The organism is Acinetobacter gyllenbergii (assembly GCF_001682515.1).
Classification (GTDB): domain Bacteria; phylum Pseudomonadota; class Gammaproteobacteria; order Pseudomonadales; family Moraxellaceae; genus Acinetobacter; species Acinetobacter gyllenbergii.
Genome location: NZ_KV575271.1, coordinates 57,672 through 115,342, shown reverse-complemented (window position 1 = coordinate 115,342; position 57,671 = coordinate 57,672). Strand labels below are relative to the sequence as shown.

The 57,671-nt window shown below is 43.5% G+C and carries 60 protein-coding genes and 2 tRNA genes (2 of these 62 cut by a window edge); 12 read left to right on the top strand and 50 right to left on the bottom strand.

Features of this window, described 5'->3' with window-relative positions; translation table 11 throughout:
• Positions 1-192: the end of a zinc ABC transporter permease subunit ZnuB gene (gene znuB, locus NG55_RS19300; RefSeq protein WP_016542582.1), read on the top strand. It extends 618 nt beyond the left edge of the window; 192 of the gene's 810 nt are visible here — the last part of the coding sequence; its start codon lies off the left edge, out of view; the stop codon is at positions 190-192.
• 6 nt (positions 193-198) lie between these two features.
• Here the strand turns inward: znuB and NG55_RS19295 are convergent, their stop codons facing one another.
• Entirely contained in the window at positions 199-825 is a 627-nt protein-coding gene (locus NG55_RS19295; protein ID WP_065344150.1) for a LysE family transporter, read from the bottom strand.
• Positions 826-983: 158 nt separating this feature from the next.
• On the opposite strand from NG55_RS19295, the gene NG55_RS19290 reads away from it, so the two are divergent.
• The 3 genes from NG55_RS19290 to NG55_RS19280 all read left to right on the top strand — a co-directional run bounded on the left by NG55_RS19290 (position 984) and on the right by NG55_RS19280 (position 4,691).
• Positions 984-1,904: a Dyp-type peroxidase gene (locus NG55_RS19290; RefSeq protein WP_065344149.1), complete on the top strand. Its 921-nt coding sequence runs from the start codon at positions 984-986 to the stop codon at positions 1,902-1,904.
• Between the two features lie 172 nt (positions 1,905-2,076).
• Complete coding sequence (gene argS / locus NG55_RS19285) at positions 2,077-3,867, top strand: arginine--tRNA ligase (RefSeq protein WP_023271004.1); 1,791 nt, start codon at positions 2,077-2,079, stop codon at positions 3,865-3,867.
• Between the two features lie 212 nt (positions 3,868-4,079).
• Positions 4,080-4,691 carry an SPOR domain-containing protein gene (locus NG55_RS19280; RefSeq protein WP_016542578.1) on the top strand — a complete coding sequence of 204 codons (612 nt, stop codon included), beginning with the start codon at positions 4,080-4,082 and terminating at the stop codon, positions 4,689-4,691.
• Between the two features lie 55 nt (positions 4,692-4,746).
• On the opposite strand, the gene NG55_RS19275 is transcribed toward NG55_RS19280, so the two are convergent.
• From NG55_RS19275 to guaA, 10 genes are all read right to left on the bottom strand, one after another.
• A complete protein-coding gene (locus NG55_RS19275) occupies positions 4,747-5,400 on the bottom strand; it encodes a glutathione S-transferase family protein (protein ID WP_065344148.1) in 654 nt (217 codons plus the stop codon).
• 97 nt (positions 5,401-5,497) lie between these two features.
• On the bottom strand, positions 5,498-5,896 hold the full coding sequence (locus NG55_RS19270) for an OsmC family protein (protein ID WP_065344147.1): 399 nt from the start codon (positions 5,894-5,896) through the stop codon (positions 5,498-5,500).
• A complete protein-coding gene (locus NG55_RS19265; RefSeq protein ID WP_065344146.1) occupies positions 5,893-6,840 on the bottom strand; it encodes a pirin family protein in 948 nt (315 codons plus the stop codon). Before NG55_RS19265 ends, NG55_RS19270 begins: the two co-directional genes overlap by 4 nt.
• 167 nt (positions 6,841-7,007) lie before the next feature.
• The gene (locus NG55_RS19260; protein WP_065344171.1) at positions 7,008-7,247 is read right to left on the bottom strand and encodes a DUF2798 domain-containing protein; all 240 of its coding nucleotides are present in this window, start codon (positions 7,245-7,247) and stop codon (positions 7,008-7,010) included.
• Between the two features lie 44 nt (positions 7,248-7,291).
• Positions 7,292-7,588: a DUF3861 domain-containing protein gene (locus tag NG55_RS19255; protein ID WP_023271009.1), complete on the bottom strand. Its 297-nt coding sequence runs from the start codon at positions 7,586-7,588 to the stop codon at positions 7,292-7,294.
• A 20-nt stretch (positions 7,589-7,608) separates the two neighbouring features.
• Positions 7,609-7,998 carry a transcriptional repressor gene (locus tag NG55_RS19250; protein WP_023271010.1) on the bottom strand — a complete coding sequence of 130 codons (390 nt, stop codon included), beginning with the start codon at positions 7,996-7,998 and terminating at the stop codon, positions 7,609-7,611.
• Positions 7,999-8,012: 14 nt separating this feature from the next.
• The gene (locus NG55_RS19245; protein WP_065344145.1) at positions 8,013-8,540 is read right to left on the bottom strand and encodes a PadR family transcriptional regulator; all 528 of its coding nucleotides are present in this window, start codon (positions 8,538-8,540) and stop codon (positions 8,013-8,015) included.
• A gap of 196 nt (positions 8,541-8,736) precedes the next feature.
• A complete protein-coding gene (locus tag NG55_RS19240; protein ID WP_081409019.1) occupies positions 8,737-9,345 on the bottom strand; it encodes a hypothetical protein in 609 nt (202 codons plus the stop codon).
• Positions 9,320-10,201, bottom strand: a complete 882-nt coding sequence (locus tag NG55_RS19235) for a DNA cytosine methyltransferase (protein ID WP_065344144.1) — start codon at positions 10,199-10,201, stop codon at positions 9,320-9,322. The genes NG55_RS19240 and NG55_RS19235 overlap by 26 nt, the downstream gene beginning before the upstream one ends.
• A gap of 4 nt (positions 10,202-10,205) precedes the next feature.
• Entirely contained in the window at positions 10,206-11,774 is a 1,569-nt protein-coding gene (gene guaA, locus NG55_RS19230; RefSeq protein WP_016542562.1) for a glutamine-hydrolyzing GMP synthase, read from the bottom strand.
• A gap of 444 nt (positions 11,775-12,218) precedes the next feature.
• Here guaA and NG55_RS19225 point away from each other — a divergent pair, with 444 nt between their 5' ends.
• Complete coding sequence (locus tag NG55_RS19225; RefSeq protein ID WP_171061146.1) at positions 12,219-13,445, top strand: DUF445 family protein; 1,227 nt, start codon at positions 12,219-12,221, stop codon at positions 13,443-13,445.
• A gap of 46 nt (positions 13,446-13,491) precedes the next feature.
• On the opposite strand, the gene NG55_RS19220 is transcribed toward NG55_RS19225, so the two are convergent.
• Both NG55_RS19220 and NG55_RS19215 read right to left on the bottom strand, forming a co-directional pair.
• On the bottom strand, positions 13,492-13,863 hold the full coding sequence (locus NG55_RS19220) for a NirD/YgiW/YdeI family stress tolerance protein (protein WP_065344143.1): 372 nt from the start codon (positions 13,861-13,863) through the stop codon (positions 13,492-13,494).
• A gap of 133 nt (positions 13,864-13,996) precedes the next feature.
• Positions 13,997-14,413: a DoxX family protein gene (locus NG55_RS19215; protein ID WP_016542560.1), complete on the bottom strand. Its 417-nt coding sequence runs from the start codon at positions 14,411-14,413 to the stop codon at positions 13,997-13,999.
• Between the two features lie 237 nt (positions 14,414-14,650).
• Here NG55_RS19215 and NG55_RS19210 point away from each other — a divergent pair, with 237 nt between their 5' ends.
• Complete coding sequence (locus tag NG55_RS19210; RefSeq protein ID WP_016542559.1) at positions 14,651-15,289, top strand: DedA family protein; 639 nt, start codon at positions 14,651-14,653, stop codon at positions 15,287-15,289.
• 13 nt (positions 15,290-15,302) lie between these two features.
• Here NG55_RS19210 and NG55_RS19205 read toward each other — a convergent pair whose 3' ends face one another.
• The 5 genes from NG55_RS19205 to NG55_RS19185 form a co-directional block, all read right to left on the bottom strand.
• Positions 15,303-15,893, bottom strand: coding sequence for a LysE family translocator (locus tag NG55_RS19205; protein ID WP_016542558.1), 591 nt, complete (start codon positions 15,891-15,893; stop codon positions 15,303-15,305).
• 210 nt (positions 15,894-16,103) lie between these two features.
• On the bottom strand, positions 16,104-16,493 hold the full coding sequence (locus NG55_RS19200) for a hypothetical protein (RefSeq protein ID WP_016542557.1): 390 nt from the start codon (positions 16,491-16,493) through the stop codon (positions 16,104-16,106).
• 9 nt (positions 16,494-16,502) lie between these two features.
• Entirely contained in the window at positions 16,503-17,345 is an 843-nt protein-coding gene (locus NG55_RS19195; protein WP_016542556.1) for a ParA family protein, read from the bottom strand.
• An 84-nt stretch (positions 17,346-17,429) separates the two neighbouring features.
• Positions 17,430-17,819 carry a SirB2 family protein gene (locus NG55_RS19190; protein WP_016542555.1) on the bottom strand — a complete coding sequence of 130 codons (390 nt, stop codon included), beginning with the start codon at positions 17,817-17,819 and terminating at the stop codon, positions 17,430-17,432.
• A gap of 9 nt (positions 17,820-17,828) precedes the next feature.
• On the bottom strand, positions 17,829-18,137 hold the full coding sequence (locus tag NG55_RS19185; RefSeq protein WP_016542554.1) for a BolA family protein: 309 nt from the start codon (positions 18,135-18,137) through the stop codon (positions 17,829-17,831).
• A 190-nt stretch (positions 18,138-18,327) separates the two neighbouring features.
• Here NG55_RS19185 and NG55_RS19180 point away from each other — a divergent pair.
• Together NG55_RS19180 and NG55_RS19175 are read left to right on the top strand one after the other, a co-directional pair.
• Positions 18,328-18,400 (top strand) — tRNA-Gly (locus tag NG55_RS19180).
• Between the two features lie 55 nt (positions 18,401-18,455).
• Positions 18,456-18,532 (top strand) — tRNA-Gly (locus tag NG55_RS19175).
• 65 nt (positions 18,533-18,597) lie between these two features.
• On the opposite strand, the gene NG55_RS19170 is transcribed toward NG55_RS19175, so the two are convergent.
• The 8 genes from NG55_RS19170 to NG55_RS19135 all read right to left on the bottom strand — a co-directional run bounded on the left by NG55_RS19170 (position 18,598) and on the right by NG55_RS19135 (position 27,781).
• Positions 18,598-18,969 (bottom strand): rhodanese-like domain-containing protein, encoded by a 372-nt coding sequence (locus NG55_RS19170; protein ID WP_065344142.1) that lies wholly within the window; start codon positions 18,967-18,969, stop codon positions 18,598-18,600.
• A gap of 214 nt (positions 18,970-19,183) precedes the next feature.
• The gene (locus NG55_RS19165; RefSeq protein WP_065344141.1) at positions 19,184-20,542 is read right to left on the bottom strand and encodes an MFS transporter; all 1,359 of its coding nucleotides are present in this window, start codon (positions 20,540-20,542) and stop codon (positions 19,184-19,186) included.
• 117 nt (positions 20,543-20,659) lie between these two features.
• Positions 20,660-21,685 (bottom strand): enoyl-CoA hydratase/isomerase family protein, encoded by a 1,026-nt coding sequence (locus tag NG55_RS19160; protein ID WP_065344140.1) that lies wholly within the window; start codon positions 21,683-21,685, stop codon positions 20,660-20,662.
• Between the two features lie 12 nt (positions 21,686-21,697).
• Complete coding sequence (locus NG55_RS19155; protein ID WP_065344139.1) at positions 21,698-22,471, bottom strand: enoyl-CoA hydratase; 774 nt, start codon at positions 22,469-22,471, stop codon at positions 21,698-21,700.
• 21 nt (positions 22,472-22,492) lie between these two features.
• Positions 22,493-23,620: an acyl-CoA dehydrogenase family protein gene (locus tag NG55_RS19150; protein ID WP_065344138.1), complete on the bottom strand. Its 1,128-nt coding sequence runs from the start codon at positions 23,618-23,620 to the stop codon at positions 22,493-22,495.
• 10 nt (positions 23,621-23,630) lie between these two features.
• Positions 23,631-25,280 (bottom strand): AMP-binding protein, encoded by a 1,650-nt coding sequence (locus NG55_RS19145; RefSeq protein ID WP_016542543.1) that lies wholly within the window; start codon positions 25,278-25,280, stop codon positions 23,631-23,633.
• An 81-nt stretch (positions 25,281-25,361) separates the two neighbouring features.
• Positions 25,362-26,252, bottom strand: coding sequence for a 3-hydroxyisobutyrate dehydrogenase (gene mmsB, locus NG55_RS19140; RefSeq protein WP_065344137.1), 891 nt, complete (start codon positions 26,250-26,252; stop codon positions 25,362-25,364).
• An 11-nt stretch (positions 26,253-26,263) separates the two neighbouring features.
• The gene (locus NG55_RS19135; protein ID WP_065344136.1) at positions 26,264-27,781 is read right to left on the bottom strand and encodes a CoA-acylating methylmalonate-semialdehyde dehydrogenase; all 1,518 of its coding nucleotides are present in this window, start codon (positions 27,779-27,781) and stop codon (positions 26,264-26,266) included.
• Positions 27,782-27,946: 165 nt separating this feature from the next.
• Here NG55_RS19135 and NG55_RS19130 point away from each other — a divergent pair, with 165 nt between their 5' ends.
• Positions 27,947-28,828, top strand: coding sequence for a LysR family transcriptional regulator (locus tag NG55_RS19130; protein WP_065344135.1), 882 nt, complete (start codon positions 27,947-27,949; stop codon positions 28,826-28,828).
• Between the two features lie 65 nt (positions 28,829-28,893).
• On the opposite strand, the gene NG55_RS19125 is transcribed toward NG55_RS19130, so the two are convergent.
• From NG55_RS19125 to NG55_RS19110, 4 genes are all read right to left on the bottom strand, one after another.
• Entirely contained in the window at positions 28,894-30,330 is a 1,437-nt protein-coding gene (locus NG55_RS19125; protein WP_065344134.1) for an amino acid permease, read from the bottom strand.
• Positions 30,331-30,520: 190 nt separating this feature from the next.
• Positions 30,521-30,880, bottom strand: a complete 360-nt coding sequence (locus tag NG55_RS19120) for a RidA family protein (protein ID WP_065344133.1) — start codon at positions 30,878-30,880, stop codon at positions 30,521-30,523.
• Between the two features lie 9 nt (positions 30,881-30,889).
• Positions 30,890-31,993: an alanine racemase gene (alr, locus tag NG55_RS19115; RefSeq protein ID WP_065344132.1), complete on the bottom strand. Its 1,104-nt coding sequence runs from the start codon at positions 31,991-31,993 to the stop codon at positions 30,890-30,892.
• Positions 31,994-32,016: 23 nt separating this feature from the next.
• A complete protein-coding gene (locus NG55_RS19110) occupies positions 32,017-33,273 on the bottom strand; it encodes a D-amino acid dehydrogenase (protein ID WP_065344131.1) in 1,257 nt (418 codons plus the stop codon).
• A 139-nt stretch (positions 33,274-33,412) separates the two neighbouring features.
• On the opposite strand from NG55_RS19110, the gene NG55_RS19105 reads away from it, so the two are divergent.
• Positions 33,413-33,880 (top strand): Lrp/AsnC ligand binding domain-containing protein, encoded by a 468-nt coding sequence (locus NG55_RS19105; protein WP_004773316.1) that lies wholly within the window; start codon positions 33,413-33,415, stop codon positions 33,878-33,880.
• Between the two features lie 62 nt (positions 33,881-33,942).
• On the opposite strand, the gene NG55_RS19100 is transcribed toward NG55_RS19105, so the two are convergent.
• From NG55_RS19100 to NG55_RS19040, 14 genes are all read right to left on the bottom strand, one after another.
• The gene (locus NG55_RS19100; protein ID WP_016542535.1) at positions 33,943-34,308 is read right to left on the bottom strand and encodes a ribonuclease E inhibitor RraB; all 366 of its coding nucleotides are present in this window, start codon (positions 34,306-34,308) and stop codon (positions 33,943-33,945) included.
• A 127-nt stretch (positions 34,309-34,435) separates the two neighbouring features.
• A complete protein-coding gene (locus NG55_RS19095; protein ID WP_065344130.1) occupies positions 34,436-34,909 on the bottom strand; it encodes a GNAT family N-acetyltransferase in 474 nt (157 codons plus the stop codon).
• Between the two features lie 23 nt (positions 34,910-34,932).
• Complete coding sequence (locus NG55_RS19090) at positions 34,933-35,598, bottom strand: pseudouridine synthase (protein WP_065344129.1); 666 nt, start codon at positions 35,596-35,598, stop codon at positions 34,933-34,935.
• Between the two features lie 96 nt (positions 35,599-35,694).
• Positions 35,695-36,147, bottom strand: a complete 453-nt coding sequence (locus tag NG55_RS19085; RefSeq protein WP_065344128.1) for a hypothetical protein — start codon at positions 36,145-36,147, stop codon at positions 35,695-35,697.
• 570 nt (positions 36,148-36,717) lie between these two features.
• Positions 36,718-37,605, bottom strand: a complete 888-nt coding sequence (locus NG55_RS19080; RefSeq protein ID WP_016660536.1) for a DMT family transporter — start codon at positions 37,603-37,605, stop codon at positions 36,718-36,720.
• Between the two features lie 72 nt (positions 37,606-37,677).
• Positions 37,678-38,379: a hypothetical protein gene (locus NG55_RS19075; protein WP_065344127.1), complete on the bottom strand. Its 702-nt coding sequence runs from the start codon at positions 38,377-38,379 to the stop codon at positions 37,678-37,680.
• A gap of 123 nt (positions 38,380-38,502) precedes the next feature.
• Complete coding sequence (locus tag NG55_RS19070; RefSeq protein ID WP_065344126.1) at positions 38,503-39,204, bottom strand: hypothetical protein; 702 nt, start codon at positions 39,202-39,204, stop codon at positions 38,503-38,505.
• Between the two features lie 42 nt (positions 39,205-39,246).
• A complete protein-coding gene (locus tag NG55_RS19065; protein WP_032865809.1) occupies positions 39,247-39,822 on the bottom strand; it encodes a DUF4126 domain-containing protein in 576 nt (191 codons plus the stop codon).
• A gap of 127 nt (positions 39,823-39,949) precedes the next feature.
• The gene (locus NG55_RS20745; RefSeq protein ID WP_004637424.1) at positions 39,950-40,093 is read right to left on the bottom strand and encodes a zinc ribbon-containing protein; all 144 of its coding nucleotides are present in this window, start codon (positions 40,091-40,093) and stop codon (positions 39,950-39,952) included.
• A 302-nt stretch (positions 40,094-40,395) separates the two neighbouring features.
• Entirely contained in the window at positions 40,396-41,802 is a 1,407-nt protein-coding gene (locus NG55_RS19060) for a hypothetical protein (RefSeq protein WP_065344125.1), read from the bottom strand.
• Between the two features lie 80 nt (positions 41,803-41,882).
• Positions 41,883-44,501, bottom strand: coding sequence for a Fe/S-dependent 2-methylisocitrate dehydratase AcnD (gene acnD, locus NG55_RS19055; RefSeq protein WP_065344124.1), 2,619 nt, complete (start codon positions 44,499-44,501; stop codon positions 41,883-41,885).
• A complete protein-coding gene (gene prpC, locus NG55_RS19050) occupies positions 44,501-45,658 on the bottom strand; it encodes a bifunctional 2-methylcitrate synthase/citrate synthase (RefSeq protein WP_004656677.1) in 1,158 nt (385 codons plus the stop codon). The genes acnD and prpC overlap by 1 nt, the downstream gene beginning before the upstream one ends.
• 270 nt (positions 45,659-45,928) lie before the next feature.
• The gene (gene prpB / locus NG55_RS19045) at positions 45,929-46,813 is read right to left on the bottom strand and encodes a methylisocitrate lyase (RefSeq protein ID WP_016542523.1); all 885 of its coding nucleotides are present in this window, start codon (positions 46,811-46,813) and stop codon (positions 45,929-45,931) included.
• Positions 46,806-47,516 carry a GntR family transcriptional regulator gene (locus tag NG55_RS19040; protein WP_065344169.1) on the bottom strand — a complete coding sequence of 237 codons (711 nt, stop codon included), beginning with the start codon at positions 47,514-47,516 and terminating at the stop codon, positions 46,806-46,808. The genes prpB and NG55_RS19040 overlap by 8 nt, the downstream gene beginning before the upstream one ends.
• A gap of 453 nt (positions 47,517-47,969) precedes the next feature.
• Here NG55_RS19040 and NG55_RS19035 point away from each other — a divergent pair, with 453 nt between their 5' ends.
• Positions 47,970-49,184 (top strand): amino acid aminotransferase, encoded by a 1,215-nt coding sequence (locus NG55_RS19035; protein WP_005200881.1) that lies wholly within the window; start codon positions 47,970-47,972, stop codon positions 49,182-49,184.
• A gap of 59 nt (positions 49,185-49,243) precedes the next feature.
• Here NG55_RS19035 and dld read toward each other — a convergent pair whose 3' ends face one another.
• The 4 genes from dld to lldP all read right to left on the bottom strand — a co-directional run bounded on the left by dld (position 49,244) and on the right by lldP (position 54,847).
• Positions 49,244-50,950: a D-lactate dehydrogenase gene (gene dld / locus NG55_RS19030; protein ID WP_065344123.1), complete on the bottom strand. Its 1,707-nt coding sequence runs from the start codon at positions 50,948-50,950 to the stop codon at positions 49,244-49,246.
• A 309-nt stretch (positions 50,951-51,259) separates the two neighbouring features.
• On the bottom strand, positions 51,260-52,411 hold the full coding sequence (gene lldD / locus NG55_RS19025; RefSeq protein WP_023271024.1) for an FMN-dependent L-lactate dehydrogenase LldD: 1,152 nt from the start codon (positions 52,409-52,411) through the stop codon (positions 51,260-51,262).
• Positions 52,408-53,160 (bottom strand): transcriptional regulator LldR, encoded by a 753-nt coding sequence (gene lldR / locus NG55_RS19020; RefSeq protein WP_004801820.1) that lies wholly within the window; start codon positions 53,158-53,160, stop codon positions 52,408-52,410. Before lldR ends, lldD begins: the two co-directional genes overlap by 4 nt.
• A 19-nt stretch (positions 53,161-53,179) precedes the next feature.
• Positions 53,180-54,847 carry an L-lactate permease gene (gene lldP / locus NG55_RS19015; protein WP_171068323.1) on the bottom strand — a complete coding sequence of 556 codons (1,668 nt, stop codon included), beginning with the start codon at positions 54,845-54,847 and terminating at the stop codon, positions 53,180-53,182.
• Positions 54,848-55,227: 380 nt separating this feature from the next.
• On the opposite strand from lldP, the gene NG55_RS19010 reads away from it, so the two are divergent.
• A complete protein-coding gene (locus NG55_RS19010) occupies positions 55,228-56,598 on the top strand; it encodes a phosphohexomutase domain-containing protein (RefSeq protein ID WP_016542518.1) in 1,371 nt (456 codons plus the stop codon).
• A 52-nt stretch (positions 56,599-56,650) separates the two neighbouring features.
• Here the strand turns inward: NG55_RS19010 and galE are convergent, their stop codons facing one another.
• Positions 56,651-57,667, bottom strand: coding sequence for a UDP-glucose 4-epimerase GalE (gene galE / locus NG55_RS19005; RefSeq protein ID WP_023271026.1), 1,017 nt, complete (start codon positions 57,665-57,667; stop codon positions 56,651-56,653).
• Positions 57,660-57,671 carry the 3' end of a glucose-6-phosphate isomerase gene (gene pgi, locus NG55_RS19000; protein WP_016542516.1) on the bottom strand. 1,662 nt of this gene lie beyond the right edge of the window, so the window shows 12 of its 1,674 coding nt (coding positions 1,663-1,674); its start codon lies beyond the right edge, outside the window; the stop codon is at positions 57,660-57,662. The genes galE and pgi overlap by 8 nt, the downstream gene beginning before the upstream one ends.

Below are 57,671 nucleotides of genomic sequence, written 5' to 3'. Positions count from 1 at the left end.
TTACTGGCGCACTCTCCCAAACAGATGGTGGTCTGGGCTTTTATTCTGGCACAGCTTGGCGTCACAGTTGGCCTATGGTCAAGTGCTGCCTTAAATATTTCAACAGGCCTGAGCATTGTGTTGTGCATGGCACTGTGTTTTGCTGCCATTTTTATCGTACAGAAACTCAAAAGCCAGTCACAATCTGCCTAACGAGGTTTAGGCCGATTGCTGAATGGCACTCAATAATAAGGCTGCGCAACTGAACATCACCGCAAAACCACGATTTAAGTATTTTTGCTGTGTCGGTGAACGAAGCAGTCTCAATACTTTCGATGCTAGTCCGGTATAACCCGCCATGACAATCAGGTCGATCGTCACCATTGTCGTCGCCATGATGCAGTATTGCAGCCATTGCGGTCGATTCAAGTCCAAAAACTGTGGCAAAACAGCCAATAAAAACACGATTGCTTTGGGGTTGCTCATATTCACCACAAAGCCTTTAAATACCAAAGCCAAGGCAGATTTATCATTCTGCTCCTGTTGAATCTCGATGTTCTGAATGGGTGCTTTCCACTGCGTATAAGCCAAGTATAGTAAATAGATCACCCCAAACCATTTCACCACCTGAAAGGCCCAAGGTGTGGTCGCGAACAAGACGCCGACACCTGCTGCAACAATCATGATTTGAATGATCAACGCGACTTGCAGACCTATGACATTCCAATAGCCATGTCGAAATCCATAGTTTAACCCACTCGACATTGAGGCAATTGCGCCAGCACCTGGTGAAACACTAATCACCCAGCACGCCAACATAAAAGCAAACCAAACCTGCACAGCCATAGCAAAAGAGTTGAACAATAAAAGATGAATTATACCGTTTTATCAACGCCTCGCGATGATATTTTAGGCAAGAAAATTTAACAAATAAGCTACTCAGTCCTCATAACATCAGGCACAATTATCCTTTTTGCCCCTTAAAAATAACTAAGGAGATTTTAATGACTGCGCAATCTGTCATTCTTCCATTACCTTCCGACCATGCCCGCTTTATTGTTTTACGTTTAAAAGATTTAAGCATTGCTGAATTAAAACAACAAATTGAAGCGCTACTTTCGACCCGTGACCGTTTAATCACACAACACCCGAATGACCAGATTAAAACAGCCATCGCGTTTGGTCCTGAACTGTGGGCACAACTTTATGCTCAAACCCCTAAGGGCTTTAAGCAACTCGACCCGCAACAGGGTGCGTTTCAAATGCCTGTGGTACCCGCTGATGTATTTATTCATATTGCCAGTGCCCGTGCTGATATCTGCTTTGCCATGAGCCAAGCCTTCTTTAATGGTATCCAAGATAAAGTAGAGGTCTTGGACGAACGTGCATGTTTCCGCTTCTTTGATGGCCGTGACATGACTGGCTTCATTGACGGCACTGAAAATCCGCAATTCCCTGATGACCGTGCTGAAGCGGCACTACTTCCTGAGGAGGCAGAGGCGTTTGCTGATGGTAGCTTTATCTTTGCGCAACGCTATATCCATGACCTAGCAAAATGGCAACAACTCAAAGTGGATGCACAAGAGCATGTCTTTGGTCGTACCAAACTCGAGTCAATTGAACTGGATGATGACATCAAACCACAAAACTCGCATGTGGCACGTACTGTCGTGGAAGATGATGAAGGTGAAGAAATGGAAATCTTGCGTCACAGCCTGCCTTATGGCGATGGTAAAGGTGAGCAAGGTTTATTTTTCGTCGCTTATACCAACCAGCTCAGTATTATTGATGAAATGCTAAAACGCATGTTTGGCACCACAGGTGATGGTATTCATGACCGCTTATTGCATTTCACCACTGCCATTGATGGTGCTTATTATTTTGCGCCAAGTGATGAACTATTGGAACAAATTTTAGAAGACTAAAATACCAAGATGCTATATCTATCAAGGGTATAGCGTCTTCAACACACAACTTAAAAACATGAGCTTAAAAAGTTTTATAGGAATATGTTAATTCCAGATCATTCCCACTCCCCCTAAGCCGATAAAGTTTGCTATATTGTTCGTTTTTCCGCGACATTTATTTTCGGTAACTATGAATACGGCAATACAAGCAGCTCTCGATCATGCGGTACAAACCCTGCAACAGCAAGGTGTACTTCCTTCCGATTGGACCAACACGAGCCATTTAACCCGTACCAAAGACCGAAGTCACGGAGACTTTGCTTCAAATATTGCCATGATCGGCTCAAAAGCAGCTGGCATGAAACCACGCGATCTTGCTGAAAAAATCTTGGCAGCCCTCCCAGAAGTGGCTGATATTACCAAAGCAGAAATTGCAGGTCCGGGTTTTATCAACTTCTTTTTAAATGCAGACCAACGCTATGCCGTGCTTGATCAAATCCAAGCACAAAAAAATGACTATGGCCGCAGCCAAGCCAATGCAGCTAAAAAAATCCAAGTCGAGTTTGTCTCTGCAAACCCGACCTCTAGTCTGCATGTCGGACATGGTCGTGGCGCAGCCTATGGCATGACGGTTGCAAATCTATTAGAAGCAACAGGTGCAACAGTTGATCGTGAATACTATGTCAATGACGCAGGCCGTCAAATGGACATTTTGGCGACTTCAACCTATCTACGTTATTTAGAATTGACGGGGCAAACTTTAGTTTTCCCTAAAAATGCCTACCAAGGCGACTACGTTAAAGAAATCGCTCAAGAAATTATTGATAAAGATGGCAATGCACATGTTCGTGCGGTTGCTGACATTTATAAAGATGTACCCGAAGATGTTCAGTACGCTGAAGAACTCGATGCAGAGGGTAACAAAGTTGTCCTTTCTGGCGACAAAGAAAAACACATTGATGGTTTGATCGCAAACTCACAACAACACTTGGGTGCAGACTACCGTGTTTTCCATCAAGCAGCGTTACATGCTATCTTAGATGACATCAAAGATGACTTGGCTGACTTTGGTGTGACCTTTGACAAATGGTTCAGTGAAGACTCTTTAACTGACAAAATTGACGAAGCACTGGAGACATTAGACCAACGTGGTTACCTCTATGAAAAGGACGGTAATATCTGGTTTAAATCAACTGAATTTGGCGATGAAAAAGACCGTGTAGTGAAACGTCGTAATGGTCAAACCACTTACTTTGCTTCTGACATCGCCTATCACTTGAATAAACTACAACGCGGCTATACTGACCTGATTGATATTTGGGGTTCTGACCACCACGGTTATATCTCACGTGTTAAAGCAGCCATTGATGCCATGGGCTACGACTCGAAGAAACTGACCGTACTTTTGGTTCAGTTCGTGAGCTTGTGGCGTGGTGGCGAGATGGTACAAATGTCATCTCGTTCAGGTCAATTCGTGACTTTACGTGATCTACGTAAAGAAGTCGGTAATGATGCCGCGCGTTTCTACTATGTGATGCGTAAGTCTGAACAACACATTGACTTTGACCTCGATCTTGCTGTTTCACAAAGCAAAGACAATGCGGTGTATTACATTCAATATGCCCATGCACGTATTTGCCGTATGTTAGAAAAAGCAGCTTCTACGGGGATCAGTTTTGATGCTGTTGCGGCACGTGAACAAGCCAATCATTTAGAACTTGATGCTGAAACTGAGATCTTATCTAAGCTTGCTGCTTATCCAGATATCTTAGTCCGTGCAGCCAATGCCTATGAACCACACCAAATTGGTAACTATCTGAAAGAGCTCGCTGCCCTATTCCATGCTTGGTACAACGAACATAAAGTATTGGGTGATGATGTGGCACTGACACAAGCACGTTTATTACTTTCAATCAATGTACAGCAAGTTTTGCGCAATGGCCTAGAATTGCTCGGTGTATCCGCTCCTGAAGCCATGTAATAAAGTGAAGCGAAGCTTCACACATGGCTGCAAGACCGAAAGCTATGCTTGAGGTGAGCGGTAATCAGCAAAGCAACGTTTTAAATACATGTAAACTTAAGCCATCATTGTTAAACAATATGGTAAACAAAGCATTATTTTTAAACATAATGCTTTGTTTTTAAGCAGATTCAAGTTACAAATAACCTAATAGGATCAAGAGGAATTTTCCGGTGTTTGGAAAAACGCAACGTGGTGTATCTGAACGACCAAACAAGCCAAAAAAACCGCTCATTCCAAAGTGGTTAGGAATGCTTGTCGCAATTCTCGCGATCCTATGTGCTGCGGTAATGTTAATGCTTTGGCAACCTTGGCAGCCAGTTCCTGCAAAAAATCAGGTAACCTCAGAACATTACCAAGAAGAAAATACCAATAAAGACTACCGTTTTTATGATTTACTGCCTCAGCAACAAGTAACTCCAATTCCGGAACAAGCTGTGCCTGAGGCCAAACCTCAGGGCAATGTTGTGATTATTGAGTCACCAAAACCTGAGACCACTACAACAGAAGATCCAAGCGGCATCACACCAAGTGAACAAGCTGCTGCACCTGCACATGCGACTTATATTTTACAAGTACGTAGCTACCCTGACCCAGACAGTGCCGACGCACGTCGTGCAGAAATCATCCTGAACGGTTTATCTGCAGATGTGGTGAAAAGTGTTGAAAATGGTCAGACATGGTATCGTGTGTTCTCTGGCCCTTATGACAGTCAAGATTCAGCATTGGCAGCGCAACAAACCCTGCAACATAGTGGTATTGATTCGATTGTGATTAAACGCTAAACCAATTCAGCATAAAAAAGGGAACAATCTGTTCCCTTTTTTATACTCAAAAAATTTATGCGCATTGCGAATGCAGGCTTCTTTGCTCAGCACGTTGAAAGGCTGGGCGTTGCTGAACCCGTTGCACAAAGGCTTGAATGTTTGGATATTTACCGTGTAAACGGTTTTGGATGGCAATCAGTGGAAAGGCCATTTGAATATCGGCAAAAGAAAAATCACCTGCAAAATAATCATGTTTTGCCAGATAATCTTCAAGATACAAAATATGTTCTTTCACTCGTGGACGTACGAAGCCAGCTTTGACGCCATCACTAATTTTTTCAGCAATCGGGCGAATGACCCATGGAACATGTTTGCTGACATTGTTCATCACCAAGGTCATGACCAATAAAGGCATCAATGAGCCTTCTGCATAGTGCATCCAATATGAATATTGACGCTGCTCAGCCGGTTGTTGCGGTTTAAATTGATGTTGAAGATCATACTGTTGTTGCAAGTAATCGAGAATCACAGCAGATTCAACAATCACATCTTCACCATCCACTAAAATCGGTGCTTTACCGAGTGGGTGGATCTGTTTGAGGCTGTCTGGTGCTGAGAAATTGGCTAACCTTTGATAATACTCAACTTGGCAATCCACACCAAGTTCTTCTAATGCCCACAAGATACGGAACGAACGTGAACATTGTAGGTAATGTAAGGTAATCATTTTTGTGCCTGCTTTTTAGCTGCGTAACTATGGTTTTAGTCCCTCGCATAGTTACGCTTAGAATTATGTTTTGCCCAAGCACAATAGCACTTTAGTCTTAAAGAATCGTGGTCTGAATGTCTAAACTACGTAACAAAGTTTTAGTAACAGGGGTTTTGCTACAGACATTGAGAAGCTTTTCTTTTAAATCTTGTGAAACAGGCTGTTCAAATATTACACGGCGTTCGATTCGTTCCTGTTGTTCGCGATTGGTATGGAAGTCCACTTCAACTGAAAACGCACCCAAATCCATTTCCTTATGTTGCGCGTACATCCGCAAGGTAATCATTGTGCAGGAGGCCAAGCTTGCAGTAAGAAAATCATAAGGTGCTGGACCTGTATCATGTCCACCGAACTGTTCTGGCTTATCGGTAAGAAATTGATGTGTACCACTCTTCACCTCCCCCTTCCAAGGTTCTGGCAAAGTCTGGACGGTTGCACTGGCAATAATACTCATTTTGATGCCCTCATTTGATCAGGTAATACAGGTGCTTCTAGACGCTTACCTTGGTAATCAGGAATTTCTCCAAAACGAGCATCATGATTAATCCAATCCTCACGGGCTTGCTTTAAACCATCCATCGTCCGTCCCACGAAATTCCACCACAGTAAAATCGGTGATTCAAACGGTTCACCGCCTATCAGCAGTAAACGATGACCTTGGGTGAGTTCCACTTCAATTTCAGTTAAACCCGTTTCTAAAACCACCATATTATCGGCAGTCAGTTCATGCCCATTAACGCGGGCTGTGCCTTCCAAGGCCATAAAGGCGTATTCAAACTTTGGATTCAGTGGAATACGGGTTTTGGTATCGGCTTGTGCAGTCAGATCCACACCCACCAAAGGGGTATGCACGTGTACAGGTGAAGTTGTGTCAAGGAAATCCCCAACCAGTACCGTAAACTCAACCTGATCTTTATTCACGATTGGCAATTCTGGATAGTGCTCAAACTTAGGCTCTATATTCAGTTTGTCATCTGGTAGGGCAATCCAGAGCTGGGCAGCGTGCATTTTAGTTTCAGTATCTGGTGCAACTTCCGTGTGTGAAATCCCACGACCTGCCGTCATCAAATTAACCTGCTTGGGACGAATTAACTGTTTTGAACCCAGACTATCGGTATGCATCATGGTGCCTTCAATCATCCATGTAAACGTCTGCAAACCAATATGCGGATGCGGCCCCACATCTAAACCATCGCCGGCTGGAAAACTCACTGGCCCAGCATGATCTAGAAAACACCATGCCCCGACCAAACGTTTTTGTCGGCTCGGCAAAGCACGTTTAATCACGGTTCCCTTGCCAATTTCAGCAGAACGAATGGTAAATTCTTGAATAAATTGATTGATATACGTTTCGCAGTCTTTTGAATCAGAAATATCGTAGTCGTTATTATTGCTCATGATATTGCTCTCTTTTACCTATGCTATTGCAATGAGTTGATAGCTTGATCTTATCAATACAATCATTCAGCAATATAGTCTTTTAGTAATACACAGAGTGTTATTCATGGGACAATCTCTACCCCCCCTTTTTTTGATACCCCGAAATAGAAAATGCTCGAATTGCATTAATGGGTTTGCATCTCGACGATCAAGCCTGTTATGCGACGTACAATAGGTAATAAAAACATGACCAATGGATAAGCAATCAGCCAAGAAAACATCCATGTTGCTGACCATTTACTTAAAAACCCAGGAATGAAGCCAATACTCATCCACATATTGGCCAATGATAAAGTTCCACTCATAAAAAATGATAAAATTAAAGGCAATATCCACGCTGCATATTTTGCTGGTAGTTTTTTCATCGACCACTTTTTAGCAACCAATTCGATATTATTGAAATTTTTCACTATTTCTTTACCTGTTGCTTTAAATTTTTCATGAATTGACCAAATTGCGGAAGAAATGCCTCAAATAAAGGATGATCTTTATTTTCCAACATCACTTCACTAAACAGCTTTAAACCCACTGCAAAGGATTTTGTGGTTTGATCATCAAAAAAATCAGCCTTTTTCAACCGTTCGACAATCTCGAAAATATCATCATGATTGCCCGTATAAAACTCCAAACGCTCGGTATAGGTTGAAACCTGCCCTTTCGCATCTTTTAAATGCTGTACTGTGACATGATATTGATGTTGTTTCATACTTCTGCTCCAAGAGGCTTTTAAGCACTCTCTTTAATTTCAACCTGCATCAGGTCGACTTGAAATTGATGAAATACCGCAGCCAAAGACTGTAAAAATGCGGTCTGTTTGGCCGTGGTTAAATCGGCGCAACGGATATGCAGCATTTGACTGTTAGGAATTGAAGGCAAATTAAACTTGGTCTCTGCCCGATGAAACTGATAACTGGCAATCAAGCCTGCCTGCACCAGATCACTGACCACCCGATACACCGTAGCCAAACTCAACTGCTGTTTCTGTTGATTCAGCTGTTGATAGATCTGTTTCACTGTGAGTTCTTCTGATTGTTGTGCCAAGACAGACAGCACCGACATCCGAGGATGTGTCACCCTTAGACCCGCCTGCTTGATTTTCTGTTGTAGCTCTAACATGTTTCGCTCCCAACTTATAAGCGTCCAATGGCGATGGCAGCCTGATCAATTTTTTCCGCAATTTGATGGATCTGTTCTTGCTGCAAATCTGTGATGTTCAGTTTTAAACGCAATGCCGTTTTTAAGTTTTCCATCGCGCGATGGATATCAATCAACTGATCATTATTGTGAATTTCACGTCTTAGTCGCAGTTTTTGCAATAAAGCGGCCAACATGTCTTGCTGCTCTTTTAAATAGCTGTCGCCATAGTCGGTAATCTGATATTGCTTACGTTCGGTATCCAGCACGCGAATCAAATTCATTTCTTCCAATGCAGTTAACGTTGGATAAATCGTTCCTGCACTTGGGGTATAGCCATCCCCGACCAGATCACTAATTTCTTTAATGATTTCATAGCCATGCTTGGGACTTTGCTGAATTAAATGCAGCACCAATAATTTCATGCGACCTGATTCAAATAAGCGACCACGGCGACCTGCTCGGTGGTGCTCTCGATGCTCGATATCACGCTCGTTTTCGTGATGATCTGATGCGTGTTTCATCTTTATTTTTCTCATGTTGCTCAATTTATGTATGTTAAGATATATCGTAATTAATCTTATAGCAAGTTAAGATATATCTTTAAATTTTAATTTTTTGATATTGAATGAGTTATTTATTTTACAGATCGATTTTTAGAAAAAGTTAAGTAATAAAAAAGAGCGTTTGAACGCTCTTACACTTCTTTTAATCCTATAATTATCTCAAGATTTTTAGCGCTGATATGATTTGTACTGGGGCAGGTTCTTCTAAATTTAGTTGTGATAAAAACTCAACCATCGCATCAAAACTACTTTCATTACCCAAAACAATTTCGTCGATACCTAATAAATCACCATTAATACGTTTTCTTTCTAAGCGTGTGGCCTCTTCTTTATCCATCGTTACTAAAAAGCACCTAGCCTTACGATGTACATATTTTAGAGAAACTGATTCCAAATCAGCCTGCTTATATCGCTCCCTTAAAGAGGTTTTTGCAGATATGGAAATCGGGCCGAACTCTTTACTATATACAATAAAATCAAAGTTTACATTTGGAACAAAGACGACTTTGGCTTGAACAAAAATAGGAGATACCCCATTTTTCAACATTATTGTAGCTAAAATTGCTTCAAATAACTTTCCATTTAAATTATTTTCACGTTGTGAATATTGTTGACAATAAACATTCCAGAGCTTAGATACTTGTTGACTAGGTAAAAGCCCTTCAAGACTTTCTGTTCTTTCCAGAACAAATTTATATGCTTCTAAAACTTTTCCACTAGCAACAACTTTATATTGCTCAATCAAATGTATAATGTTCTGCACTAATTTTTTCCTTAATTTTTTTATAAAACGCCTCTATAGCATCCACTGAAACGGAGTTTCCTAATTGCTTCATCGCTTCAACTTCAGATACAGGAAATTTAAAGTCTTGAGGAAATCCTTGCATTAGCTTACCTTCTTGTGAGGTTATACGCTTAATCTCACCATCTACCTTGTAAAATTCCCAATTTCGCCTATCACCATAAATAGATCCTCGCCCCCCAACACGCAAGGTAAAACCAATATCCTTTTCACAATTACCACCAAGCACATCACTCATCGTGAATTTTAAAGCTTTTTTCTCTGGTTCTTCAATTTGAGTTACCCCATCTTTAAAACCAATCATAAATAAACGTGGTCGATGCTGAGGTAAACCATAATCGCTTGATTTAACAATAAAACTCTGAAATGTATAGCCCAGACTTTCTAATTTTTCCTTAATAATACTAAAAGTACGTCCATTGTCATGCTTTAATAATCCACGAACATTCTCAAGAAAATACGCTTTCGGCTGTTTAACTTCTAAAATTTTTAGAATATTAAAAAAAAGTGTTCCCCGAACATCATCAAATCCTTTTTTTTGACCTGCCTGACTAAAAGGTTGGCAAGGAAAACCCGCACAAAGAATTTCATGATCAGGAATATCCTCTGGATCAACCAAAGTAATATCCCCATACATTTCTTCTGGTTTTATATGATGATTTGCTAAATATGTTTTAACAGCATTTTCATTAATTTCAGATGCAAAAACACATTTCGCACCTTGATTTGCAAGGGCTAGATGAAAACCACCTATCCCTGCAAACAAGTCGATGAAACGAATTTGTTGCAGCTGTTCTAAAAGTTGCAACTGTTTCATTTAATTATTCCCACTCAATCGTTGCTGGTGGCTTAGATGACACGTCGTAGACGACGCGTGAAACATCTTTAATCTCATTCATGATACGAGTTGAGATTTTATCAACCAATTCATATGGAAGATGTGCAAAGCGTGCTGTCATAAAGTCAACCGTTTCTACCGCACGAAGTGCAATCACCCATGCATAACGGCGACCATCACCAACAACACCCACTGATTTTACAGGTTGGAATACCGCAAATGCTTGTGCAGTTTTGTCGTACCAACCACTGTCACGCAGTTCTTGCATAAAGATGTCGTCAGCAAGACGAAGAATATCAGCATATTCTTTTTTCACTTCACCCAAAATACGCACGCCCAAACCTGGACCTGGGAACGGATGACGGTAAATCATGCTATGCGGTAAACCAATGGTTGTACCCAATTTACGTACTTCATCTTTGAACAAGTCACGTAATGGTTCAACCAATTCAAATTCTAGGTCATCAGGTAAACCACCCACGTTGTGGTGTGATTTAATTACGTGTGCTTTACCTTGTTTGCTTGCAGCAGATTCGATTACGTCTGGATAAATCGTCCCTTGTGCCAAGAATTTCACGCCATCAAGTTTACGTGCTTCTTCTGCAAATACTTCAATAAATTCACGACCAATGATTTTACGTTTTTTCTCAGGATCAACTTCACCTGCCAAAGCAGACAAGAAACGCTGTTCAGCATCGGCACGGATGACGCGAATGCCCATGTTTTCTGCAAACATTTGCATCACTTGATCACCTTCGTTTAAACGAAGTAAACCATTGTCTACAAATACGCAAGTTAACTGGTCGCCAATGGCCTTGTGCAATAACGCTGCAACCACAGATGAGTCCACACCACCAGACAAACCTAACAGAACTTTTTCATCACCAATTTGTGCGCGTAACTGTTCTACACGTAAATCGATAATGTGTTCAGGCGTCCACAGACCACGGCAACCACAAATCTGATGTACAAAGTTAGACAGTAATTCAGCACCTTTTGCAGTGTGAGTCACTTCTGGATGGAACTGAACACCATAGAAACGACGTGCTTCATCACTCACCGCAGCGAACGGGCAGCTTGGTGTACTCGCAGTCACTTGGAAGCCTTCTGGAATGGCACTGACTTTATCGCCATGGCTCATCCAAACATGAAGTTGGTTTTCACGATCTTGCAAGTTACCAATCAATTGATCACGTACTAGAATATCTACTTCTGCATAACCAAACTCATGTACTGTACCTGGCTCTACTTTACCGCCAAGTTGTTCAGACATGGTTTGCAAACCATAACAGATACCCAACACTGGTACGCCTAATTCAAATACAACTTGTGGTGCGCGTGGGCTTCCTTCTTCATGTACGCTTTCAGGGCCACCTGATAAAATAATCCCCTTCGGATTAAACGCACGAATGTCTGCTTCAGACATATCGAATGCATACATTTCAGAATAGACACCCGCTTCACGTACACGACGTGCAATGAGCTGGCTATATTGAGAGCCGAAATCCAAAATAAGGATACGATCTTCAGTAATTTGAGTATTGGTCGTCATGGTTCATCTTAAAGGCAAATGAATTAAGCGCCATATTCTAACATTTTTCACGCTTTGGCGCATCGCAATTCATCATCTATCTTATTTTTTCATTGGATTGAGCAATCGACACTGATATTTAAACTAAAATTTCACAGCAAAGCACAAAATAAGGAGTATTAAATCAACAATTCTTGCCCATTCTGCTCAACACAAAGCAAAAATTGGTGCTAAGATGACGAGTCAAGATATGCATTACCATGGAAAGGTATTCAATCGACAGCATCGTTGCCTTTTTATACGATTGTGATGTCCTGATTCAAAGGAAAAATAAAAGGGTAACTCAAAAAATTAAGGGTCCTGATGTTTCATCAATGGCCGAAAATATTTCACTATCATCTAGCGCTTGCCCGACCACGAGCAACAATTAGGACTTGAAGGACCAATAAAATAATGTTTCAAGAAATGATTGCGGATTTTCAACAGAATTTCTGGTTATATATTTCAATCCCCTTTATCAGTGGCTTTATTGGCTATGTGACCAAGGTCATTGCCATTCAAATGATGTTTTCACCACTTGAATTTAAAGGATTGCGATTATTTGGGCTTCCACTCGGATGGCAAGGGATTGTTCCCCGTAAAGCAGAGAAGATGGCCACCACAGCAGTGGAGTTAATGACCTCCAAGCTGATTAAACCCGAAGAAATTTTTGCCCGACTCGACCCCAAACGTATTGCCCAAGAAATTGAAAAACCATTGATGGCAGCAGCTGAGGACATTACCCGAGAAGTGGCACAACAATACCAACCTGGCCTATGGGAAGGCATGCCTGAGTTTGCACGACAAAAACTGATTAAGCGTGTCCAAGCCAAAGCGCCAGAAATTGTTGAACATATTATGAGTGAAGTGCAAAAAGATGTTGCCAAGTACTTCGATATCAAACATATGGTGGTCAATAACCTGCTCAAAGACAAACGTTTGCTCAATGAAATCTTTAAGAAAGTGGGCAAACAGGAATTTAAATTCTTTAGTAATGTCGGTTTCGTGTTTGGTTTTGCGATTGGTGTGGTACAAATGCTGTGCTGGATCGTGACTCAAGGTAAATATCCATGGATGCTGCCGATGTTTGGTGGCTTTGTCGGCTTCTTTAGCGACTGGATGGCCTTGCAAATGATGTTCCGTCCGTTATACCCAAAAAAGATCATGGGCTATACCTGGCAAGGTCTATTCATTAAACGTCAAAATGAAGTGGCTGCCGACTATGCCGCATTGATTTCCAAACAATTACTCACCTCACGCAACATGATGGAAGAGTTGTTCTCAGGCACGCATTCAGACAAAGTGATTGAGTTGGTCAGCCGCCAAGTCAAACAAGAAATTGATTTGCAGGCTGGTATTGTGCGTCCATTGGTGGTCTATGCAATTGGCGGTGAAAAATACCAAAATCTGAAAGCCGAAGTGGCAGAACGTATTCTCAAGCAACTGCCAGACACCATGCGTTATGTCGAATCCTATGCTGAAGATGCCATGAATGTTCGCAATACCTTGGTTGAACGTATGCAGAAACTGAGTCCAGAAGAGTTTGAAGGCATGCTACGTCCTGCATTTAAAGAAGATGAATGGTCATTGATCATTGTCGGTGCGGTACTAGGTTTCCTCGTCGGGGAAATGCAAATCCATTTCATGCTCTAAAACATCAGACATAAAAAAGGAAGCCTGAGCTTCCTTTTTTATGTCTTTATCGATGCGCATATTTTTCAATTTTAATGACTTCAATATCAGTTGGCTTATAGCGATGGGTATCCACCTCACCGACTAAACGAACATGATCACCGACTTTCAACCCTGCTTGACGCCAAAGATCATCATCAATTTCGACGCCGATGCTGCCGCTCGAATCTTTAAACTCATAATGATCACTTTGCAGGTGCTTGCTAATTTGGCCAGTCAGGGTAATACCCGTTTCATCGGCCAATTTCGCGACTTGACTTACCGACACTACATTCTTTGCCGCTTCCTGTAGTAATACATGATCATCTTTACCTGCCCATGTCAGTGTCGATAAACTAGTGAAAACTACAATCCCGCAACCCAAAAGCATTTTTTTCATTGTCATGTCCTATTTGTTTTAACCATTTATGATCTAAACAGAAATAAGCCGCAATGTCGGCTTTCGTTTGTAAGCAAGATGCTTTAGGCAAAATTTAACCCCGTTGTGAACAACGGGGATTGATCCCGAGCTATTATTTTTCAATTAAATGGTCAAGGCTAATACGACCTGCGCCATAGAGCATCAACATAAAGAAACCACCCGCCATCGCGAAGTTCTTCATAAAATTAATCGCATCTTCTGCACCAGCATGGAAGATAAAGGCTGTAATAATACTAAAAAGACCTAAACCCAAAGATGCAAAACGTGTTTGGAAACCAAATAGTAGAGCCAAGCCACCACCAAACTCAACCAAGATCACCAAAGGTAATAAGGCACCCGGAACCCCCATCGATTCCATATAACCCGCTGTACCCGCATAACCTACGATCTTGCCCCAACCTGCAACAAGAAAAATATAAGCCAATAACAAACGCGCAATCAAAGTGACAACATTGGCCACGCCAGACTGTGTTACGATATTTTTTACAACAACATTCGGATTAAACATAATCAATTTCCACACTGTTTGTTTTTTAACATGCTAGCAGTTTATGTAGCTTTAATTTTGCAATAAACACCAATTTAGTTAACATATCGTTCCTTATTTGCAACAATAAAATACCTTTTCTCGCTTTAAGACCCGCTTAATCTGTTCTAAAAAGTTACCAATTAATTTGCTTTTTATACTGACATTCTACAGAGGCACTGCTAGGATTTAGTCCACATTCATAGTGTTAACCCCTCCATGGAACTCATTGATTTTATTCTGCACGTTGACGAACATCTTTTAGAATTTATTACCAATTATGGCGTGTGGATTTATGCCATTTTATTCCTGATTATTTTTGTTGAAACTGGTTTAGTGGTGATGCCATTTTTACCTGGTGACAGCTTATTATTTGCCGCAGGTGCTTTAGCTGCATCTACAGGTGCAATGGATCCATGGGTACTCGGTGTTTTATTGTTTATCGCAGCCGTACTCGGTGATACTTTGAACTATCATATTGGCCGTTACGTGGGTCCACGCGTATTTGAAACCAATTCACGCTTCATCAATAAACAACATTTGCTTAAAACCCAAGCGTTCTTTCAACGTCACGGCGGTAAAACCATTATTTTTGCCCGCTTTGTACCTTTTGCGCGGACCTTCGCTCCTTTTGTGGCGGGTGCTGGCAGTATGAACTATAAGTATTTCTTGACCTATAATGTTGTGGGTGCATTTTGCTGGATCGCATCGTTCATTACGCTTGGCTACTTATTCGGTAATATGCCAATCGTGAAAGATAATTTTACCCATCTCATTTTCGGTATCATTATTATCAGTGTGTTACCGGGCATCATTGGCTTTATTCGTCAGAAAATGAAAGCTGCTAAAGCCCAGTAAACCGAAGGTGCTGTTAAAAGAAACGTAATAGCATCGGTAACATACAAATAAGCAATAGCATGGCCGATCCTTTGTATAAATGGTCGGCTTTAATTCCAATCAGGCTTCCTGCCAACAATGCCCGTCCAAACAGCATCCAGAAAATACTGACGGGAATCAGAATAAGACTAAAAATTGCAAATACCAGCGCGGCTTGTTCAATCGAATTCCATGTTTCAGCTGGAAAAATCCCAGAAGCCAATAACACCGTTTTCGGATTTTTAAGCGTTGAGAAAAACAGCTGTCTTTTACGAATATGTTGGTGATGTTGATCTAGTTTTTGTAGATGTGAGCCTTTCCACAAATGGAATGCCATCCAAAGAACATAGAGCAAACTGAGCGTATGTAGAATCGCACCAATTGCAGGCCAAATCGGATCAAATAAATGAATGAAGAGCGCCCATAAACTAATCCCATAGAGATAGCCCAACCACTCAATTGGAATAAACGTGATGGTTTTAGGAACACCGTGTTGGTGTGTTGCACTGGCAAGCAAAGCATTGGTCGGACCTGGTATCAGTAATACCGCCAACATCGCCAAAACAAAAAACCAACTCTCAATCATACACATACCGAACGGCTAGACATGGGCGCCACCTTAAACGAATTTAGGGCAAAAATACAAATTTTCAGGGCATCCTCGAATAAAAAAAATCAATGAATTAGCTGAGTTATAAATTTTAATTATTTGTTTTTTATCATTATATCTTGAAACATTTTGCTATAATTTAGTTACTGATCGCCATCTTAAGCGATGACGATCAGTTCTCAAAATTTATGATTTCGGACGTTGTTTGACAATGATTGGGCAGCCTTTAAATTTTGCTGCCTGTACGATTGCGTCTTGCTGCCCCATGACATTGGCAAGTTCAGTATTTTTGGTATTCATTGACTGACCCATATTGAGCGAGATCGATGGGCCAAAGCCCCAACCACCTCGTCCCCAGCCACCACCAAGTCCAACACCAACGCCCACACCTGTACGTTTTGGTGTTTGTACACCATTTTCGATATAGAGCTGAATACGGTTGTATTCTGCTTGTAACTGTTGACAATTCAATGCTTGATATTGTGTCGGTGACACATAAGCGGGCTTAACCGTTGATGCACATGCACCCAATAACAGACTCGCTGCCAAAACAGGCATCCAATATAAGCGTTTCATAAGATTCTCTTATTTCTTTGATTCAATCTCATTGAACAGGGTCACATAGGCGACGGTCAATTTATGGTCAGATGCCAAATGAATCAAGGGTAAATTCTTTTGATGTGATTCTTTCATCAAGATCGACGGCGGCAACATGCTCTCTAGCACAGGCAAACCTTCATCTTTGAGTTGTTGAACCACTTCTCGGGGTAATTTTGCCTGAGATTGGAACTGATTGACCACAATTCCCTCAATCTCCAAGCGATCATTATGATCATCTTGGGTTTCGAGCACATTTTCAATCAAAGTTTGTAACGCACGTTTCGAAAACACATCGCAATCGAATGGAATCAACACACGATCTGCAGAAATCAACGCCGATAACGTAAAGAAGTTAAATGCAGGCGGGGTATCAATAAAAATCCGGTCATAACGTGCACTGAGGGATTGAATCGAATCGCGTAACTTATAGATTTTATGTTTACTTTCCAGTGCATGCTCTAAGGCACCCAGACTTGGGCTAGCAGGAATCACATCTAAATTTTCAAAAGTAGTCCGATGTACATAACTGTCCAGTCCTTTGCCACGCGGGGCTTTTAGGATTGAGCCAATGGCATTACCAATTAAGCCCTTTTGCTGCGTACTACCTAAAATATCGTCGAAGAAATTTTCAATGTTTGGCTCTAATGCGGCTTTATCCGCAGAATAGGTTGCATCTTCACCCAACAGGTATTGGCTTGAGTTTGCTTGTGGATCAAGGTCAATCACCAAGGTTCTGAGACCTTGTTTAGCGCTAATCGCTGCTAAATTCACCGTAATACTTGATTTCCCCACGCCACCTTTCTGGTTAAACACAACACGCGTTAACATTGATTTCCCTCTAGCATATTTTTTGTAAACTGCACGCAGTTTAACCTAGTGCAAAAACAATTACTCAAACAATGTGTCGAACAATCAGGCAAAAACTGGCTTAATCATAACGAGACCTAAAATTCCCACCATTGCAACCGTTCCGATCAATAACCCTGCACGACGTTGTTGCAGCAAAATATCACGGTCCTTTTTATAGGTTTTGATCAAAGACGACCACAACACAAAAAACAAAATCACTTTGGCATAGAACCAAGGCTGTACCTCAAAGTTATTCATGAACAGTAAAACTGCACCTGTCACGATAATCAAGCTTAAAGACAGATGTTGCAAACCCACCAAGCTTTTACGGGCTTTGGGATTGGGTTGCTGATCTTGGACACCAACAAAGAGTGTTGAACCACGTAATACAAACGCAATGATCAATAGACTCACTGCAGACATGTGCACAATTTTAGTGAGGAAGAGCTCCATGATTAATCCTTAGCTTTTTGGTGCATGTGCACATTCAGGACTTGCAGGCGCCTCACCTTGCCACTCACTCGGCACATAGGCATGAATCGCTAACGCGTGGATGCGGCCTGGGCTCATTAACTCGGCAGCCACCGCATAAATTTTTTGATGACGTTGTACCAGACGCAGACCTTGGAATTCATCACTCACCACAATCACTTTAAAATGCGATTCTTTGCCTGGAAAATAACCGCCATGTCCAGCCGACTCATTAATGACGTCAAGATGGATCGGTGCGAGCGTGTTTAAACGTTCAATCAACTGTTGTTCTAAGTTCATCAGTCACTCTGTAAGGTCAGATTGAGATAGCGTATTAGTATACATGAGCGCAATCTGAGGGAAACTTTTGTACAAAAATTTGCTTTACCCTACCTTTTTTGCATGAAAGTGCTTTAATTTTATGCAAATAATCAATTTCTTTGCATAAAATTATTGACCCTATTTTTGCATAATGTATTATACACGGCATGCGGGAATAGCTCAGTTGGTAGAGCATAACCTTGCCAAGGTTGGGGTCGGGAGTTCGAGTCTCCTTTCCCGCTCAAATTTTTTAGTGTAAGTTTTCGTAAAAACTGCTCAATTAGCGGGAATAGCTCAGCGGGAATAGCCTCAGTTGGTAGAGCATAACCTTGCCAAGGTTGGGGTCGGGAGTTCGAGTCTCCTTTCCCGCTCCAGATTCAAAAAAGCCCTAGTCGAAAGATTAGGGCTTTTTTCTTGTATTTTAGTTTCATATGTAATTTTAAAGCACGGGTTTATTTGCCTCTACCCACGCTTTAAAGCCGCCATCAAGGTGTGCCACATTACGATAGCCCAATGCCTGCAAGGTCTTTACTGCCAGTGCCGAACGCCCACCACCTGCACAATGTAGAATGGTTCTGCTATTCGGTTGCAATTCAGACTTATACATCGGACTACTCGGATCAGCAGCAAACTCTAAAGTGCCGCGGGAGATATGCAATGCGCCTGCAATTGTTCCAGCAACCCGCTCTTCTGCATCTCGCACATCAATCAGTATGGCCTGTCCTGAAGCTAATTCTTGTTCAACTTGATCTGGGGTCAAATTTTCAATCTCGGCTTTTGCCTGTTTAACCCATTCAGCAACGGTATTCATTCTAATCATCCTTCCTTGATTATGGACTCACTCAGAATACTAGCGCATTTCAATTTAAATAAGCCTAAATAAATACACTTTGCAACAAAGCTTAAGAATCAACCAGCCCCTCATATCTAAATATTTGATGCTCCACGTGGAACCTTTTAAATTCCTCAAAGAAAAAGGTGCTTCCAATTACTTGGAATCACCTTTTCAGATTCATTTCTTATCCTTAAGACGGTTCTGTGACTTTGGCTTGTACATTGACTGCTTTTTTGCGCTCAGTTTGCATCCCAGCCAGCAGTCCATCCCGTGGCATAAATGTGGTTGCAATAATTGCAACTATAGCCATTGAACCAATGTACAGCATGATCAAATACGGATTGCCTCCACCAACACTGAGTAATTTTGTCGCGATCAACGGCGCGATACCACCCCCCAATACCCCAGCCAACTGTACCGAAATCGAAATCCCGCTATAGCGAATTTCTGCGGGAAACTGGCGAGCAAACAATTGAGCCTGTGGCGCATACATAATCGGGAAAACCACGCCAATCGCCAACACAATTGCGGTCCAAACCAACACAGGGTCTTTGGTATTGAGCATGCTAAAGAATGGATAGCTATATAATGCCAGTACACACAAACCGAACATAAACATATTGCGCTGACCCACTTTATCAGACAGATGTCCACATAATGGCGTCATCACTAAAATCACGGCTGCGCCACAAATGGTTGCAAATAAAATCTCTTGTCTGGCAATTCCGAGTTGTGTGGTGGTGTAGGCCAAAGTAAAGGTCGAGGCAATATAAAACCATGCATTCTCCGCCGCACGTGCCACAATAATGGTGATCAGTTGCTTCGGATGTTTTTTAAAGACTTGCAAAGCAGGGACTTTGACTTCTTCCGCTTGTTGCTTCACTTTTTCAAAGTCTGGAGACTCGGGCACTTTCACGCGAATGTACCAACCGACTGCCAGTAACACGATGCTGGCAAGAAACGGAATCCGCCAGCCCCAACTAAACAAAGCCTGCTCAGGCAATAAAGAGACTAATCCCAATGCAATCGAGGCCAGCATTAAGCCACCGCCAGTACTGGCTTGAGGCAGACTGCCCCAAAAACCTTTTTTGCCATCTGGCGCATGTTCCACCGCCATCAGCACGGCACCGCCCCACTCGCCCCCCATCGCCATACCTTGCACAAAGCGCAAGATCACCAAGCAGATGGCGGCCCAATAGCCAATTGATTCATAGGTCGGTAGCAGACCAATCAGGACGGTTGGAATCCCCATCAACATCAAGGTCAACAATAACATCGATTTACGCCCGATCTTGTCACCAAAATGCCCAAACACCAAGCCACCCAAGGGTCGCCCAATGAAACCCACCGCATAAGTAGCGAACGCAGCAAGCACACCTGTTAGCGGATCAAGGTTGGGGAAAAACAATTTATTAAAGATTAAAGCTGCTGCAGCACCGTAGATAAAAAAGTCATACCACTCAATGGTGGTGCCTACCATACTTGAGATACCCGCCAAGCGATGAGAGGACTTTTTTGCAGATGAACCGTTTCCATGTATTGTTTGCATCATCATGTTCCTTTCTTGGATCTTCTTGTTTTAGGTTTTTTGCTGATCGTCAATCCTGACCACCAGCATGTCAGACTGCTTAATTCTCCTTAGATGAGTCAATATGCATGATTGGATTTAGCTGAGTTTTTCCAGAATCTGTTCCAGCTCTGAATTACGTTGTTGCCATTGCGGCTGTTTGTCTTTGTCCACAATCAGGGCACGCACGCCTTCAATAAAATCACCATGTTCAAACCAAATATCTTGTAGATCCCGTTCCAGTTGCATACATTGTGCTAAAGATAGACCACGGCCTAAATGTTGCAGCTTCAAACTGGTTTGTTTGGCAATGAATGAGCGTTGCTGCAAGATGCTGAGCATTTTTTCTGCCCAAGGCTGCAATTGCTCATCCTGCTCATTCGCAAGGCTGTGCTCAATTTCGTCCAAATGCTGAAATCCAAAATGTTTGCGAATGCCATCTGCCAATTGTTTCAGTTCACTTTCAGCAGGTCGGGTAATAAAACAAGCGACAATATGCTCAATATTCTGTTTGCTTAAATTCGGTTCATTGATCAGTGCCTCTTGCAAAGCATCTAATTTGTCACTCGGCACATGGTAGTCAATCAAGTCCAAATAAAGCGCATCACTGCTGCTGATCTGCTCGCCTGTAATCGCCAAATAGACGCCGATGTCATCCAGTCGCGACAGAAAATGGGTCGCACCAACATCTGGAAAAAAGCCAATCGCCGTTTCAGGCATGGCAAATCGAGATTTTTCACTACTCACCACAATATGACACGCTTGTGCTAGCCCAAAACCGCCACCGAGCACATAACCATCCAGCACCACAACGATAGGTTTTTCATATTCACGCAGCAGGTTCAGCATTTTATATTCGGCGCTAAAATAGCCCTTATAATCCGCTGTATCATTCTTATAACTGTCATACAGATAGCGAATATCACCACCTGCACAGAAGGCTTTCGGGCTATTCGATTTCATCAAGACTGCTTGAATCGCTGCATCATAACGCCACAGTTCCAATTGACTACAAATGCCCTCAATCATATCGAGAGACAGTGCATTTAAATGCTTCACTCGATCCAAGCTGATCAGACCCAATACACCTTTCTGCTCAATCATTAACTGATTTTCGATATTCATTTTATTGGTCTCTTATCGATGATTAAATTTGGCTTGTCGTTTTTCCACAAAGGCCTGCATGCCTTCTTTCTGATCCGATGTGGCAAAAATCGAATGGAACATCCGTCTTTCAAAACGCAAGCCTTCGGTCAGATTGACTTCAAAGGCACGATTAATACTTTCTTTCAGCATCATATTGGCCGTTAAAGAGCGTGCAGCAATGCTTTCTGCGGCTTGCAGAGTTTGTTCAAGTAATTGTTCTTTACTAAATACCCGTGCCACCAACCCACTTTGTTCAGCTTCAACTGCACCCATTTGCCGTGCGGTAAAGCACATTTCCATAGCTTTGGCTTTGCCAATTGCATGGGTTAAACGTTGTGTGCCGCCAATCCCAGGAATCACACCCAAGGTAATTTCGGGCAAACCGAACTTGGCATTGTCCGCACAATTGATAAAGTCACACATCAATGCCAACTCACAACCACCGCCAAGCGCATAACCACTGACCGCAGCAATCAACGGTTTACGGCGTTGCGCAATACGATCGGCCAGATGGAAAAAGTCATCAAAATAAATGTCAGGAAAGTTCAGATCCGCCATTTCCTTAATATCAGCACCTGCGGCAAAGGCCTTTTCTGAGCCTGCCAACACCATACAGCCAATCTCGCGATCTTTCTCTAACTCATCTAGCGCCTGATTGATTTCACTAATCAACTCAGTATTTAAGGCATTGAGGGCTTGTGGACGATTCAGGGTAATCAGTCCTACGCCATTGTGTTTTTTTAATAAAATGGTTTGCCACTGCATCATAAATTCCTTGTTATGTGGTTATAAGCTACGTGCGATCACTAAACGTTGAATATCACTGGTGCCTTCATAAATCTGACAAATCCGCGCATCACGATAGATGCGTTCAATCGGAAAATCTTTCAGATAACCATAGCCACCAAACACCTGTAACGCAGCCGAGCAGACGCGCTCGGTCATTTCTGAAGCAAATAGCTTGGCCATGGAAGCTTCATTGAGACAGGGTTGCCCTGCTTCTTTAAGACGTGCAGCGTAGTGCACCAGTTGTCGAGCCGCTTCGATCTCGGTCGCCATACTGGCAAGGCGGAAAGCCAGTGCTTGATGCTCAAAAATTGGTTTGCCAAAGGTCAGACGCTCTTTGGCATAATGTGTGGCTTCTTCCAATGCTGCACGTGCCAAACCCACCGCCTGTGCCGCAATGCCGATACGTCCCCCTTCCAGATTGGCAAGGGCGATTTTCAGCCCCTCACCTTCCGCACCCAACATCAGACTTTTATGAATACGCACATCGGTGAGGGCAATCTGACAGGTATCCGAGGCATGTAAACCCAGTTTTTCTTCGACTCGAATCACCTCATAACCCGGTGTCTCGCGTGGCACGAGGAAGGCACTGATACCCTTCTTGCCCGCACTGGGATCAGTCACGGCAAATACGATAATCACGCCTGCATTATCACCCGAGGTAATAAACTGCTTGGCACCATTGAGAATATAGTCATCGCCATCTTTGACGGCACGGGTTTTAATCGCTGCCGCATCTGAACCCGTATGCGGTTCAGTCAGGGCAAAAGCACCGATCATTTCACCTTGTGCCAAGGGTTTTAAAAAGCGTTCTTTCTGTTCATCGGTACCAAATTTTAAAATCGGCACACAGCCCACCGAGTTATGCACGCTCATGATGGTTGAAGTGGCACCATCGGCTGCGGCCACTTCCTCAAGCGCCAGTACATAAGCAAGATTGCCCGTATCTGAACCACCCCATTGTTCAGGAATCAGCATGCCCATAAAGCCAAGCTGTCCCATCTGTGCCAGTGCTGCTTTTGGGAAAGTGCCCTGTCGATCCCAGTCACTGGCATTCGGTTTAATCTGTTCTTGGGCGAAGCTTTTCGCCATATCTCGAATGAGACCTTGTTCTTCAGTCAATTGCATCATGACATCCTTAAACTGCTTTCGCTTGCTGTTTGGCAATTTCCTGATTGCGCAATAAAAAGCGCTGAATTTTACCGCTTGGGGTTTTTGGTAGTTCGGTAACGAACTCGACCAAGCGTGGGTAAGCATGCGCAGACAGACGTTTTTTCACAAACTGGCTCAGTTCTTCCGCCAGTTGTTCCAAGGGCTGAATCCCTGCTGATAAAATCACAAAGGCTTTTACCACCTCGGTCCGCTCTGGATCAGGCACCCCGATCACTGCCGCTTCAACCACGGCATCATGTTCCAGCAAGGCACTTTCCACATCAAAGGGGCCAATCCGATAACCCGACGTGGTGATCACATCATCACTGCGTCCAACAAAACTCATGCTGCCGTCGGCATGCAACTCGGCAGTATCACCCGTCAAATAGTACTGACCAATAAAAGGCGATTTACGGGTTTCATGGTAGCCACCAAACCACATCATCGGTGACTGGCTGATATCCACGGCTAAAATTCCTGGCGTATCTGCGGGTAATTCTTCACCCTGTTCATTGACCACAGCAACACGATAACCTGCACTGGCAAAACCTGCAGAACCAACACGAACCTCATGGCTTAAACCATGATGATTGCACACCACCATGCCGACTTCAGTTTGCCCATAATGATCATAAATCGGTGCATCCAACACCTGTTTAAACCAGCGAATTACTTCTGGATTCAGTGGCTCTCCTGCACTGCTGACCACGCGGAACTGACCTTTTAACGCGGCCATCTGGGCAGGGTCTGCTGCCATCATCATGCGGTACGCTGTAGGTGCTCCCGCCAGATTGGTAATCTGATAATCCCTGACAATCTGACACAGGCTGTCGGTACTAAAACCACCGTCATAGAACAAGATGGCATGCCCCAAAAATAAGGGGCCAGTAATACCGAAGTATAGGCCATATGCCCATCCTGGATCGGCAATATTCCAGAATGAATCCTCCTCCCTTAAACCAACCGCATCTTGCATATAGCGAGCAAAGGCCAGTAAGGCTTTTAACGGCACTTCTAATGGTTTGGCGGGGCCTGTGGTCCCTGACGTAAACATCAATAAAAATGGATCTTGCAGGGTTCGCATGACCAAGTCACAGTGCTCAGGTTGCTGCTGTACTTCATCCCAAAAATTAAAGTCTTCTGGATTTAACGGTGTGGCTTGCTGATCTGCAACCGTGACAATCGCTGGACAATGCTCAACTTCATCGAGTTTGCTGCGGTTACCTGTATCCGTCACCACCAGCTTACTTTGGGCCAGTTGCAGACGATGCTCGATCGCCTTGGGGCCAAAAGCAGTAAACAAAGGTTGATATACCGCACCAATCCGCCATGCCGCAAAAATCGTCACCAACAGCTCGGGTGTTCTCGGCAGTAATCCTGAAATACGATCACCTGCTTTTACACCCTGCGATTTTAAGAAGTTGGCAAATTGGCTCGACCATTGCTGTAACTGGCGAAAGGTATACTGTTCTTTTCGACCATCTTTGCCTTGCCAATACAAGGCGATCTTGTCGTCATGCGCATGGCGATCACAACATTCATAACAGGCATTCAATGCATCGACTGAACCTGACAGCATTTGTGTTGCTGTACTGTGCAGATCAAAAGCCTGTACCGTCTCTTTATAATTCAACATCTGTGTTCCCTCAGTCTGCTTTGATTGTTATTCATGACAGGGTTTAATTTTTTGATAAAAGCCATCCTTTGGCTTGAGCTGTTATGCCTCTGGCGGCAGATATTGCTGAATAATGCTGGAAAAATCGAGATGCGCGTTACCACGCATGCACATTTGCTGATACAGCTGCTGCACCATCCCACCCAACACAATCGGTTGTTTGACTTGCCCTGCCGCTTCTACTGCAAGACCCAAGTCTTTCAACATCAACTGCGTGGCAAAACCATCTTGATAGCCACGCGAAGCAGGTGCATTTTCATTAATCTGTGGCCATGGATTACAGACTTCAGAACTCCAGCAACGACCACTTGAGGTGTTAATCACCCCAGCCAAGGCTTTTGGATCAATGCCCAGTTTGGCCCCTAGCGCCATGCCTTCGGCCACGGCAGCCATAGAAATTCCGAGAATCAGGTTATTGCAGATTTTGGCAATTTGACCTGCACCCACCTCGCCGCAATGCACCACGTTTTTGCCCATGTGACTGAGTACAGGTTTGACTTCATCAAAAGTCTGGTCATTGGCACCGACCATAAAAGTCAAAGTCCCTGCTTGTGCGCCAATGGTGCCGCCTGAAACAGGCGCATCGCAAATATGGATATTTTTACTTTGGGCAACCGCTGCAATGTCCTTGATGGTTTGTGGGTCAATGGTACTGCTATCGATACATAAGCTGCCTGCTTTCAGTACTTCAAGTACGCCATTTTCACCGAGATAGACTTCTTTGACATGTTTGGCCGCAGGTAACATACTGATCAGCACATCGGCTTGTTTGGCAGCCGCTTGAGGGCTGTCGCACACTACACCACCCGCCTCGGCAAAGTGCTGAATGGCCACTTCGCTGAGGTCATACCCATAGACGGTTAGTCCTGCTTTGAGTAGGTTTTGGGCCATTTTGCCGCCCATATTGCCTAGACCGATAAAGGCGATATTCATCCATGATCCCCTTAACGTAAATTGATGGTGGTGTTGACACTGCCCACTTCGTGGCTGTCTTCAAACCAGCGGCTGGTAATGGTTTTAGTTTGAGTATAGAACTGCACCGCCTGTTTACCATAAGGGCCTAAATCACCCAGTTTTGAACCACGTGAACCGGTAAAACTAAAAAACGGTACAGGCACAGGAATTGGAATATTGATACCAACTTGGCCGATATCAATCAGGTTCTGGAAAGTACGCGCAATCGCACCACTTTGCGTAAATAAACCGACACCATTACCAAATGGATTGGCATTGATCAGCGCAATCGCTTCTTCAAGCGTATCGACACAAATAATCGCCAGTACAGGTCCAAAGATTTCTTCTTTATAAATCCGCATATCCGTGCTTACACCACTAAAGATGGTCGCACCGACAAAATTGCCGTCCTCATAACCCAACACCTGAACATCACGACCATCCAGCAATAGTTCTGCACCCTGCTCGACCCCGCTAGTAATCAAATCCAGTACACGGGCTTTGGCACGTTTTGAAATCACAGGGCCAATATCGGTATTTGGTTCATGGCCTGCATTCACGGTTAAGGTTTTGGCTTTTTCAACCAACTCGGGAATCCAGTGTTTACTTTCACCAACCATCACGGCGACCGACAACGCCATACAACGTTGCCCTGCTGCACCAAATGCCGCACCGACTAAAGCATTTAAGGTTTGTTCTTTATTGGCATCGGGCATTACCGCCACATGATTTTTCGCACCCATCATCGATTGCACACGTTTGCCATGTTGCCCTGCAAGGTTATACACATGGGTGCCCACTGCGGTCGAACCGACAAAGGAAATGGCTTTAATCTCTGGATGCGTACACAAGCGATCAACCACTTCTTTACCGCCATGCACCACATTCAACACCCCTGCTGGAATACCGGCCTGAATCGCAAGTTCCACCAACATCATGGTCGAAAGCGGATCTTGTTCAGAAGGCTTCAACACAAAAGTATTGCCACAGACAATTGCCATGGGGAACATCCACAATGGAATCATGGCTGGAAAATTAAATGGGGTAATCCCTGCACACACGCCTAAAGACTGCTGTACGGTATAAGTATCGACGCCACGCGCCACACCTTCAACATATTCACCCATCTGCAAAGTACCGACCGAACAGGCATGCTCAACCACTTCCAGACCACGTTGAATATCACCTTCTGCATCGGCCAAAGTCTTACCTTGCTCAGCCGTCAGCACCTGTGCAATTGCTTTCATATTGGCACGAATCAGGTCTTGCAGTTTCAGCATGATACGCATACGTGTCTGAATCGGGGTTTGGCGCCAAGACGCAAACGCGGCTTGTGCAGACTGAATCGCTGCATCAACTTCCTGCACCGTCGCAAATGGCACACGACCAATCACCTCCTGTGTAGCAGGATTAATAATGTCTTGCCATTGCTGGGTTTCAGATTCGATAAAACGGCCATCAATAAGTAACTTGGCTGTTTCCAGTTGAATATTTTGGATTGTGTTCATAACCTCTCCATAGGCCGTATTTTTATTGTGTTCAGTGTTCAGAAAATATCGATCGTCGTATTTTCTTTATTCAGCTTTTATTCGAGACTAGCAAAGAAAGCTTTGACCACCAACGCAAATTAATGCACGATAGTTGTGCAAATATGCACAAGGAAGACCATAACAATGAAAGTGGATTGGGATCATCTACAGTTTTTTTTAGTACTGGCACGCACCAAAACATTGACCAATGCGGCACGGATTATCGGGGTGGAACACAGTACCGTGGCACGGCGGATTCAAGCCTTAGAACAAACTTTAGGAGTGACCTTATTTAAACGTGAAGCCTCGGGCTATGAGCTGACGCTGGAAGGCATGGCGTTAGTGCCACGGGTTGAGCAAATGGAATATGCCTTTCTGCAAATTGAAAAGCCCGATCAGCCATTGCAAGGTCGTGTGCGAATTGGCACACCTGAAGGCTTCGGCACCGCCTTTCTGGCACGCTTACTGGCCGAGTTTTCCATGCAATACCCATTGCTGACCATTGACCTGATTCCCGTGCCGAAAATGATCAAACTGTCGCATCGTGAAGCCGATATTGTGGTTTCAATTGAGCGCCCAACTTCAGGGCCCTATATCATCACGCGCTTGTCCGACTATTGTTTAAAAATTTACGGCAGCAAAAGCTATCTGTCTCAGCATCCACCAATTCGGCATTTGCAGGATTTAACCCCACATCGTTTTGTTAATTATATTGATGATCTGGTCTATAGCCCTGAGCTATATTGTCTGGAACGTTTACCTTTGAAACTGAATGCCAACTTCCGCAGCAGTAGTATTTTAGCCCAACAAATTGCCGTAAGTGCAGGTGCAGGATTGGCCATTTTGCCCAAGTTTTTGGCCGATGATAAACCCGAGCTTGAAGCTGTATTAGAGCAACAGGTGCGCTATACCCATACCTTTTGGATGCTGACCTTTGTCGATTTGCAACATGAACCCCGTATTAAACTGGTCTGGGATTATCTACGTAAACAGGCCGATCAATATCAGCATTTATTGGTGGATTAAACACAATCGCTAGACCATAAAAAACCGATCAATGGAGATCGGTTTTTTACTCCTATCAGCATAGGCTATTGGGTCAATTCACGCCCCAATTTTTTCATGCGGGGTTTATACATCAGTTGGTAGGTCACTGCCAAAATAACCACCCACAATGGGCTAACATACAGGGCTTTTAAGGTATCTGGCTCAAGTGCCAAAATCACCAAAGCAAATAACAAGAAGGCAATCACCATATAAGACATGAATACACCACCCGGCATTTTAAACTTTGATTGTGCATGCAGTTCTGGACGTAATTTACGGTAGCGCAGATAACACACCATGATCAGACTCCAGACACTAATGAATAGAATCACACACAGTGAACTGGCTAAAGTGAAGGCTTCAAGAGTATTCGGCACAAAGTATTGCAACACCGCCCCGCCCATGATGAACACACACGAGAAGATCAGACCATTGGCAGGCACGGCACTTTTGGATAAACGACCAAAGGCATTGGGTGCCTGACCATCTTTAGATAAACCAAACAGCATCCGACTGGTCGAGAACACCCCACTGTTCATGGAAGACATCACTGAAGACAGGACGACCAAATTCATGATGATCGCTGAGGTCACAATCCCTGCATTCAGGAACAACTCGACAAATGGACTCTTATCGGCACGGATAATGTTCCAAGGTGTCACTGACATCACCACCAACAAGGCCAACACATAGAACAAAATAATCCGAATCGGAATCGCATTAATCGCCTTTGGTAAATTCTTATGCGGATCTTTGGTTTCAGCAGCGGTAGTTCCTATCAATTCCACACCGACAAAGGCAAAGACTGCGATCTGAAAACCAGCCAAGAAGCCATCCAAACCTTTTGGAAACATACCACCATGCGACCAAACATTACTGAGCGAAGCGACAGCACCATGCGGTGCATGGAAATGGCTAAAGATCATATAACCACCAACACCAATCAAACCGATAATCGCTAAAATCTTGATCAGGGCAAACCAGAATTCAATTTCACCAAATAGGCGCACGGTGAGCAGGTTTAAGAACAGCACAAACAATACACAGCCTGCACTAATGGCGGCCTGTCCAATTGGAGTAAACATGGTGCCTTCGGGCAACCAAAAGGTGAGATAATTGATTACGGCAGCCAGATCGGCAATCCCGACCAGCACCCAACCCAACCAATAGGTCCAGCCCATGTAATAACCTGCCCATGGTCCAATCAGATCATGCGCCATATCGACAAAGGATTTGTAATGCAGGTTGGCAAGTAATAACTCACCCATTGCACGCATTAAAAAGAAAAACATGCCCCCAATGATCATGTAAATAAACAGAATCGATGGGCCTGCCAAAGAGATGGTTTTGCCTGAGCCCATGAATAGGCCCGTACCAATTGCACCGCCGATGGCGATTAACTGCAAATGGCGATTGGAGAGTTTACGTTGTAAGTCTTTGGGCGACTGTTCGCCTTCTGACTGTTGAGATGTAACCGTCATATAAAGTTCCTTTTACTTTTTTCCTAAATGAGTCAGCCTTGATTTATACGCCATACCCTAGCTGTCTTTTAAAGACGGCTGACTCATTTCGATTGCAAGAAAATACGTATCTGACTACGTTTTATCTACTGCAAATACGTTACTTTTCTTCTTTTTTTATATTTTTTAAACAAAAATAAAGCGGATCGCTTTATTTTTGTGCTGCAACGACTGCAATTTCGATTAACCACTTCGGATTGACCAAGTCTGCCTGAATAGTCGCGCGCGAAGGTGCAACATGACCTTTTAACCAGTCAATCCAAATGGTATTGACCACAGGGAAGTCTGAAAGATCTTTTAAAAATAATTGCGCAGACAATAAACGTGATTTATCCGTCCCTGCTGAAACGAGTAGTTGTTCGATGGTTGCAAGTATTTCACGGGTTTGCCCTTCAATATCTAGGTCCGCATTTTTAGGCACCTGACCTGATAAATACACCACCTTATTGAATACCGTTACAGCACTCATCACTTCATTGGTATTGAGCTTTTGAATATCTGAATGAGACATAAGAAATCCTTATTCCTGAGTAATAAATGAAACACGTGCAGTCACGCCACACATCAGTTCATAACCGATAGTGCCTGAACCTGCTGCCACCTCATCAATGGCTAAAACTGAGCCTGAACTGGACTGGCCCCAAAGCACCACTTCACTGCCAACATCGGCATCGCTGATCGGGCTGAGGTCTACGGCCAACATATCCATGCTGACCCGTCCAATGATTTGGGTACGAATCCCATTGACCAAAACTGGGGTGCCTGTTGCTGAAATGCGTTGATAACCATCGGCATAGCCACAGGCCACAATGCCAATTCGGATCGGTTGCTCGGCCACATAGCTGGAACCATAGCCAACACTTTCCTGTGCATCGAGCTGTTGCACGGCAATAATTTCACTGCGCAAGCTCATGCTCGGCGCAAGACCCCAGTCCTGAATCGTATGCGTGGGATAATCGGGAGAACTGCCGTACAGCATGATGCCGCCACGTACATAGTCCGACTGTAGTTGAGTTTGATATCTTAAGATTGCAGCACTGTTACTGACCGATCTTTCCCCAGGCAAACCTGCAATCGCGGCGTCGAACTGCTGCAGTTGATAGTCAATACCTGTTTCACCAAAACGGTCACCATCGGCATCGGAGAAATGCATCATATGGGTGATGCTGGCAATGTTGTTCGACTGGCTGAGCTGCTGCCAAATGTCACGATATTGCGGTGGCTTGAAACCTAAACGGTTCATACCACTATTCATTTTGAGGAAAATATCGAACTGGGCTGGATAAGCATGCTGCTGTATCCACGCCACCTGTTGCGTATTGTGCACGGTAAAACTGAGTTGGTATTGAGCACAATCAAACAGGTCTTGGGCAGAGAAAATCCCTTCCAGCAATAAAATCGGCCCTGTCCAGCCCAAAGCCCGCAGACGTTTAGCTTCGTCCAGATCGAGCAAGGCAAAACCATCGGCGCTTTTAAAAGATTCGTAAACACGTTCAATGCCATGCCCATAAGCATTGGCTTTAACCACCGCAAACACTTTGCTGTTTGGCATTGCTTGCCTCACCACCGCGAGATTTTGGCGTAAGGCTTGGGCATGGATCACTGCAGTAATTGGACGAGGCATAATTCACTTCCTTGTCTGTGCAATTAAGCAGCGTGTGAATAACGTTGAATCGACAAACCATCGGTACTGATGTCAGGACGGTGGTTCATAACCAGATCACTGATCAATTTGCCTGAACCACAAGCCATGGTCCAACCTAAAGTCCCGTGTCCCGTATTCAGGAACAGGTTCTTGTACTGAGTTGCACCAATAATCGGCGTGCTGTCTGGGGTCATTGGACGTAGGCCTGTCCAGAATGAAGCCTGAGCGAGATCACCACCTGGGAACAAGTCCTGAGTCACCATTTCCAAGGTGGCACGGCGATCTTGATTCAATCCGAGATTAAAACCACTGAGTTCTGCCATACCCCCAACGCGGATACGTTGATCAAAACGGGTAATCGCAACTTTGTAGGTTTCATCCAAGACCGTAGATTGTGGTGCAAATTTTGGCTCTACAATCGGAATCGTCAGTGAATAACCTTTGACTGGATAAACTGGTAAATTCAGTTCCAATGGTTTTAAGAAATCACGCGAATAACTGCCAAAGGCCAAGACATAACGATCCGCAGTGAGAACCTCACCATTGACCTTGACGCCTTTGATTTCATCGCCTTCAACAATCAGGTTTTCGACATTTTGATCGAATTTGAATTCCACACCCAACTCTTGCGCAAGCTTTGCCAAGGCATTGGTAAATAAATAGCAATCACCCGTTTCGTCATTGGGTAAATGTAAGCCACCGACCAGTTTATCGGTATGGGCTAAAGCTGGCTCTACACTCGCCAATTCTTGGGCATTCAATAACGCGAAGTCGACACCACATTCTTGCAATACTTGAATATCACGTTGTACCGCTTCAAGTTGTGCATCGCTACGGAACACTTGTAAGGTGCCCTTTGAACGGTTTTCGTAGTTGATGCCGGTTTCTGCTCTTAAATCACGTAAACAGTCACGACTGTATTCTGCCACACGCATCATGCGTTCTTTGTTCACTGCATAGCTTTGTGGATTACAGTTTTTTAGCATCTGTGCCATCCACTGCAACTGCCACATACTGCCATCAATATTGATGGCTAATGGCGCATGATGCTGGAACATCCACTTAACGGCTTTGAATGGAATACCCGGTGCTGCCCACGGGGTTGAGTATCCTGGGGAGATTTGACCTGCATTACCAAAACTGGTTTCTTTGGCAGGTCCTGATTGACGGTCAAGTACCGTCACTTGCGCACCTTGTTGTGCAAGATAATAGGCACTTGCCACACCGATGACGCCACTTCCTAAAACGATTACGCGCATAATAGATCCCTCAAGCACACACTAGGTTATTTAACTAGTATATTTTTGGATCAATAGTTTTTTTCACTGATTTTATGGGTATAATCTAGGTAATTTCATATTTTCGTCACGAAAAAATGAAAATAAAAGGAAATAAATGATGCGTAAATTAGACCGTATTGATCGCCTGATTTTAGACATTTTGCAGCGTGAAGGCCGGATTGCCATCAGTGAGTTGGCATCTCGGGTCAACCTGTCTACCACCCCCTGCTCAGAACGGGTCAAACGTTTGGAACGTGAAGGTATCATCATGGGCTATTACGCCCGACTCAATCCTGAATATGTGGATCGCAACTTGTTGGTGTTTTTGGAGATCAAGCTCTCGGCCAAATCGGGTGATGTATTTGATCAGGTGGCACGAGATTTAGTCGATATCCCCGAAGTATTGGAATGCCATCTCATTTCAGGTGAGTTTGATTATCTGGTCAAAGCACGCTTAAAGGAAATGAGTGCCTATCGCCGTCTGTTAGGTGATTTACTGAAAAAACTACCTGCCTCAGCCTCTTCACATAGCTATGTGGTGATGGAAGAAGTCAAAGAGTCTTTATATTTGGATATGGGCGTTTAAACTCTGATTGATAATCAATAAAAAAAGCTCTGAACAGAGCTTTTTATCCAACAGAACAAGGGTTATTCATCTTCGTCATAAATATAGCTCATACAGCCCCAGCCATCATACTCGCCATTGAACTCTTGAGCGATCTTGGTCATCCATTCTTCCAAGTCTGCGATATCCTCATATTCCAAAATCATATTCACATGGATATTCAGAACCCACAGATCTGAACCGTCTGAATGGACTTCTTCCTGAAAAAAAGAAATTTTTTGTTCTTGGTGTAACAGATGCAAGGCACATTTTTCAACTTGTTCCTGCTTCTCAAAAACAATCGAAAATTCGACTTCATGCGGCTCACTCAGGTCATTGCCATCCTCAACCATCTGCCACAGCACATTGCCATTATCATTATCTGGGAATTGGTCATAGTCGCGTGTCATAGAAATATCCTTTGTTGTGTTTTGGACTTGATATTTGGCTATAGATTAACCGATTTTTATGTCAGTTTTTAGACGCATTAATATAAATATTGTAGTCAAAAACAAGAATAACAGACGAAGCCTGTATTCAATCTAATACCAGACGCAGGACCACTTGGTCGAGACAGCGAATGCCATGTTCATAGATGGGTTCTGGATAATCTCTAAATACGTCTGGCTCTATATGCGACAAACGAAAGCCACATTTCTGATAAAGCGCCAATTGATCCAAACTGGAATTGCCTGTTTTGACCCATAAAATTTGGATATTTTGACCTTTACTCTCTGCAATAGCAGATTGAATCAGAGCCTTGGCAAGACCTTGTCCTTGATAACATGAATCTACAGCTAGGTTTTTAATTTCCGCTTGATCATCTATTTTGAACAAACAAAGTTGTGCAATGAGCTGCGCCTGATCATTCAATATAAAGAACAGATTCGACTGCAATAAATAGGTTGAGATCTGCTGCCAACTTGGATCAGCCTCTAATAACAGCGCTTTTAATTGCCGTTGCTGTATCTCTGAGAGTGCTGTCCATCCAGCGTGTTGAATCGAATACATGATCTTGCCTATTTATTGTTGTCTTAGAATCTTACCTCAGAATGAATTTCAACTGCATGTAGCTTGAGTGGATGTTGGAATGCCAAATAAGCCGCATGCAGCGCCATGCGTTTTAAATGGAATTTGGCGGGCTCAGGATGATAAAGCTTATCGCCCATAATTGGATGGCCGATATGCATCATATGCACGCGCAGTTGATGGGAACGCCCTGTGACAGGTTCTAAGCGAACACGACTTTGATCCGTTACTGCATCATAGTGCATCAGTTGAAATAAGGTCTTGGCAGGCTTACCCAATTCAAAATGAACCATCTGACGCGGACGGTTTTCCCAATCGGTGATCAGGGGGACTTCCACACTACCCTCGCGCTGAATCTGTCCCTGTACCAAGGCCACATAGTATTTTTTGACAGTACGCGCCTGAAACATTTTACTGATCGCCACTTCTGCATCACGATGTTTGGCAAACATGAGTAAGCCCGAAGTTGCCATATCCAGACGATGCGTGACTTTGGCCGCAGGATATTTTTCTAAAACCCGTAAATAGGCACTGTCCTGATGTTCAGGTAAACGCCCCATCACAGACAATAGCCCAGCAGGCTTATTGATCACCAGCAAATCGTCATCTTCATAGACGATCTCTAAAGCATCTTGTGGCGGGGTATAAATAAAATTGTCGTTTAGAGCCATGGCAACAGAACAAATGCAATCGGGTACAGGATGGGGAGTGATTATAGTTGCGTCAACGGCTTTCGCAACTGCTGATTTTCCTCATCGCCATCACGATCAAGATGGTGTTTTTAGTCCTTTGCCCAAGCCTTGTTTATAGAGTTGTTCTAATGTGACAATGTCCCGATTTAAAAACGCAATCAGGTAGTCTTTGACTCGGATAAGGCTGAGTTGTTTAAACGAAATACTGTCTTTGCTTTTACGTGTGACCAAGCCAAACAAATCCTTTTTAGGAATGATGACTGGGATATCACTGTCCAGTTTGAATTCAAGCTGCTGTGATTTGGCATAGGCATCAAGGGTAATAGAAATGGTCTGTTCTGTCCGATGATCGCTGACAATAAAACTGGTATCGGCACCATTGAGTTGTAATTGACGAACCAACTGCTGACGCCAAGTCATCTCGTCAAACTTGGTTAAAATCGTTGCCAAATCAAAGCGACCGACATGATCGATGTCATTGTGATTCATTTGATGTGGATAACGGATTTTAAGCTCGAACTCATTCATGATGGTACTGACCTATTGCTGTGATTTTTTTGATTTATTAATATAAGAACAATTATATCACTTTGTTTTTTAATATAAAAATATCGACTTATATTCATAATAACAGGATTTGAGGATTCACTTCACATTCAATTTTCGTTTTATTGATCTAGTTTTTATTATTTAGGCCTGATGGCTGATTTTATATTTACCAAATTTTTTAGGGTATCAAGGGAAAACAGAGGTTGTTTACTTCAACACCTATGACTTTGTAAGTCATAACCTTTGCCTATAAACTTTTGATCTATAGCGTCCTAAGCCGAATCGAGACCTTTTGGGTTCGTACACACTTGCTTTATAAGCGTCGGTGCATGCTACTCTTTTCGATCCCTTTCACACCCTTGAGACATAGTTTAGGCAGATCACGGTGGGATTGTTTTCCTAAAAACAGCTTTTTTTGGTGATCAATGAAATAATTTTGCACACTCTATTCTAAAAGTTAAAATATTTCCCATATATAACAAAGAACCACGATTTAAATTCCGATAAATCCAAATTTACATGTGTATTTTTTCAAAAAGAACTTTTGATTTATGCCCAAATCACCATAATCGCTGCCACAATCACCAGCCACAGGCCTAAATGATCAGTTTTGGCGAGCTTTTCTTTAAAAAAGAAGGCTGAGATTAATAGACTAAATAGAATTTCGACCTGACCCAGCGTTTTCACAATCGCCACAGTCTGCATACTCATGGCGCTAAACCAACCAACGGACGCCAAAAAGCTACAGATACTCACTCTTAAGGTTAAGCCAACACGTTGCCACATTTTAAACAATGTCGGGCGGCTGAAAAATCCGAGATAGACCAACAGTACGATGCATTGAAAACTGATCAGACTGCACAGTACCCAAGCCGCACGATGTAAGAATGGCAACATGCTCAGTTCTAAACTGGCTTCGCGCACCAATAAAGAGGTAATCGCAAAACACAGGCCACTCCCAAGTCCAATCATCAAGGTTTTAAAGGACAGATCGGACTGTTGCTTGCCTTTGCTCAGTAAAAATACCGCAAGTCCACCAATCGCTACCCCAACCCAGCCCCATGTGCTGAGATGTTCCTGTAAAAACAAAACACCGACCAAAGCGGCCAAGATCGCTTCACTTTTGGCCAGTCCCACCCCAATGGCATAGTTCTTTTGCTGGAATAGTTTCACCATTAGAGCAGTGGCATAGATCTGACTAATGCCTGCAATCACGATATACAGCCAGAATTTATCGGAAAAATGCACCGATGTTGTGACAGGCTGATGCCAATAGAGAAAGGCCAAATAGCTAAAAGCAAAGATCGGTGAAAAGATAAAGCGAGCAAGTGTGGTGCCATAGACATCCACGCTGGTACTGAGTTGTTTTTGAAATGCATTGCGCCAAGCCTGCATAAATGCAGCCATGAGCGTGAATAGAATCCAAGTAAGCATCATAAGCTTGAACGCAATATTGTCAGTGCCGCTAATTTACGCTGTTCTGACTGGTTTTTCGATAGGTGTCAGTGCTTAAAAACTTAAATCATCAAAGTCCTTCACTTTGGATAGATAGATGGGCACCTGATTGATTTTGCTCCAGGTTTCTTTAAACCGTGGATCTTTTTCTGGGTCTTGGCTTAAATTTTCACGAAAAACCTTTTTGCCTGTTAAAAAATTAATACTGGTTTCACTTTGAATGAGCGGGCCATGATTGCTTGAATTATCATATCCAATCAGACGTAGATCATTGCCTTCCAAGCGAAATAGATAACGCCAATAACCATAACGTCCATGCGAATAATAAACGCTCAGCAGATTATTTTTAATTTCCATCCAGAGCTCGGGCGGAAAATAGACACCGCCATCTTCATTTTCAGAGCTAAAACAACTGAGGTTACTCACAACAGCTTTGTATTTGCCTTTTTGATTCAGCAATACAATCACGCCACGGCGGTTGCGGTCTAAATGTCCATAATATTCATGTTCAACCAAGGCTTTGGGATCGGTGGCTTTGACGATCAGCACCACATCCTTCAAGCCATCTTTATTCAGATCGCCTTCAATGGCTTTAAAGAGTTGGTATTTTGCAGGGATATAGGCTTGATAGGTGACTTTATCTTGACCTAATTTAATTTCTTCCTCTGTCGGTTGTTCTTGGGCAAAGCTGACTTGCGGCAGTGCAGATAGGCTTAAAAAGCCGAATAAGGCGGCAATGAGCTGGGTCTTTATCATCTTTTTATCTCATCATTCAGGTGGTTATTCATGCTATTTCTTTTATAAACAATGACTGAATTTCTCTTGGCATTTTGCGCGAATTCAACCTGCGGCAACAATCTTCAAACTTGTGACCCGTTCTTAAAAACTTAAATAATCAAACTCTTTAATTTTCGATAGATAGATTGGGGCTGGATTAATTTTACTCCACTTTTCCTTAAATTTTGGTTCACCTTCAAAGTCTTGACTTAAATTGTCACGAATAACTTTCTTTGCTGTTAAAAAGTTAATACTGGTTTGGCTTTCAATATAAGGCCCATGATTGCTTGAATTGTCATAACCAATCAGACGTAGATCATTGCCTTCCAAGCGAAATAGATAACGCCAATAGCCATAGCGTCCATGGGCAAAGTGTACATTCAGCACATTATTGTTAATTTCTACGCGTATATCAGGGGCGAAATAAACACCTCCGTCTTCATTTTCCGAGTAAAAACAACTTAAGTTACTGACAATCGGCTTGTAAGTGCCTTTTTCGTTGAGTAATACAATCACGCCGCGGCGGTTAATATCGATACGACCACGGTACTCATGTTCAACAAAATCTTTGGGATCGGTTGCTTTCACCATCAGCACGACATCGTTTATGCCATCTTTATTCAAGTCGCCTTTAATGGCTTTAAATAAACGATATTTTGCAGGGATATAGGCTTGATACGTGACTTGGTCTTGGCCTAATTTAAGCTCTTCCGCTGTCGGTTGTTCTTGAGCAAAGCTGAGTTGTGGCAGTATCGCTAAGCCTGATAATACGAATAATGCGGCAATCACTTGCGTCTTGATCATCTTTTTATGTCACCATTCAGGTTGTTATCAGACTTATTGCATTTATATGGAATGGCTGAGTTTCTCTTGTTTTTTTGAACGAATCCAGCGTGCGGCAACAATAATAAAAACAATCACCAAGACGGTAATTAGCACAGGCATGATAAAAGCCAAAATCGACAATACGATCGAGCCAATCAACTCACCGGTCGAGATCACAAAATTCCCCAGCCCACCTGTGGTTGCTGTCGAGACACCCCGTGCTGCTACGGTACTCATTTGCACCACACCTGCGGTTCCGCCACCGACAATCAATGCCGCTGCCCAAGTGGCAAACTGGGACATTTCTCCACTACTCACCGCCATCGTTGTGACCGTTCCTGCCACCACAGCCGCAGGTGTGGCAATGGTATCTAATAAGTTATCCACCCATGGCACATAGTAGGCTGCGATTTCACAGATGGTGGCGAAACCCAGTGCCATACAGACTGATGGGATGGCTAACCATTCAAAGCCTTGAGCAGGTTGATACCAACCCAATAAGGTCGCAATACTCATGGCCAACAAGGGAACAAAGACGCGAAAGCCACAAGCTGCGCTGAGCCCAACGCCAATACAGAGTCCTAAAATTGTTTCCATCATGGATTACCTTTCTATGCCTATGACAGGTCTTGTTATTTACATCTTATTTTTAAGGTAACAAAAAGCCCTATCAAGGGATAGGGCTTTTATTCAAACAGTGGGTAACTGTTTGGTATTTTGCGGCTTAGGCATTCTTACTGTTGAATTGATTGCCAAGGCATTTGGTACACGGAGGTAAACGATCAGTACCAATTTCTAAATAGGTGCGGTGTCCGCATTGAACACAAAAATAGAAGCCTGTTCCAGGTTTTTCGCCAGCAGTTACCATCTTTGTTCTCCATAGATTTTAGAAATGGTATATATACTATAGCGTGATAGTTTTGATTATTTATTGACCTTTCCGACAGATGGTGATGGCGGAAAGGTGAAGCCATATAGACACCGCAGATTGTTTCGAAATATAAAACAATAATTAGACGTTCATATATCAGGAGCTAGATATACAGCAGGCATCATATCTAGCAACCAAATGAAAAAAGCCCGACAGGATGCTGGGCTTTTTTTTATGGTTATTTAAAATGACAGTTTTAAGTAAAAATTTATATCAATTATTATCTAATCTTTTATTACTTAAAGGGTATTTCCATTTTTTGTGGGGATAGAAGGAAATTTAACTCGTCCGACCGCTTCTAAAATAGATTTTCTACATTGTGTTGCAAATCTGGCATTCTTATTATCCTTTAAATATTTGGCTACTAAAAAAAGATCAGGGGTAAAAACTAAAGCTGTAGAGCTAATCATAGCAGCCGAAATACACTTATCTGTAAATGGATTTTCTCTCTCAGTTAAAGGAAGTAATCGATAGGCATTTCCAAAAAGCACAGATTTGGCAGGCTCTAAGACTTCTTCCCGCTGTAAATCTTCATGAATATTTAAGGCTAATTGTCTTAACTTATCAATATTAATGGCTTTAGTATCTTTTCCTTCTACCTCACCAATTAAACGCCCTTCATTTGATTCAAAAACAGCATCAAACTCAGAATCTGCATCTTCATATTGTGCAACTGAAAAACCTAAGGTTCTTAAAGCATCTAATATGGCGAATTCCAAAGGTTTTCCTTTTTCAAACAATAGATTTCTTAATTTATTTAACTCTCCTATCTCATCTAATATCAGTTGTTTTTTATTATTTAATGTATTGATATTCTCTTCTAATACGAGTAATTTTTTTGTTGCGGAAATTTCCACCTCTAGTTTAAATTCGTCCTTTTTTGCCCAGTCTGGTTCTACGGTTAGCTCACTACCTTGCTTTAAGCTTTTCTCCAAGCTAACTATTTGTTTAATAAAATTATGTGAAAACTGTTGACCTTCTATACTCCAATCATCTAAATCCTCATCAAAGAATGATTCATTTGAAAAGTCTATATCAGGTAAACCAATTAAAGTACCGTTTGAATTATTTGAATTTAGTATGAAACCTACTGTTTTATCTCCATGTTTAGTCTGCAAACATGGAGTAACTGACCCTTCAACAAACACTTGATATGATGAAATTTCTCCAAGACTAGCCCAATAAGTAGATATAACTTCTGATTTTTTAGGAGCTAATTTTATTTCTTTACCTTTAGTATTCGTAATTTTTAATTTAATCGGCAAAATATCATAATTACTATAAATATCTACAATTCTTGTCACTTGTCTATTTTTTCCTGTCCCCGAATATTGCTTGTCACCTGTAGCTATATAAACTTCTTGAAGAGTATTTAGGAATAAAATAACCAATTTACCATGATCAACTGCTGTTTTTATTTCTCTTTTCCAATGTTCTGTTTTCGACTTTAGAATAAAAGAGTCGTGGTCAGAAAGACTTTTTTTACCTTTAAAATAATCATTCCCTCTAAAAGAATAATCACTAATATCAGGTTTTATCAGAATTATATCCCAATCTAACAAAGAATTTTCCGAACTATACTCACAGTATTCAGAATCATCTCCATAAAGAAAAAATCCTATTGTTAAAATCTTTTTTTTTGCCATATCATTAATAAAAAATTTAAAAGCCCTACATAAATGTAGGGCTTTTTTTAAACAATATCAATCACTTTCAGATCAAAGTATTACGCCACTTGACCTTCTAAAAAGTCTTGTGCAAAACGCTGTAATACCCCACCCGCTTCATACACAGAAACTTCTTCTTCTGTATCTAGGCGGCAAGTCACAGGCACTTCAACAATCTCTTCCTTACCATCCGCTGTGGCACGTTCGATCACTAAAGTTAACGTCGAACGTGGCGCAATATTACCAATTACGCTATACAGCTCAGTACCATCTAGCTTTAAGGTCTTACGGTTTACACCAGCTTTAAACTCAAGCGGTAGAACGCCCATACCGACTAAGTTAGTCCGGTGAATACGCTCAAAACCTTCTGCAACAATCGCTTCCACACCTGCAAGACGTACACCTTTCGCTGCCCAGTCACGACTTGAACCCTGACCATAATCCGCACCCGCAACAATGATCAATGGTTGCTTACGGTTCATGTAGGTTTCAATCGCTTCCCACATCCGCATCACTTCACCTTCTGGCTCAACACGTGCTTTTGAACCTTGCTTAATGCTGCCGTCTGAACGAACCACCATTTCATTAAATAGTTTCGGGTTGGCAAAGGTGGCACGTTGTGTGGTTAAGTGATCACCACGATGGGTTGCATAAGAGTTAAAGTCTTCCTCAGGCACACCCATTTTCGCCAAATATTCACCAGAAGCACTGTCTAACACAATCGCATTCGATGGAGACAAGTGATCGGTAGTGATGTTGTCACCCAAGATCGCAAGCGGACGCATGTTGGCTAAAGTACGTGGTGCAGCCAACGCACCTTCCCAGTATGGAGGACGGCGAATATAAGTACTCATTGGACGCCAATCATATAGTGGGCTCGCCGCTTCTTCATTAACACCCAAATCAAACATTGGAATGTAGATTTTACGGAACTGTTCAGGCTTCACGGCTTCTTTGACGAGCGCATCAATTTCAGCATCCGAAGGCCAGATATCTTTCAGGTAAATTGGATTACCGTCTTTGTCATTTCCAAGCGAATCTGTTTCGATGTCAAAACGAATGGTTCCTGCAATCGCATAGGCTACAACCAACGGCGGAGATGCCAAGAACGCTTGTTTTGCATAGGGATGGATACGGCCATCAAAGTTACGGTTACCCGAAAGTACCGCAGTCGCATACAAGTCACGCTCAATGATTTCTTGTTGAATCACAGGATCAAGTGCGCCTGACATCCCATTACACGTAGTACATGCATAGGCGACGATACCAAAACCAAGTTTCTCAAGATCACCCAACACGCCTGCTTCTTCAAGATACAGCGCAGCTGCCTTAGAACCTGGTGCAAATGAAGATTTTACCCAAGGTTTACGTACCAAGCCGAGTTCATTGGCTTTACGTGCCAATAGACCTGCAGCAACCGTGTTACGAGGGTTAGAAGTATTGGTACATGAGGTAATTGCAGCAATAATCACAGCACCATCAGGAATTAAACCTTCTGCTTCTTGTGCCTTGGCAAGCTCTAAATTCCCTGCAATGCCTTTGGCTTTCAAATCAGCGGTAGAGACACGTGCATGCGGATTTGATGGTCCTGCAATGTTACGCGTCACCGTTGAAAGATCAAAACGAAGTACACGTGGGTACTCAGCTTGGGTCATATCTGATGCCCAAAGACCAATTTCTTTGGCATATTGCTCAACCAAAGCCACTTGCGCATCTTCACGACCGGTCAGACGTAAATAGTCGATGGTGTTCTGGTCGATATAGAACATCGCCGCAGTTGCGCCATATTCAGGCGTCATATTTGAGATGGTGGCACGGTCGCCCACAGACATGCTGTCAGCACCTTCACCAAAGAACTCTAGGTAAGCACCAACGACACGTTCTTTACGCAAGAACTCAGTCAATGCCAATACGATATCGGTTGCAGTAATGCCTGCTTGACGCTGACCGACAAACTCAACCCCGATGATGTCTGGAAGACGCATCCAAGACGCACGACCGAGCATGACGTTCTCAGCTTCCAAGCCACCTACACCGACTGAAATCACGCCAAGCGCATCAGTATGTGGGGTATGTGAATCGGTACCGACACAGGTATCAGGGAACGCTAAGCCATCACGGTTTTGAATCACTGGAGACATTTTCTCCAAGTTGATCTGATGCATGATGCCGTTACCCGCAGGGATCACGTCAACATTTTTAAAAGCGGTTTTAGTCCACTCAATAAAGTGAAAACGGTCTTCGTTGCGACGGTCTTCGATTGCACGGTTTTTCTCAAACGCGTCTGGGTCAAAGCCACCGAATTCAACTGCCAAAGAGTGATCCACGATCAACTGGGTTGGAACCACAGGATTTACTTTGGAAGGATCACCGCCTTTGTCTGCAATCGCATCACGCAGACCTGCAAGATCCACCAATGCGGTTTGACCCAAGATGTCATGACAGACCACACGTGCTGGATACCATGGAAAATCGAGATCCTGACGGCGTTCGATCAACTGGGTTAAATAGGCCGTTAAATTCTCGGCATCCGCTTTACGCACCAGCTGTTCAGCGAGCACTTTCGAGGTGTATGGCAGCTTTTCGTATGCGCCTGGCTGAATATCTTCAACGGCTTGACGCACGTCATAATATTCGAGCTGGGTACCTGCCAGCGGTTTACGATATTTTGTGTTCATTAACCACGCTCCGCCAATGGTTTGAATTCAAGATTTTCAGGACCGGTATAGTTGGCACTTGGACGAATGATTTTACCGTCCTGACGCTGTTCAATCACGTGTGCAGACCAACCCGCAGTACGTGCAATCACGAATAATGGCGTGAACATTGCCGTTGGAACGCCCATCAAGTGATAGCTCACCGCACTGAACCAGTCGAGGTTCGGGAACATGTTCTTCACTTCTTTCATCACGGCTTCTAAACGTTCAGCGATCACATACATCTTGGTATTTTCTTGTGCTTCAGCAAGTTCACGCGCCACTTGCTTGATCACTTCGTTACGTGGATCAGAAACGGTATAAACTGGGTGACCAAAGCCAATCACCACTTCTTTTTTCTCAACACGGCTACGGATATCCGCTTCTGCCTCATCTGCATTGTCATAACGTTGTTGAATCACGAACGCCACTTCATTGGCACCACCGTGTTTAGGTCCACGTAACGCACCGATACCGCCTGTGATTGCTGAGTACATGTCTGAACCTGTCCCTGCCACCACACGTGAAGTAAAGGTCGATGCATTAAACTCATGCTCTGCATACAGAATCAAAGAAGTGTGCATCGCTTGAATCCATTCTTCCGATGGCGCTTCGCCATGAAGGAGATGCAAGAAATGTGCAGCAATCGAGTCATCATTGGTTTCAACTTCAATACGACGACCGTTGTTGCTGAAGTGATACCAGTACAACAACATTGAACCCAAGCTTGCCATCAATTTATCAGCGATGTCTTTTGCGCCCGCTTCGTTGTGGTCTTCATGTTCTGGGGTTAAGCAACCCAATACAGAGACGCCAGTACGCATCACATCCATTGGGTGTGCAGATGGTGGCAGTTGCTCAAGTGCTGTTTTCAATGCTGCGGGTAAGCCACGCAGCGCTTTTAATTTTGCTTTATAAGCTTTGAGTTCGGCTTTATTTGGAAGTTTGCCGTGTACCAAAAGGTGTGCCACTTCTTCAAACTGGCTGCCGACGGCAAGGTCAAGAATGTCATAGCCGCGGTAGTGTAAGTCGTTGCCGCTGCGGCCTACGGTACAGAGTGCAGTGTTGCCTGCCACTTGTCCGCTGAGTGCAACTGATTTTTTTGGTTTGAAGCCTGTTGGCGTTTCATTACTGCTCATAAGATTGTCCTTTTCTATCTATTTAATTTATTTTTGAGCAACTCAACGGAGTCGTGCCGAGTTCTCATCCTGTTTCAGGATAAACCTTCGGTTCGACCTACTTTTCTTTCGGGAAAAGTAGGCAAAACCATTGTCATCTGCAAAACCTGTCCAATAACACCATTTAATCAATCTATCGCAGAAACAATATCTTGTTTAAACCACGCAGGTTGCAGATGACTTTTCTGCATAGCAAATTTCAACCTAAATTCTTATGAATTAAGGGTTTACTTATTTATTCTTCGCAAAAGTTCCATCAAGATATTGTTCAAACGCATGGTAGTTAATGCGTTCATACAGTTCTTGGCGGGTTTGCATGGTATCGACCACATTCTTTTGCGTGCCTTCTTTACGCAAAGTCTCATAAACATTTTCTGCTGCTTTATTCATGGCACGGAATGCAGACAGTGGATAGAGCGCAATGCTGACATCGGCAGAAGCCAATTCTTCCGTAGTAAATAATGGCGTTGAACCAAATTCGGTGATATTGGCTAAAACGGGCACTTTAGTCAGTTCCGCAAATTGCTTATACATGGCCAATTCAGTGATCGCTTCTGGGAACAGCATGTCTGCACCTGCTTCGATATACGCCCCTGCACGGTCAATTGCAGCTTGTAAGCCTTCAACTGCAAGTGCATCGGTACGTGCCATGATCACAAAGCTGTCATCGGTACGTGCATCGACTGCGGCTTTAATACGATCGACCATTTCTTGTTGAGTTACGATGGCTTTATTCGGACGGTGACCACAACGTTTAGCACCGACTTGGTCTTCGATATGCATTGCAGCAGCACCGAACTTGATCATCGACTTGGTGGTACGTGCGATATTAAACGCGGAAGCACCGAAACCTGTATCCACATCGACCAATAACGGCAGATCACAGACATCAGTAATACGGCGTACATCGGTCAATACATCATCAAGGTTACTGATACCTAAATCAGGTAAGCCCAAAGAACCTGCAGCCACACCACCACCTGACAAATAGATCGCCTTGTAGCCAGCGCGTTTTGCCAATAACGCATGGTTGGCATTGATCGCACCGACCACTTGTAATGGTTTTTCATTTGCGACCGCGTCGCGGAATAGCTGACCAGCAGACTGTTTAGCCATGTTGTTGTTCTCCTTGATTTTGTAGCAATGTTTGCTCAACAATTTTGTAAGATGCATTGATATGACGGTGCATTAGCATTTCGGCGAGTTCACCGTCACCTTCAGCAATCGCATCTAATATACGGATATGTTCATCCCAAGCTTTGCTCGGGCGATCTGGGGTATTTGAAAACTGGATTCGATACATCCGAATGAGGTGATACAGCTCATCGCATAACATTTTTTCTAAGGTTTTATTGCCACTGCTTTTGATAATGCAGTAATGGAAATCATCCTGACCTTCTTGCAGATAGTAACCCTTACCTGCTTTAAAGTTTTCATCCTCGGCATGCATACGCAATACATCACGCAAGGCCAGAATCTGTTTTTTATCAATATGCTGGGCAGCCAGTTTGCAGGCCAAGCCTTCTAAAGAGGCACGAATTTGATACAGCTCTTGAAACTGTTGCAGTGACAGTGATACCACACGGGCACCGACATGCGCAGTTCGCTCCACCAGTTTCTGCCCTTCCAGACGATGAATCGCCTCACGTAACGGCCCGCGACTGATGCCATAAATACGCGCGAGTTCAGGTTCTGAAATCTTGCTGCCCGCAGGAATATGCCCTAACACAATTGCCGACTGAATTTGCTTAAATACGTGTTCCGTCAGGGTCATTCCCTGACTGGTGCTGAAGGCTTGAGGAACAAGGGTATCTTGCATATTGTCGACAATCTCTACAATTTTTATGATTTTATAACCAGATAAAAGAAAAAATGCAATAGGATTGTCGACAATAAATCTGACTGGTGCTGCCAATTCGACTAGCGCGATATAACCAACTTGCTGATCAACACACTTGCAAAAATCTTATATAAAAATATAAAAAACAATAAATTAACAATATTCAAACTCATTATTCAGCCCTGCGCTTTGGTCTATTGGGCAGCCTTATAGTTTTAATACTACGACCATGGTATGACAGCTTGATTGTAGACAATCTTTATAATCAGCTCGTAGCGACAAAATTTGTAAGTAAATACTGCACCAAAATGTAAATAACAGCGTGCTTCATGCAGCCTTTATTGATACATTATTGGGCATCAAAGGTTCCGCTCCTCAAGCGCCAACCTCCCCAGACATCTATGCACTTTGTTGAAGAAAAGGACATTGTTAATGTTTCAACATATCCCACCTTATGCAGGCGATCCGATCCTTTCATTGATGGAACAGTTCAATGCTGATCCACGTGCTGAAAAGGTCAACCTCAGTATTGGTTTGTACTATAACGAAGACAGTATCGTTCCTCAGCTTGATACCATTATCGAAGCACAAAAACGTATTGCACCTAAAAATACGCAAACCAAGCTTTACTTACCAATGGAAGGTTTCAAGCCTTACCGTGATGCGATTCAAGCCTTATTGTTTGGTGCAAACAGCCCTGCAATTCAACAAGGTCGTGTTGCAACAATTCAAACGTTGGGTGGTTCTGGTGCATTAAAAGTCGGTGCAGACTTTTTAAAAACCTACTTCCCAAATTCAGAAGTTTGGGTCAGCCAGCCAACTTGGGATAACCACGTTGCCATCTTCAATGGTGCAGGCATCAAGAGCAACTTCTACCCATACTTCGATGCTGAAACACGTGGCGTTGATTTTGATGGGATGTTGTCTACGCTGAAAACATTGCCAGAACAAAGCATTGTGTTATTGCACCCATGCTGCCATAACCCAACAGGCGCAGACTTGAATCCAGCACAATGGGATCAAGTGATTGTGGTATTAAAAGAACGTAACCTGATTCCATTCCTCGACATCGCGTATCAAGGTTTCGGCGATGGTATGGAACAAGATGCTTATGCCATCCGTGCCCTAGACCAAGCAGGTCTGAACTTTATTGTCAGCAACTCGTTCTCTAAAATCTTCTCACTTTACGGTGAGCGTGTTGGCGGTTTAACGTTCGTATGTGACGATGCTGAAGCAGCAAAATGCACATTCGGTCAGTTGAAAGCAACGGTACGTCGTATCTACTCTAGCCCACCAACAACAGGTGCATGGTTGGTTGATCAAGTGTTAAATGACGCTGATCTGAATCAACAATGGCAAGGCGAAGTCAAAGAGATGCGTGAGCGTATTATCAAAATGCGTAGCATCTTAAAAGATGAGTTGACTAAAGCCCTTCCTGAGCGTGACTTTAGCTACCTTGTGAATCAAAAAGGCATGTTCAGCTATACCGGTTTAACCGCTGAGCAAGTGGACATTCTTCGTGAAGAATATGCAATCTACTTGGTACGCAGTGGTCGTATCTGTGTTGCAGGCCTGAACATGAACAACGTATACAAAGTTGCCAAAGCAGTGGCTGAAGTTTTAGCAAAATCTGCTGCAACCGCTTAAGTTATCACGCATAAAAAAGGCGCTTGAAGCGCCTTTTTTATTTCCTGTTTTATTTAAAGTCAGGACTTGGCCTTGCCCCAATATTTTAATTTAGAAGTCTGTCCAATCCCGACATTAAAACAATTATTCGGATCAAGTTTCTGGTAGAAATTGGCCAATGCAGGCTTGGCAATATACAAATGACCGACATTATGTTCGGCAGGATATTCAGCACGGCGGGCATCTAGCAATTGCCACATCTGATGTTCCATCGCTAAAGGATCATTGCCTTTTTTAAGGATGTAATCTTGATGAAAGACATGACAGAAAAAGTGCCCATAATAGAGCTTATGTATGATCTGCTGTTCCATCTCCACAGGCAATTGCTCGACCCATTCACGATCATTGCGGCGTAAAGCGATGTCTAGCGCCACAATATCTTCTACCTCATCCCGATGGGTATCACGATAACGAATTGCGGCACCTGCCACGGCAAAACGATGCAAAAAGGCTTTACGCCCTTCATCCGCATCACAGACAAAGAAATTGCCCGAAGCATGCACCGCAAAATAGTCTTGTAAAAATTGCTCGGTCTGGGCTTTGCAATTATTTTCAACGCGTAACATCAGATGATGTTCATAACGATCACGATATTCGGTCATCCGTTTCGGTAAATGGCTCGGTAACAACGAAGTGACCGCTTGTAAAAGATGATCGGTCAGCCCTTTGATTTTAAATTTTTCTAAAAAGCCATCGACCTTGTCTTTTAATGCAAAAGCTTTCGGCACATTAGCGGTGCCAAATTTCTCGATAAACAGAAAGGTATCTTTGCCATATTTTTCACCGATATGATAGGCATCGCGGTGAATATATTCCCCTGCAATCGGCAAGCTTGGCAATGAAGTCAATAAATAACGGCGAATCGCGGTCAGGTCGTCGGCATCATTGCTGCCAATATAAAAGACATTGCTCTCGACCTTTTCATAGGTATCCAGACGTACCGCAAATACGCAGACTTTTCCTGCTGAACCCGAAGCTTCAAACAGACGTGAGGGATCGGCATTAAAACGTGCCGGGCTATCGGCATCGACTTGGGTGACATCTTGGGCATAACGCTGATCGGATGCCTGCTTTTCTGCATCATCCAAAATATCTGTGGCTTGATAGCGCTGCTGCTCTAAACGGGTCAGGATCTCTTCAGGACTCGAACCTAAGTTCACACCCAGATGATTCACCAATTCCAACTGACCTTGGGCATTGACCTGCGCATACAGTGCCAGTTCGGTATAGGCAGGCCCACGACGCACCAAGGCACCGCCTGAGTTATTACACACCCCACCCAATACCGAAGCGCCAATGCAGGAAGAACCAATCACCGAATGTGGTTCACGATCATAGCCTTTAAGCAACTGTTCCAGATTGTCCAAGGTCGCCCCTGGTAAACAAATCACCTGCTGCCCCTCATGAATGACTTGAATGCCTTTTAAACGGCGTGTACTCATCACCAACACAGGACGGTCATAATCATCACCATAGGGGGTTGAACCACCGGTCAGGCCCGTATTGGCCGCTTGCATGATGACGATACAATCCGCTTCAATCGCTGCTTGTAATACCTGCCACTGTTCCAGCAAGGTGCCAGGGATCACCACTGCAAAGACTTTACCCTCACCAAAACGACGACCTTGCCGATACTGGCGGGTACTTTGATCATCGCTCAGTACATGCTGACGTCCAACAATCTGCTGTAAACGACCAATCACTGCTTTGGGAGAAAATGTTTGCATGATGGCTCCTTTGGGTCATTCATATAAAATCTAGCTATATCTTATGCATGCTAAAACTAGATCAACACGACAGGGACTTACGGTTTGTGGACTAGCTGATTCTCTAATTTGAATCAGCCCTGTATTTACTATCACAGTTGGCGGCAAGGATGCCGCCTGTTCCGATGCGGTAGCAAGGACGTACCGTCATCGAAGCAAAGGTTTTTGGTTACTTTTGACCTTTCAAAAGTGACAAACGCCTCTACACAAGAAACATGCAAGTCATCCAATGATGAGGCAGTGCCTACTGCATCACTTAGCAAATTATTTTTAAAAACCTTGTTTGATTGCCTGTACCAAACAATCCGCATTAATCTCTTGAATCGACTTAGCCCCTGTTAAGGTCATCGCCACACGCATTTCCTTATCAATCAGATCGAGCAAGTTAGACACCCCTTGCCCCCCTGCTGCCGCCAAGGCATAAACAAAGGCACGACCCAATAACACCGTATCCGCCCCAAGCGCCAACATGCGTACCACATCCAGACCATTACGGATACCTGAGTCGGCCAAAATTGCCAGATCACCCTTCACTGCGTCAGCAATCGCAGGCAAAGCCCGCGCAGAAGACAGCACCCCATCCAATTGCCGCCCACCATGATTGGATACCACGATGCCATCTGCACCAAAACGGACTGCATCTTTGGCATCTTCAGGATCCAGAATCCCCTTAATCACCATCGGGCCATCCCAAAACTCACGAATCCACTCCAGATCTTTCCATGAAATCGACGGATCGAAATTAGAACCTAACCAGCCGATATAATCTTCAAGCCCAGTCGGTTTACCTAAGTATTTCGAGATATTGCCCAAATCATGCGGACGACCACACATCCCGACATTCCATGCCCAATGCGGATGAAACATAGACTGCATATAACGACGCATCGCCGCATTTGGCCCACTCATACCTGAATGCGCATCGCGATAGCGCGCACCCGGCACTGGCATATCCACGGTAAACACTAGTGTTGAACAACCTGCCGCTTTAGCACGTTCCAAGGCATTACGCATAAAGCCACGATCACGCAACACATAGAGCTGGAACCACATTGGACGCTGAATTGCAGGCGCCACTTCTTCAATCGGACAGACGGAAACTGTCGATAAAGTAAATGGAATGCCTTTTTGATCGGCTGCCACTGCCGCCTGAACTTCACCGCGACGTGCGTACATACCAGTTAAACCCACGGGTGCCAATGCCACAGGCATCGACAAGGTTTCATTAAACAGTTTGGTTTCCAGACTCAGCGCGGACATGTCATTCAACACCCGTTGACGCAAGGCGATGTCAGAAAGATCCTGCACATTGCGCTTTAAGGTATGTTCTGAATAGGCACCACCGTCGATATAGTGAAATAAAAAGGGCGGTAAACGACGTTGTGCCGCAGCACGATAATCATTGCCAGAAGAAATAATCATTTTGAGTCCACTCTCGTTAAACGTGTTGCACGTTTCTGGCGCGCTTCATCTTCGCCCAGAGCACGTACATGATTAATCACAAATTCAATATGCCCACACACCGCTTGGCGTGCAGCTTCGGGATCTTGACGATCAATCGCATCCATCACCTGAAAATGCTGCTCGCTGAGCAAGTCACCATTGACAGGATGGTTATAAACTTTGTTACGTCCGAGCAAGACGTTGTATTGCAGCAAGTCAAACAAACTACGCATCATTTGGATCAGCACAATATTGTGTGAGGCTTCCGCAATCGCTAAATGAAATTCTGCATCTGCCACTGCCGCCCGAGCTGAATCGCCTGCATTTTGATAACGGCTGATCTCATCAAAACAATGATGAATTTTGGCACGATCTTCAGGTGTTGAACGCAATGCGGCGTACCATGCAGTGCCGCCTTCAAGCAACAAACGCGCTTCCTGTACATCAAAACGGTACAGTGGATCTTCTTCAATCAAATGACTGATCGGATTGACGATGAGCTGTTGCGGCCACTGCTCGGGTAATTGTTGAATATAGGTCCCATCACCACGGCGGCTACTCAACACCCCCTGACTATTCAACTGTTGAATCGCTTCACGTAAGGATGGACGAGATACACCTAAGCTGGTCGCCAGTTGACGCTCGGCAGGTAAGCGATCACCTTGTTTCATCTGGCGTTGCTCAATGAGTGCCTGTAATTTCATGACCACTTGATCGGAGATTCTCATCACATTTCCTTGATTAGCGTTATGGAATCATCCACGGCACCAGATAAGCCTGAACCGTGACGATGATGCCGACAAAGACAGTAAATATGATGCTATGTTTTACCGTGAAACGAAACAAGTCCGATTCTTTTCCAACCAAACCCACCGCGGCACAGGCAATCGCAATCGATTGCGGTGAAATCATCTTGCCCGTTACGCCCCCACTGGTATTGGCAGCCACCAGTAACACTTCTGGAATACCGATTTGCTGCGCTGTGGTGGCTTGCAATGCCGAGAACAAGGCATTGGATGAGGTATCGGAACCCGTCAGGAAGACACCCAGCCAACCCAAGAAGGGTGAGAAAAAAGTAAAGGCATGCCCTGTATGTGAAAGTGCTAAAGCCAAGGTCGCAGACAGGCCTGAGTAATTGGCAATAAAGGCAAAGGCCAATACCATGCCAATCGAATAAATTGGGGTTTTTAACTCATTTAATGTTTCAGCAAAGGTACTGACCGCGTCACGGGTTTTCATTTTCAGGAAAATGATGGTGATAATGGCCGCAATAAAAATAGCCGTACCTGTGGCAGAGAACCAGTCAAATTTATAAATCGCTTCATAGGCCGTGGTTTCGGACACAATCGGCGGCATTTTTTCCACCAACTTATGCAGATAAGGCACTTCGATTTTAAAAATCCAATCCGCCAAGGCACCGTCTTTGGCAAATAATGACTTGAATGGTTTGATACTCCAAATCGTCACCATCAGCGTCAAAATCATAAACGGCGACCATGCTTTGGCAATCTGTGCAATGCTATAACGCTGTTGTGATGAGGCCGCATAGCTAGCTGCTTGTTCATCAGTCATTTCAAAACGGAAAATATGTTTCGGTTTCCAGACACGGAACAGCAGGGTCAAACTGACCAATGAGGCAATTGCAGCGGTAATATCAGGCAGTTCAGGTCCCAGAAAATTCGAGGTCAGATATTGTGCAATCGCAAAAGCACTACCACCGACCAGTACCGCAGGCCAAGTCTCTTTCACGCCACGCCAACCGTCCATGATCGCCATAATCCAGAACAGCACAATGATGGTTAAAAAAGGCAATTGGCGACCGACCATCTGGCTGATTTCCATAGTATCGACACCAGATACCTGTCCAGCCACGATAATTGGAATTCCCATGGCACCAAAGGCCACAGGCGCCGTATTCACAATCAGACAGAGGCCCGCAGCATATAGCGGTTTAAAGCCCAAGCCGACCAATAGGGCTGCTGTAATGGCGACTGGTGCACCAAAGCCTGCCGCACCTTCTAAAAAAGTACCAAAGGCAAAACCGACCAACAGCATCTGTAGGCGCTGATCTTCAGTAATCGATAAAATACTGGAGCGAATCACATCAAACTGCCCCGTTTTTACCGAAATTTTATACAGGAACACCGCCCCGATAATAATCCAAGAGATCGGCCATAAACCGTAAAAAAAGCCATAAACCACGGAAGCAAATGCCATTTCTACTGGCATCTGATAAAACACTAAAGCGATGACAAGGGCAAGAATGACCGTACAGGTCCCTGCAATACTGCCCTTTAAACGAAATACCGCCAAAGCCAGAAAGAAGAAGATAATCGGAATCAGCGCAACGGCACTGGATAACCAAATATTATTCAAAGGATCATAAAGTTGTTGCCACACATTAAGCATTCTCATCTCCTTGAAATGCTGGGCGCTATTTTGTTTTCACTTCGAGACAAAACATCATCACGAATATTGGTATGACCAATATAAATTTTATTGACAAAATTTATCCATTTACACAAGTTGCTTATCTTAATTACATGAATTATCAGGTGCAACCACCAATCACCCACCAATATTGGTAAGACCAATAATAATTAAAATCAAATCAACCCTTTTCTGTTGCTGTGGGCTTTCAGCATTCGACTAAAGTCTGATAAAAAATATCCCGAGCAGTATTCCATTTGTGTACTTCGGGTTACCAATCGCGAAAGACAAAACTATAAATATGACTTTTAGACGATATCTGTATAATCTGTTCACAACTCAAAACAGCAATTGAATTGAAAAATATGACGCAACTGACTTGCTTTAAAGCCTACGATATTCGCGGCAAACTCGGCACAGAACTGAATGAAGAGATTGCCTATAACATTGGTCGTGCCTATGGACAAATCTATCAACCAAAAACGGTTGTGATCGGTTGTGATATCCGTTTAAGTAGCGAAGGCCTAAAACAGTCAACCATTCAGGGTTTAAATGATGCAGGAGTAAATGTACTTGATCTCGGTATGACAGGGACTGAGGAAGTCTATTTCGCTGCCTTCCATCTCGATGTACAAGGTGGGATTGAAGTGACTGCCAGCCACAACCCAATGGATTACAACGGGATGAAATTGGTGCGTGAGAATGCACGTCCAATCAGCGCAGAGACGGGATTAAAAGAAATTCAGGCATTGGCTGAAACTGGTCAATTTAACGAAGTATCGCAAAAAGGCACAACGCAAAACTATAATATTTTGCCTGAGTTTATTGATCACCTTCTGACCTATATTGATCCACAAAAAATTAAACCGCTTAAACTGGTGGTCAATGCAGGCAACGGTGCAGCAGGTCATGTGATTGATGCCATCGAACAAAAATTCCAACAACTGAACATTCCCGTTGAGTTCATTAAAATTCACCATGAAGCAGATGGCACTTTCCCGAATGGTATCCCGAACCCAATCCTCATTGAAAACCGAGACAGTACACGTGATGCCGTACTTCAGCATCAAGCCGATATGGGCATTGCCTGGGATGGCGACTTTGACCGTTGCTTCCTGTTTGATGAAAAAGGGCAATTTATCGAAGGTTATTACATCGTTGGTTTATTGGCGCAGGCCTTCCTGATCAAACAGGCTGGTGAAAAAATTGTGCATGACCCACGTTTGGTCTGGAATACCTTTGACATCGTCGATCAATACCAAGGCATCGCAGTACAATCTAAATCTGGACATGCATTTATTAAGGATGTCATGCGTGAACACAATGCCGTGTACGGCGGTGAAATGAGCGCGCACCACTATTTCCGTGATTTTGCCTATTGCGATAGCGGTATGATTCCTTGGTTACTGACTATTGCCCTACTCTCGGAAACAGGTCAATCACTCTCAACGCTGGTTGAAAACATGATTGCCAAATTCCCGTGTAGTGGTGAAATCAACTTTAAAGTGGCAGATACCCAAGCCACCGTACAAAAGATCTTTGATCATTATGCCGATCAAAATCCGCAAGTGGACCGTACTGATGGGGTGAGCCTTGATTTTGGTGCATGGCGTTTAAATGTCCGTGCTTCCAATACCGAGCCTTTACTGCGTTTAAATATTGAAAGCCGTGCCGATCAAAATCCGCAACCGATGCAACATTATGTTGATGAATTAACTGGGTTAATTCAGGGTTAATTCAGCCCAATAAAAAAGGAGCATATTGCTCCTTTTTTTATTGCTTTAACATTCAGTTAAAGCCGTTGGGATTCTGCTTCTGCCAATTCCAGCTATCCGCCAGCATATCTTCCAAGGTATATTGAGGCTGCCAACCGAGCTCGCTCAATGCACGCGTATTGTCTGCAAATGAAGTAGCAACATCACCTGCACGACGTGGTGCAAATTCAAACGCAACAGGCACACCATTGATTTGCTCAAAGGTATTTTTGACTTGTAATACCGATGAGCCATTGCCCGTGCCAATGTTCCAAGCACGACAGCCTTGTGTAGATAAACGATTATTCAAAGCACACAGATGAGCATTCGCCAGATCCACCACATGGATATAATCACGAACACCAGTACCATCTACAGTGTCATAATCATTGCCATAAATGGACAATTTTTCACGACGGCCCACTGCGACCTGTGTGACATACGGCATGAGATTATTTGGAATCCCCTGCGGATCTTCACCAATCTGACCGCTTTTATGCGCGCCGACAGGATTAAAATAGCGAAGTAAAGCAATCGACCAGCGCGCATCTGCTTGTGCAAGTTTTTGCAGCATTTGCTCAACAATCAGTTTGGTATAACCATAATTGTTATTTGGCATTCCCGTTGGCATATCTTCATTCAAAGGCGACACATTGGCTTCGTCATAAACCGTTGCAGATGAGCTGAATACCAAGCTAAATACACCTGCACGCTCCATCGCCTTGACCAGCTGGATACTACCCGCAATATTATTATCAAAATAAGCCAATGGAATCTGCTGGCTTTCACCAACCGCTTTCAGACCAGCAAAATGAATGACTGCATCAATCTGATGGTCTTGGAAAACTGAATCTAACTCAGCCTGATTGCGAATATCACCCTGCACAAACACCAAACTTTTATTTGCTAATGCTTGTACTCGACCTAAAGATTCATCTGAGCTGTTTGAGAGGTTATCGAAAACAATCACCTCGTGACCTGCAGTAAGCAACTCTAAACAAGTATGGGAGCCAATATAGCCCGCACCACCCGTCACTAAAATTTTAGCCATCTGT

Bases quoted from the DNA above. Each gene is read 5' to 3' on its own strand.
- NG55_RS19165 (WP_065344141.1), bottom strand. From the start codon at position 20,542: ATGCAAACAATACATGGAAACGGTTCATCTGCAAAAAAGTCCTCTCAT.
- NG55_RS19010 (WP_016542518.1), top strand. From the start codon at position 55,228: ATGACGCAACTGACTTGCTTTAAAGCCTACGATATTCGCGGCAAACTC.
- NG55_RS19260 (WP_065344171.1), bottom strand. From the start codon at position 7,247: ATGAAAAAACTACCAGCAAAATATGCAGCGTGGATATTGCCTTTAATT.
- alr (WP_065344132.1), bottom strand. From the start codon at position 31,993: ATGCCTCGTCCAATTACTGCAGTGATCCATGCCCAAGCCTTACGCCAA.
- lldD (WP_023271024.1), bottom strand. From the start codon at position 52,411: ATGATTATTTCTTCTGGCAATGATTATCGTGCTGCGGCACAACGTCGT.
- argS (WP_023271004.1), top strand. From the start codon at position 2,077: ATGAATACGGCAATACAAGCAGCTCTCGATCATGCGGTACAAACCCTG.
- guaA (WP_016542562.1), bottom strand. From the start codon at position 11,774: ATGACGACCAATACTCAAATTACTGAAGATCGTATCCTTATTTTGGAT.
- NG55_RS19160 (WP_065344140.1), bottom strand. From the start codon at position 21,685: ATGAATATCGAAAATCAGTTAATGATTGAGCAGAAAGGTGTATTGGGT.
- NG55_RS19205 (WP_016542558.1), bottom strand. From the start codon at position 15,893: ATGATTGAGAGTTGGTTTTTTGTTTTGGCGATGTTGGCGGTATTACTG.
- mmsB (WP_065344137.1), bottom strand. From the start codon at position 26,252: ATGAATATCGCCTTTATCGGTCTAGGCAATATGGGCGGCAAAATGGCC.
- NG55_RS19135 (WP_065344136.1), bottom strand. From the start codon at position 27,781: ATGAACACAATCCAAAATATTCAACTGGAAACAGCCAAGTTACTTATT.
- lldP (WP_171068323.1), bottom strand. From the start codon at position 54,847: ATGAGAATGCTTAATGTGTGGCAACAACTTTATGATCCTTTGAATAAT.
- NG55_RS19120 (WP_065344133.1), bottom strand. From the start codon at position 30,880: ATGTCTCATTCAGATATTCAAAAGCTCAATACCAATGAAGTGATGAGT.
- NG55_RS19040 (WP_065344169.1), bottom strand. From the start codon at position 47,516: ATGCAAGATACCCTTGTTCCTCAAGCCTTCAGCACCAGTCAGGGAATG.
- NG55_RS19220 (WP_065344143.1), bottom strand. From the start codon at position 13,863: ATGAAAAAAATGCTTTTGGGTTGCGGGATTGTAGTTTTCACTAGTTTA.
- NG55_RS19150 (WP_065344138.1), bottom strand. From the start codon at position 23,620: ATGCAATTGACTGAAGAACAAGGTCTCATTCGAGATATGGCGAAAAGC.
- NG55_RS19130 (WP_065344135.1), top strand. From the start codon at position 27,947: ATGAAAGTGGATTGGGATCATCTACAGTTTTTTTTAGTACTGGCACGC.
- NG55_RS20745 (WP_004637424.1), bottom strand. From the start codon at position 40,093: ATGGTAACTGCTGGCGAAAAACCTGGAACAGGCTTCTATTTTTGTGTT.
- NG55_RS19200 (WP_016542557.1), bottom strand. From the start codon at position 16,493: ATGAAACGCTTATATTGGATGCCTGTTTTGGCAGCGAGTCTGTTATTG.
- NG55_RS19145 (WP_016542543.1), bottom strand. From the start codon at position 25,280: ATGTTGAATTATAAAGAGACGGTACAGGCTTTTGATCTGCACAGTACA.
- NG55_RS19290 (WP_065344149.1), top strand. From the start codon at position 984: ATGACTGCGCAATCTGTCATTCTTCCATTACCTTCCGACCATGCCCGC.
- NG55_RS19235 (WP_065344144.1), bottom strand. From the start codon at position 10,201: ATGAAACAGTTGCAACTTTTAGAACAGCTGCAACAAATTCGTTTCATC.
- NG55_RS19035 (WP_005200881.1), top strand. From the start codon at position 47,970: ATGTTTCAACATATCCCACCTTATGCAGGCGATCCGATCCTTTCATTG.
- NG55_RS19185 (WP_016542554.1), bottom strand. From the start codon at position 18,137: ATGAACTTAGAACAACAGTTGATTGAACGTTTAAACACGCTCGCACCG.
- NG55_RS19065 (WP_032865809.1), bottom strand. From the start codon at position 39,822: ATGGAAACAATTTTAGGACTCTGTATTGGCGTTGGGCTCAGCGCAGCT.
- NG55_RS19255 (WP_023271009.1), bottom strand. From the start codon at position 7,588: ATGAAACAACATCAATATCATGTCACAGTACAGCATTTAAAAGATGCG.
- NG55_RS19190 (WP_016542555.1), bottom strand. From the start codon at position 17,819: ATGGAGCTCTTCCTCACTAAAATTGTGCACATGTCTGCAGTGAGTCTA.
- NG55_RS19105 (WP_004773316.1), top strand. From the start codon at position 33,413: ATGCGTAAATTAGACCGTATTGATCGCCTGATTTTAGACATTTTGCAG.
- NG55_RS19195 (WP_016542556.1), bottom strand. From the start codon at position 17,345: ATGTTAACGCGTGTTGTGTTTAACCAGAAAGGTGGCGTGGGGAAATCA.
- galE (WP_023271026.1), bottom strand. From the start codon at position 57,667: ATGGCTAAAATTTTAGTGACGGGTGGTGCGGGCTATATTGGCTCCCAT.
- dld (WP_065344123.1), bottom strand. From the start codon at position 50,950: ATGCAAACATTTTCTCCCAAAGCAGTGATTGGTCGTTTACAGCAGATT.
- NG55_RS19080 (WP_016660536.1), bottom strand. From the start codon at position 37,605: ATGATGCTTACTTGGATTCTATTCACGCTCATGGCTGCATTTATGCAG.
- prpC (WP_004656677.1), bottom strand. From the start codon at position 45,658: ATGAGCAGTAATGAAACGCCAACAGGCTTCAAACCAAAAAAATCAGTT.
- acnD (WP_065344124.1), bottom strand. From the start codon at position 44,501: ATGAACACAAAATATCGTAAACCGCTGGCAGGTACCCAGCTCGAATAT.
- prpB (WP_016542523.1), bottom strand. From the start codon at position 46,813: ATGGCTAAACAGTCTGCTGGTCAGCTATTCCGCGACGCGGTCGCAAAT.
- NG55_RS19125 (WP_065344134.1), bottom strand. From the start codon at position 30,330: ATGACGGTTACATCTCAACAGTCAGAAGGCGAACAGTCGCCCAAAGAC.
- NG55_RS19155 (WP_065344139.1), bottom strand. From the start codon at position 22,471: ATGCAGTGGCAAACCATTTTATTAAAAAAACACAATGGCGTAGGACTG.
- NG55_RS19060 (WP_065344125.1), bottom strand. From the start codon at position 41,802: ATGGCAAAAAAAAAGATTTTAACAATAGGATTTTTTCTTTATGGAGAT.
- NG55_RS19090 (WP_065344129.1), bottom strand. From the start codon at position 35,598: ATGGCTCTAAACGACAATTTTATTTATACCCCGCCACAAGATGCTTTA.
- NG55_RS19250 (WP_023271010.1), bottom strand. From the start codon at position 7,998: ATGTTAGAGCTACAACAGAAAATCAAGCAGGCGGGTCTAAGGGTGACA.
- NG55_RS19100 (WP_016542535.1), bottom strand. From the start codon at position 34,308: ATGACACGCGACTATGACCAATTCCCAGATAATGATAATGGCAATGTG.
- NG55_RS19170 (WP_065344142.1), bottom strand. From the start codon at position 18,969: ATGAATACCGTTGCTGAATGGGTTAAACAGGCAAAAGCCGAGATTGAA.
- NG55_RS19225 (WP_171061146.1), top strand. From the start codon at position 12,219: ATGATTGCGGATTTTCAACAGAATTTCTGGTTATATATTTCAATCCCC.
- NG55_RS19070 (WP_065344126.1), bottom strand. From the start codon at position 39,204: ATGATCAAGACGCAAGTGATTGCCGCATTATTCGTATTATCAGGCTTA.
- NG55_RS19215 (WP_016542560.1), bottom strand. From the start codon at position 14,413: ATGTTTAATCCGAATGTTGTTGTAAAAAATATCGTAACACAGTCTGGC.
- NG55_RS19110 (WP_065344131.1), bottom strand. From the start codon at position 33,273: ATGCGCGTAATCGTTTTAGGAAGTGGCGTCATCGGTGTGGCAAGTGCC.
- lldR (WP_004801820.1), bottom strand. From the start codon at position 53,160: ATGAGAATCTCCGATCAAGTGGTCATGAAATTACAGGCACTCATTGAG.
- NG55_RS19075 (WP_065344127.1), bottom strand. From the start codon at position 38,379: ATGATAAAGACCCAGCTCATTGCCGCCTTATTCGGCTTTTTAAGCCTA.
- NG55_RS19275 (WP_065344148.1), bottom strand. From the start codon at position 5,400: ATGATTACCTTACATTACCTACAATGTTCACGTTCGTTCCGTATCTTG.
- NG55_RS19270 (WP_065344147.1), bottom strand. From the start codon at position 5,896: ATGAGTATTATTGCCAGTGCAACCGTCCAGACTTTGCCAGAACCTTGG.
- NG55_RS19210 (WP_016542559.1), top strand. From the start codon at position 14,651: ATGGAACTCATTGATTTTATTCTGCACGTTGACGAACATCTTTTAGAA.
- NG55_RS19245 (WP_065344145.1), bottom strand. From the start codon at position 8,540: ATGAAACACGCATCAGATCATCACGAAAACGAGCGTGATATCGAGCAT.
- NG55_RS19265 (WP_065344146.1), bottom strand. From the start codon at position 6,840: ATGAGCAATAATAACGACTACGATATTTCTGATTCAAAAGACTGCGAA.
- NG55_RS19085 (WP_065344128.1), bottom strand. From the start codon at position 36,147: ATGAATGAGTTCGAGCTTAAAATCCGTTATCCACATCAAATGAATCAC.
- NG55_RS19095 (WP_065344130.1), bottom strand. From the start codon at position 34,909: ATGTATTCGATTCAACACGCTGGATGGACAGCACTCTCAGAGATACAG.
- NG55_RS19295 (WP_065344150.1), bottom strand. From the start codon at position 825: ATGGCTGTGCAGGTTTGGTTTGCTTTTATGTTGGCGTGCTGGGTGATT.